The sequence below is a fragment of the Comamonas sp. SCN 65-56 genome, from assembly GCF_001724135.1.
Classification (GTDB): domain Bacteria; phylum Pseudomonadota; class Gammaproteobacteria; order Burkholderiales; family Burkholderiaceae_C; genus Comamonas_C.
In genome coordinates, this window is the sequence record NZ_MEDS01000013.1 from 1 (window position 1) to 55085 (window position 55085).

Annotated in this window: 57 protein-coding genes, 2 tRNA genes and 1 pseudogene (1 of these 60 running past the window's edge); 19 read left to right on the plus strand and 41 right to left on the minus strand. The window is 64.2% G+C overall.

Going from position 1 to position 55085, the window contains the following annotated elements; genetic code table 11:
• The 10 genes and pseudogenes from ABS45_RS09320 to ABS45_RS09365 all read right to left on the minus strand — a co-directional run.
• Positions 1–574 (minus strand): annotated as a pseudogene (locus tag ABS45_RS09320) (hypothetical protein); the annotation flags it as partial.
• A 287-nt stretch (positions 575–861) separates the two neighbouring features.
• Positions 862–1719 carry a CpsD/CapB family tyrosine-protein kinase gene (locus ABS45_RS09325; protein ID WP_291555215.1) on the minus strand — a complete coding sequence of 286 codons (858 nt, stop codon included), beginning with the start codon at positions 1717–1719 and terminating at the stop codon, positions 862–864.
• 12 nt (positions 1720–1731) lie between these two features.
• On the minus strand, positions 1732–3378 hold the full coding sequence (locus tag ABS45_RS09330; RefSeq protein ID WP_291555216.1) for a hypothetical protein: 1647 nt from the start codon (positions 3376–3378) through the stop codon (positions 1732–1734).
• A 40-nt stretch (positions 3379–3418) separates the two neighbouring features.
• The gene (locus ABS45_RS09335; protein ID WP_291555217.1) at positions 3419–4591 is read right to left on the minus strand and encodes a hypothetical protein; all 1173 of its coding nucleotides are present in this window, start codon (positions 4589–4591) and stop codon (positions 3419–3421) included.
• Positions 4588–5169, minus strand: coding sequence for a polysaccharide biosynthesis/export family protein (locus tag ABS45_RS09340; protein ID WP_291555218.1), 582 nt, complete (start codon positions 5167–5169; stop codon positions 4588–4590). The genes ABS45_RS09335 and ABS45_RS09340 overlap by 4 nt, the downstream gene beginning before the upstream one ends.
• Before the next feature lie 98 nt (positions 5170–5267).
• Positions 5268–5936, minus strand: coding sequence for a PEP-CTERM sorting domain-containing protein (locus ABS45_RS09345; RefSeq protein WP_291555219.1), 669 nt, complete (start codon positions 5934–5936; stop codon positions 5268–5270).
• A 74-nt stretch (positions 5937–6010) separates the two neighbouring features.
• Positions 6011–6691: a hypothetical protein gene (locus ABS45_RS09350; RefSeq protein ID WP_291555220.1), complete on the minus strand. Its 681-nt coding sequence runs from the start codon at positions 6689–6691 to the stop codon at positions 6011–6013.
• Positions 6692–6712: 21 nt separating this feature from the next.
• Positions 6713–7321, minus strand: coding sequence for a hypothetical protein (locus ABS45_RS09355; RefSeq protein ID WP_291555221.1), 609 nt, complete (start codon positions 7319–7321; stop codon positions 6713–6715).
• A 77-nt stretch (positions 7322–7398) separates the two neighbouring features.
• Entirely contained in the window at positions 7399–8817 is a 1419-nt protein-coding gene (locus ABS45_RS09360) for an undecaprenyl-phosphate glucose phosphotransferase (protein WP_291555222.1), read from the minus strand.
• On the minus strand, positions 8814–9659 hold the full coding sequence (locus ABS45_RS09365; RefSeq protein WP_291555223.1) for an HDOD domain-containing protein: 846 nt from the start codon (positions 9657–9659) through the stop codon (positions 8814–8816). The genes ABS45_RS09360 and ABS45_RS09365 overlap by 4 nt, the downstream gene beginning before the upstream one ends.
• A gap of 155 nt (positions 9660–9814) precedes the next feature.
• On the opposite strand from ABS45_RS09365, the gene ABS45_RS09370 reads away from it, so the two are divergent.
• Positions 9815–10318 carry a cyclic nucleotide-binding domain-containing protein gene (locus ABS45_RS09370; protein WP_291555224.1) on the plus strand — a complete coding sequence of 168 codons (504 nt, stop codon included), beginning with the start codon at positions 9815–9817 and terminating at the stop codon, positions 10316–10318.
• A 33-nt stretch (positions 10319–10351) separates the two neighbouring features.
• Here ABS45_RS09370 and msrA read toward each other — a convergent pair whose 3' ends face one another.
• On the minus strand, positions 10352–10894 hold the full coding sequence (gene msrA, locus ABS45_RS09375; RefSeq protein ID WP_291555225.1) for a peptide-methionine (S)-S-oxide reductase MsrA: 543 nt from the start codon (positions 10892–10894) through the stop codon (positions 10352–10354).
• A 112-nt stretch (positions 10895–11006) separates the two neighbouring features.
• Here msrA and ABS45_RS09380 point away from each other — a divergent pair, with 112 nt between their 5' ends.
• Together ABS45_RS09380 and ABS45_RS09385 are read left to right on the plus strand one after the other, a co-directional pair.
• Positions 11007–11714 carry a protein-L-isoaspartate O-methyltransferase gene (locus tag ABS45_RS09380; RefSeq protein ID WP_291555226.1) on the plus strand — a complete coding sequence of 236 codons (708 nt, stop codon included), beginning with the start codon at positions 11007–11009 and terminating at the stop codon, positions 11712–11714.
• Positions 11715–11729: 15 nt separating this feature from the next.
• Positions 11730–12068 (plus strand): rhodanese-like domain-containing protein, encoded by a 339-nt coding sequence (locus tag ABS45_RS09385; RefSeq protein ID WP_291555227.1) that lies wholly within the window; start codon positions 11730–11732, stop codon positions 12066–12068.
• A 261-nt stretch (positions 12069–12329) separates the two neighbouring features.
• On the opposite strand, the gene ABS45_RS09390 is transcribed toward ABS45_RS09385, so the two are convergent.
• From ABS45_RS09390 to cysS, 6 genes are all read right to left on the minus strand, one after another.
• Positions 12330–12422: transfer RNA gene (locus tag ABS45_RS09390), tRNA-Ser, on the minus strand.
• A gap of 45 nt (positions 12423–12467) precedes the next feature.
• Entirely contained in the window at positions 12468–13727 is a 1260-nt protein-coding gene (locus ABS45_RS09395; RefSeq protein ID WP_291555228.1) for an aspartate kinase, read from the minus strand.
• 66 nt (positions 13728–13793) lie between these two features.
• Entirely contained in the window at positions 13794–14753 is a 960-nt protein-coding gene (gene tilS, locus ABS45_RS09400; protein ID WP_291555229.1) for a tRNA lysidine(34) synthetase TilS, read from the minus strand.
• Between the two features lie 23 nt (positions 14754–14776).
• The gene (locus ABS45_RS09405) at positions 14777–15754 is read right to left on the minus strand and encodes an acetyl-CoA carboxylase carboxyltransferase subunit alpha (RefSeq protein WP_291555230.1); all 978 of its coding nucleotides are present in this window, start codon (positions 15752–15754) and stop codon (positions 14777–14779) included.
• Between the two features lie 54 nt (positions 15755–15808).
• Positions 15809–16444 (minus strand): DNA-3-methyladenine glycosylase 2 family protein, encoded by a 636-nt coding sequence (locus ABS45_RS09410; RefSeq protein ID WP_291555231.1) that lies wholly within the window; start codon positions 16442–16444, stop codon positions 15809–15811.
• 45 nt (positions 16445–16489) lie between these two features.
• Positions 16490–17866, minus strand: coding sequence for a cysteine--tRNA ligase (cysS, locus tag ABS45_RS09415; protein ID WP_291555232.1), 1377 nt, complete (start codon positions 17864–17866; stop codon positions 16490–16492).
• Positions 17867–18008: 142 nt separating this feature from the next.
• Here cysS and ABS45_RS09420 point away from each other — a divergent pair, with 142 nt between their 5' ends.
• From ABS45_RS09420 to ABS45_RS09440, 5 genes are all read left to right on the plus strand, one after another.
• Positions 18009–19007, plus strand: coding sequence for a tetratricopeptide repeat protein (locus ABS45_RS09420; RefSeq protein ID WP_291555233.1), 999 nt, complete (start codon positions 18009–18011; stop codon positions 19005–19007).
• Positions 19008–19085: 78 nt separating this feature from the next.
• Positions 19086–19667 (plus strand): peptidylprolyl isomerase, encoded by a 582-nt coding sequence (locus tag ABS45_RS09425; protein ID WP_291555234.1) that lies wholly within the window; start codon positions 19086–19088, stop codon positions 19665–19667.
• An 11-nt stretch (positions 19668–19678) separates the two neighbouring features.
• Positions 19679–20206 (plus strand): peptidylprolyl isomerase, encoded by a 528-nt coding sequence (locus ABS45_RS09430; RefSeq protein ID WP_291555235.1) that lies wholly within the window; start codon positions 19679–19681, stop codon positions 20204–20206.
• A gap of 11 nt (positions 20207–20217) precedes the next feature.
• Positions 20218–20991 (plus strand): UDP-2,3-diacylglucosamine diphosphatase, encoded by a 774-nt coding sequence (locus ABS45_RS09435; RefSeq protein ID WP_291555236.1) that lies wholly within the window; start codon positions 20218–20220, stop codon positions 20989–20991.
• Positions 20992–21813 (plus strand): M90 family metallopeptidase, encoded by an 822-nt coding sequence (locus tag ABS45_RS09440; RefSeq protein ID WP_291555237.1) that lies wholly within the window; start codon positions 20992–20994, stop codon positions 21811–21813. It begins immediately after the preceding gene.
• Between the two features lie 6 nt (positions 21814–21819).
• Here ABS45_RS09440 and ABS45_RS09445 read toward each other — a convergent pair whose 3' ends face one another.
• The 4 genes from ABS45_RS09445 to hemN form a co-directional block, all read right to left on the minus strand.
• On the minus strand, positions 21820–22713 hold the full coding sequence (locus tag ABS45_RS09445) for a DUF3014 domain-containing protein (RefSeq protein WP_291555238.1): 894 nt from the start codon (positions 22711–22713) through the stop codon (positions 21820–21822).
• A gap of 80 nt (positions 22714–22793) precedes the next feature.
• The gene (locus tag ABS45_RS09450) at positions 22794–24158 is read right to left on the minus strand and encodes an MBL fold metallo-hydrolase (RefSeq protein WP_291555239.1); all 1365 of its coding nucleotides are present in this window, start codon (positions 24156–24158) and stop codon (positions 22794–22796) included.
• A gap of 134 nt (positions 24159–24292) precedes the next feature.
• Positions 24293–24997 carry a uracil-DNA glycosylase gene (locus ABS45_RS09455; RefSeq protein WP_291555240.1) on the minus strand — a complete coding sequence of 235 codons (705 nt, stop codon included), beginning with the start codon at positions 24995–24997 and terminating at the stop codon, positions 24293–24295.
• Between the two features lie 248 nt (positions 24998–25245).
• Positions 25246–26631, minus strand: coding sequence for an oxygen-independent coproporphyrinogen III oxidase (gene hemN / locus ABS45_RS09460; RefSeq protein WP_291555241.1), 1386 nt, complete (start codon positions 26629–26631; stop codon positions 25246–25248).
• Between the two features lie 106 nt (positions 26632–26737).
• On the opposite strand from hemN, the gene fnr reads away from it, so the two are divergent.
• Positions 26738–27454 (plus strand): fumarate/nitrate reduction transcriptional regulator Fnr, encoded by a 717-nt coding sequence (gene fnr / locus ABS45_RS09465; protein WP_291555242.1) that lies wholly within the window; start codon positions 26738–26740, stop codon positions 27452–27454.
• A 231-nt stretch (positions 27455–27685) separates the two neighbouring features.
• Here fnr and arfB read toward each other — a convergent pair whose 3' ends face one another.
• Positions 27686–28096 (minus strand): alternative ribosome rescue aminoacyl-tRNA hydrolase ArfB, encoded by a 411-nt coding sequence (gene arfB, locus ABS45_RS09470; RefSeq protein WP_291555243.1) that lies wholly within the window; start codon positions 28094–28096, stop codon positions 27686–27688.
• Positions 28097–28134: 38 nt separating this feature from the next.
• On the opposite strand from arfB, the gene ABS45_RS09475 reads away from it, so the two are divergent.
• Entirely contained in the window at positions 28135–29013 is an 879-nt protein-coding gene (locus tag ABS45_RS09475) for a DMT family transporter (protein ID WP_291555244.1), read from the plus strand.
• Here ABS45_RS09475 and ABS45_RS09480 read toward each other — a convergent pair.
• The 3 genes from ABS45_RS09480 to ABS45_RS09490 all read right to left on the minus strand — a co-directional run bounded on the left by ABS45_RS09480 (position 29000) and on the right by ABS45_RS09490 (position 30845).
• Positions 29000–29887: an alpha/beta hydrolase gene (locus ABS45_RS09480; protein ID WP_291555245.1), complete on the minus strand. Its 888-nt coding sequence runs from the start codon at positions 29885–29887 to the stop codon at positions 29000–29002. The genes ABS45_RS09475 and ABS45_RS09480 overlap by 14 nt on opposite strands.
• A complete protein-coding gene (gene aroQ / locus ABS45_RS09485; protein WP_291555246.1) occupies positions 29881–30327 on the minus strand; it encodes a type II 3-dehydroquinate dehydratase in 447 nt (148 codons plus the stop codon). Before aroQ ends, ABS45_RS09480 begins: the two co-directional genes overlap by 7 nt.
• A 140-nt stretch (positions 30328–30467) precedes the next feature.
• On the minus strand, positions 30468–30845 hold the full coding sequence (locus tag ABS45_RS09490; protein WP_291555247.1) for a hypothetical protein: 378 nt from the start codon (positions 30843–30845) through the stop codon (positions 30468–30470).
• A gap of 162 nt (positions 30846–31007) precedes the next feature.
• Between ABS45_RS09490 and ABS45_RS09495 the strand changes: the two genes are divergently transcribed.
• The gene (locus ABS45_RS09495) at positions 31008–32798 is read left to right on the plus strand and encodes a glutamine--tRNA ligase/YqeY domain fusion protein (RefSeq protein ID WP_291555248.1); all 1791 of its coding nucleotides are present in this window, start codon (positions 31008–31010) and stop codon (positions 32796–32798) included.
• Positions 32799–32828: 30 nt separating this feature from the next.
• Positions 32829–34139, plus strand: coding sequence for an HD domain-containing phosphohydrolase (locus ABS45_RS09500; protein ID WP_291555249.1), 1311 nt, complete (start codon positions 32829–32831; stop codon positions 34137–34139).
• A 30-nt stretch (positions 34140–34169) separates the two neighbouring features.
• Here ABS45_RS09500 and ABS45_RS09505 read toward each other — a convergent pair whose 3' ends face one another.
• The 3 genes from ABS45_RS09505 to ABS45_RS09515 form a co-directional block, all read right to left on the minus strand.
• Complete coding sequence (locus ABS45_RS09505; protein ID WP_291555250.1) at positions 34170–35207, minus strand: serine/threonine protein kinase; 1038 nt, start codon at positions 35205–35207, stop codon at positions 34170–34172.
• Positions 35208–35297: 90 nt separating this feature from the next.
• Positions 35298–35373 (minus strand) — tRNA-Arg (locus ABS45_RS09510).
• Positions 35374–35392: 19 nt separating this feature from the next.
• A complete protein-coding gene (locus ABS45_RS09515; protein WP_291555251.1) occupies positions 35393–36028 on the minus strand; it encodes a TetR family transcriptional regulator in 636 nt (211 codons plus the stop codon).
• Between the two features lie 170 nt (positions 36029–36198).
• On the opposite strand from ABS45_RS09515, the gene ABS45_RS09520 reads away from it, so the two are divergent.
• From ABS45_RS09520 to ABS45_RS09535, 4 genes are all read left to right on the plus strand, one after another.
• A complete protein-coding gene (locus ABS45_RS09520) occupies positions 36199–37458 on the plus strand; it encodes an efflux RND transporter periplasmic adaptor subunit (RefSeq protein WP_291555252.1) in 1260 nt (419 codons plus the stop codon).
• A gap of 18 nt (positions 37459–37476) precedes the next feature.
• Positions 37477–40623, plus strand: a complete 3147-nt coding sequence (locus ABS45_RS09525; protein ID WP_291555253.1) for an efflux RND transporter permease subunit — start codon at positions 37477–37479, stop codon at positions 40621–40623.
• Between the two features lie 20 nt (positions 40624–40643).
• Entirely contained in the window at positions 40644–42089 is a 1446-nt protein-coding gene (locus ABS45_RS09530) for an efflux transporter outer membrane subunit (RefSeq protein WP_291555254.1), read from the plus strand.
• Between the two features lie 99 nt (positions 42090–42188).
• The gene (locus tag ABS45_RS09535) at positions 42189–42719 is read left to right on the plus strand and encodes a c-type cytochrome (RefSeq protein ID WP_291555255.1); all 531 of its coding nucleotides are present in this window, start codon (positions 42189–42191) and stop codon (positions 42717–42719) included.
• Positions 42720–42977: 258 nt separating this feature from the next.
• On the opposite strand, the gene ABS45_RS09540 is transcribed toward ABS45_RS09535, so the two are convergent.
• From ABS45_RS09540 to ABS45_RS09580, 9 genes are all read right to left on the minus strand, one after another.
• Entirely contained in the window at positions 42978–43394 is a 417-nt protein-coding gene (locus ABS45_RS09540; protein ID WP_291555256.1) for a F0F1 ATP synthase subunit epsilon, read from the minus strand.
• A 103-nt stretch (positions 43395–43497) separates the two neighbouring features.
• Positions 43498–44931: a F0F1 ATP synthase subunit beta gene (gene atpD / locus ABS45_RS09545; protein ID WP_291555257.1), complete on the minus strand. Its 1434-nt coding sequence runs from the start codon at positions 44929–44931 to the stop codon at positions 43498–43500.
• Between the two features lie 32 nt (positions 44932–44963).
• Complete coding sequence (gene atpG / locus ABS45_RS09550) at positions 44964–45830, minus strand: F0F1 ATP synthase subunit gamma (RefSeq protein ID WP_291555258.1); 867 nt, start codon at positions 45828–45830, stop codon at positions 44964–44966.
• An 18-nt stretch (positions 45831–45848) separates the two neighbouring features.
• Positions 45849–47408 carry a F0F1 ATP synthase subunit alpha gene (gene atpA, locus ABS45_RS09555; RefSeq protein ID WP_291555259.1) on the minus strand — a complete coding sequence of 520 codons (1560 nt, stop codon included), beginning with the start codon at positions 47406–47408 and terminating at the stop codon, positions 45849–45851.
• 42 nt (positions 47409–47450) lie between these two features.
• The gene (locus tag ABS45_RS09560) at positions 47451–47990 is read right to left on the minus strand and encodes a F0F1 ATP synthase subunit delta (RefSeq protein WP_291555260.1); all 540 of its coding nucleotides are present in this window, start codon (positions 47988–47990) and stop codon (positions 47451–47453) included.
• Positions 47991–48000: 10 nt separating this feature from the next.
• On the minus strand, positions 48001–48471 hold the full coding sequence (locus tag ABS45_RS09565; RefSeq protein ID WP_291555261.1) for a F0F1 ATP synthase subunit B: 471 nt from the start codon (positions 48469–48471) through the stop codon (positions 48001–48003).
• A gap of 102 nt (positions 48472–48573) precedes the next feature.
• Positions 48574–48840 (minus strand): F0F1 ATP synthase subunit C, encoded by a 267-nt coding sequence (gene atpE, locus ABS45_RS09570; protein WP_211236137.1) that lies wholly within the window; start codon positions 48838–48840, stop codon positions 48574–48576.
• Between the two features lie 69 nt (positions 48841–48909).
• Positions 48910–49809: a F0F1 ATP synthase subunit A gene (atpB, locus tag ABS45_RS09575; RefSeq protein WP_291555262.1), complete on the minus strand. Its 900-nt coding sequence runs from the start codon at positions 49807–49809 to the stop codon at positions 48910–48912.
• Positions 49799–50344: an ATP synthase subunit I gene (locus tag ABS45_RS09580; protein WP_291555263.1), complete on the minus strand. Its 546-nt coding sequence runs from the start codon at positions 50342–50344 to the stop codon at positions 49799–49801. The genes atpB and ABS45_RS09580 overlap by 11 nt, the downstream gene beginning before the upstream one ends.
• A gap of 144 nt (positions 50345–50488) precedes the next feature.
• Here ABS45_RS09580 and ABS45_RS09585 point away from each other — a divergent pair, with 144 nt between their 5' ends.
• Both ABS45_RS09585 and lipB read left to right on the plus strand, forming a co-directional pair.
• Positions 50489–50800, plus strand: a complete 312-nt coding sequence (locus tag ABS45_RS09585; protein WP_291555264.1) for a DUF493 family protein — start codon at positions 50489–50491, stop codon at positions 50798–50800.
• Between the two features lie 56 nt (positions 50801–50856).
• A complete protein-coding gene (lipB, locus tag ABS45_RS09590) occupies positions 50857–51504 on the plus strand; it encodes a lipoyl(octanoyl) transferase LipB (protein WP_291555280.1) in 648 nt (215 codons plus the stop codon).
• Between the two features lie 58 nt (positions 51505–51562).
• Here lipB and ptsP read toward each other — a convergent pair whose 3' ends face one another.
• From ptsP to ABS45_RS09610, 4 genes are all read right to left on the minus strand, one after another.
• Complete coding sequence (gene ptsP, locus ABS45_RS09595; protein WP_291555265.1) at positions 51563–53293, minus strand: phosphoenolpyruvate--protein phosphotransferase; 1731 nt, start codon at positions 53291–53293, stop codon at positions 51563–51565.
• Positions 53294–53372: 79 nt separating this feature from the next.
• Positions 53373–53642 carry an HPr family phosphocarrier protein gene (locus ABS45_RS09600; protein ID WP_291555266.1) on the minus strand — a complete coding sequence of 90 codons (270 nt, stop codon included), beginning with the start codon at positions 53640–53642 and terminating at the stop codon, positions 53373–53375.
• A 5-nt stretch (positions 53643–53647) separates the two neighbouring features.
• A complete protein-coding gene (locus tag ABS45_RS09605; RefSeq protein ID WP_291555267.1) occupies positions 53648–54055 on the minus strand; it encodes a PTS fructose transporter subunit IIA in 408 nt (135 codons plus the stop codon).
• 90 nt (positions 54056–54145) lie between these two features.
• Positions 54146–54733, minus strand: a complete 588-nt coding sequence (locus ABS45_RS09610) for a hypothetical protein (protein ID WP_291555268.1) — start codon at positions 54731–54733, stop codon at positions 54146–54148.
• 75 nt (positions 54734–54808) lie between these two features.
• Between ABS45_RS09610 and ABS45_RS09615 the strand changes: the two genes are divergently transcribed.
• Positions 54809–55085 carry the 5' portion of a GNAT family N-acetyltransferase gene (locus ABS45_RS09615; RefSeq protein ID WP_291555269.1) on the plus strand. The gene runs 215 nt beyond the window's last position, so 277 of the gene's 492 nt are visible here — the first part of the coding sequence; the start codon lies at positions 54809–54811; its stop codon lies off the right edge, out of view.

A 55085-nucleotide genomic window follows, 5' to 3' on the forward strand; every position in this document is an offset into this window, starting at 1 on the left:
CATTCATGTCTGGTGCGTAGTTGGCACCCCAGTCGGTATCAACCAATGACGATTGCCGCATCACGTCAGCCATCGCAAAGCTCTGGTCCCAGTAGCTCAATTGCGGAAGGTTGATGCCGATCTCTGCAACATGGGAAACCGGATCGCTTTGTGGCGCTTGTGGAGGGGCAGGAGGAACGACCGGCGGCTGCGCTACCTGGTCGTTTTGCGGGGGCGGCGCGCTCGGCGAGGGAGTTGGGGCTGTCACCAGGGGAGGAGGGTTCGAAGGAGCGACCGGGACCACAGGTGGCACGGGGCGACCGGGGTCAGTTGCATTCACCGCGTGGTTGGTATTGGCGGAGGGCGGGTTGGGCGCAGGAGCGGCCACAGGGGGGTTCACCATCGGGGCATGGTTTGAATCCGGGACCACCGCCGAAGCCCCCGGGGCAATGCTGGTGAGGGGCGCCGTCACACCCGGCCCGGCGTTGGCAACGATGTCTGCATCGGAGCCTCCGCCACAAGCCCACAAAGGCAACACGATGGCGATCGCGGAGATCAGTTTCAGGGTCGTCAGGCGCAAGGCAAAGGCAGTCATGGTGGCTTCTTCCATCAAGCGGGCAGAAAAACTGCCCCCAAGAACTCTGCCAATGGCCGTGATACCGCACCAAGCAACATCTCGCGCATCAGCCGATTAGTCCTTTTGAACTAATTACGGCACGATCGTACTGATTCATTAGTCCTATCGGACTATTGCGCGATTGAATTTATTAACACTTCTTTGCACCTCATAGTTTGGGCGCAAGCGCAGCCCCTCCAGCCAAGTCGGCAGACCGGCCAGTCAACGCACGATGGGTGGTGGCGAGGCGGCTGCCTCAAGGGCCATCAGTAGTAGCCGTAGCCATAGCCGCGGCGCACTTCGGCCTCGGCCTTGTTGAGCACCACGCCAAGCAACTGCTCTGGCGGCAGGTGGCGCATGCTTTCCTCGATTTCCTTGCGTGTGCTGTCGCCGTTGCCAACGACGAGCAGCACCGCATCCACGCTGGGCAGCAGGGCCATGACGTCGTCGCCGGCCATGACCGGCGGCAGGTCGAAGATGACGATGCGATCGGCGTAGCGCTCGCGCAGATCGGCCACCATGCTGCGCACGACGACGGAAGAGAGCACCTCGGCCGCATGCGGCACCGGGCGGCTGGTGGGCAACACGACAAGGCGTGGCAGATCGGGGTTGACCATGGCATCGGCCAGTTGCGCCTTGCCGGTCAGCACCTCGCTGAGCGATGGGGTCTTGCGCACACCCAGGTAAGTGCCCACGCGCGGCCGGCGCAGGTCGAAATCCACCAGCATGGCGGTGCGCTGGGTGTGGTGGGCGATGCTGATCGCCAGGTTGATGGCGGTTACCGTCTTGCCCGAGCCGACGGTGGGCGAAGTGATGGCCAGCGTGCGCCAGCCCTTTTCGTCCATTTTTTGCAGCACCTGGGTACGCAGCACGTCGTAGACCCAGTTGTCGGGGTTGGTTTTCTCGAACGCGACGATGCGGTTGCGCTCCAGCGTGGCCCGATCGAGCCGCACGATCTCGGTCTGGGTGTAGTTGACTTCAATCGCCCCGCTGGCGAGCGCATCCGCCTGTTGCGCAGCAGCAGCTGGCGCGGTGAGTGCAGGCGCTGACGGGTGGGCAGGGTGCGGCGCAGCGCCAGCCGATTGCTGGCGGGCTTTCTCCAGGGCTTGTTTGATGCGTTCCATGGGCTATCCGGCCTACGAGAGCCGCAGCATGATCTTGAATGCCAGCAGGTCCAGCGGCATGTAGAAGAAATGGATGGCCGCCAGCGTCAGCACCAGCGCCACGGCACCTGCGGTCGCGGCAGCGAGCCAGCGCTTGCGCCGGCGCATGCCCTCTTCGGCAATCGCAATGTAGGGCACGATGACCAGCGGGCGCTGGCCGACGATGGCAGTGAGAGCGCCCACCCCGCGCACGGTGCCGCGCAAGGTTTCGAGCAGCACCACCATGCCGGCGGCAGCCACGGCGGCCAGCACCAGGCCGAGCGCGATCATCTTGCGCCGGTTGGGTTTGATGGGCCGATCGGGCGCAATCGGCGGCTCCAGCAGCGTGAAGCGCTCTGCTTTTTGCTCACCTTCGAGGTTTTCGGCAACCTGGGCGTTCATCTGCTTGGCGCGGATTTCCTCGTATTTGCGCTGCGCGGCCTCGCGGTCGCGCATCAGGGCGGCGAGGCCGCGCTCGACCTGCGGGGCCTTGAGCATCTGGTTTTCCGCTGCGCGCAGCTGCGCCTGGATCTGGCCTTGCTCGGCGCGCAGCGCCGTCATGCGCGAACGCGCGGAGGCGATGCGCGATTCGATCTTGGCCACGACCATCTGCGCCGCCGCCACAGTAGGTGGCACGGGCAGGTTGGCGTCGGCGGCGGGTGGCGCGGGCGCAGGCTCTTTTGCGGCTTCGGCAATGGCCTTTTCCAGCGCGGCAATGCGGCGCTTGGTGGTGCGCACATCGGGGTAGCTATCGGTATAGAGCTCTTGCAGCTGCGCCAGCTGCTGGCGCAGTTTCTGCAGCTCGACCACGTTGGCATCGACCATGCCGGCAGCGGAGGTGCCCCCGCCGGCGGCCGCGGCGGCACTGGCGACGGCCACCTTGGCGCTGGCCAGCTCCACGTCGAGCGAGCGGGCTTCTTCTTCTGCAGAGTTGTAGTCGCGCTGCGAATTGCGCAGATCGGACTCCAGGCGCTGGATGGCGTTCATCGCCAGCGCGGTGTTCTGCGGCAAGGCCGCACCGTTTTCCTGCTTGTAGGTGGCGATCTGGCTTTCCAGTTTGTCCAGATCGCTCTTGAATTTGTTGGCCTCCTGCGTGAGGAATTCCGTAGTTTGCGTGGCACGTTCAGTGCGCACCTTGACGTTCTCGTTCAGGAACAGCGTCACCAGCTCGTTGGCCACGCGCTGGGCCACATCGGGGCGGCGGTCTTCGAACGAGACCTTGAAGGCGATGGTGGCCGAGCCGCGCTGGCCCTGCACGTTGGCATTGACGAGCTGCACGTCGATCAGGTCGCGCATCTTGTCGACCTGCTCGGACGGCGTGAAGGTGATGGAGCGCTCATCGAAGAGCTTGAATTTGTCGATGATGCGCATGAGGTTCTCGCGCGTCATCACGCGCTGGCGAATCACTTGGATGCGCTCGTCGGCAAAGCTGGTCACGGTGGCCTGCACCAGATCCGTGGGGATTTGCTGCGATTCGACCATGATGGTGCCGGTGGACTGGTACACCGGCGGCCAGAGCACTGCCGCCGTGATGGCCACGGCCGATACGCTGATGAAGGTGACGGCGATGAGCAGCACATGGCGCTTGACCATGGCGATGTAGTCGGCCAGCGACGGTTGGTAGTCTTCTTCTTGTGACATGCGCAAGCGGCAGAACGCGAGACCAGAGACGCGCCGGGCGTCAGAAGTCGGGGTGGGTGTAGGTGAGAACGACGCCTGCGATGGTGGCACCACCGCGCGTGGGTAGGGCGATGGCGTCGTGCGCGGCATTCACGCGGCGCAGCTGCACGGCCAGGGTCCACAGCGGGGCGAGCTCGCTGGAAACACGCAGGCCGAACTCGCGGGAAGTATCGGTCTGCAGGCCCTTGGTGCGGTTCCAGGAAACGTCCAGCCCGACGCGGGTGAATTCGGTCAGCAGGTATTCGGCCGAGGCGCGCGCCTGCTGGTTGGGCGAGAAGGTGCCGCGCAAGGCATCGGGCACGGGCTGGCGTGCCAGCGACAGTGAGAGACTCCAGCGCGGCGCCTTGTAGCCGGCTTGCGCCACCACGGTGGCGGAAGTGCTGGTGCCGGCGCTCAAACTGGAGCGATAACGCGCCGCACCGACGCGCGCATCCCAAAACCAGGGATCGTCCGGGGCAGCGTAGCGCGTGCCCACGGAAAGATTGGCGAGGGTGGAGTTGTTGGCCGGTTGCACCGGTCCGCCAGGCACGCTGGAGGCCAGGCTGTCTGCCGCAAAGCGCGAAATCGCACCGGCCAGGTAAACATCACGCCCCGGCGCAAGCGCACGGCCGAGCTCGCCATTGATGCTGAACTGCCGACCGTTGGGCGCGGTATTGCCGCTGTAGCGGTTCCACTGCGCAGTGGCACCACCGGAGACGGTGTAGAGCTCGCTGAGCTGGTGCACCACCAGGCCTTCGAGGCTGCGCGTGGTGCGCGTGCCGTCGTTGCTCAGTTGGCCGGTTTCCTGCAGCAGCACATTGCGCAAAGCCGCCTGCGAGAAGCCGCCGCGCAACTGATAAATGGTGTTTTCAGCGGTGTGCTGCCATTCACCTTGCACGTTGCCGTCACGCCGATCGCGACTGAGCGCGGTGTTGCTGCTTTGCTCCAGCGTGGCGCCGAGCTTGAGGGTGAGATCGTCCAGTCCGTCGCGGCGCAGCAGGGAATACTCCGGGCTCACGCGCCAGCGCGTGACGCCACCCTTGGCCGGTGTGTTCACCCCCGGGTTGCTGTCACGCTCCAGACCAGAAGACACTTGCAGCCGCTGCTGATAGAGCGATTGCGCCTGCAACGGCAGCCAGGGGCTGGCCGCCAGCAGCGCGACGCCCAGCGGGAAAAATGCCTGGCGCAAGGTCACGGCACGAGGATGGTGTCGCCGGCCTGCAGCACCACGTTGGTATCCAGGCTGCCACCTTTGAGCAGGTCGTTGTAGCGCACATCCATCACCGTGCGCTTGCCGCCGGCATCACGCAGCACGCGCACTGCATTGCCATCGGCGAAGCGGTCCAGCCCGCCCACCAGGCTGAGCGCCTGCAGCACCGTGGTGGCATCGGTAATCAGCGGCACGACGCCGGGCTTGGTGACCTTGCCCACGACATACACCACATTGCCCTCGGCTGCCGCCACCGCCACGGTGACGATGGGGTCAGGCATGTAGGGCTTGAGTCGCTCCACCAGTTGTTTCTCGACGGTATCGGTATCGAGCCCGGCCACCACGATGCGCCCGACCAGCGGCAGCGTGATGCTGCCATCGGGCAGTACGCGCACCTCGCGCTGCAAGGCGGTATCGCGCCAGACCGAGACTTGCAGCCGGTCTGCCGGATGCAGGGTATAGGGCGCTTTCGATTGCGCCCAAGCCGTGCTGCCCCAAGGCGCTGCGAGCGCCAGAGCGAGCAGGAGAAGCGGCAGGACTTTGGAAATGGCAGGAATGCGCATGGTAGGTCTTCAGCAGAGTCAAACAAAAACACGCCAAAGGTGCGTGCAACAAAAAAGGGGGCCGACGCCCCCTCATGATACCGGCAAGCGCACCGTTTTCAGGCGGCCAATGTGCCGGTCTGGGCTTTTTCGCCTACCTTGCGCTTGCGCAGCGCGCCAGCGCCCAGCAGGGCCGAACCGAACAGCAGAGCAGCACCAGGCAGCGGAACGGCGCTGACGGAAACGGCATCCAAGCTGCCTCCGAAGGAGTCGGAAGCGCCGCCTGCGGCAAACCTCAAAACCGTGCTGGTCGAATCGGCGACAAAATTGTAGGTATAGACCATCCAGTTGTTTCCGCTCTGGCCTGCGCCCGATCCGCCAAACGGGGAGCCGGGGATGGCAGTCCCATTGAGGGACACGTCAATATTGTTGGTACCGACGGGCGTGCTCACGCCAGCGCGGGGCGAATAAGCGAAGCTCAACTGGTAGGCTTGACCAATCACCGTGGTGAGCGCTTGCCAGATGCTCATGTTGCGATTGGCATCAAGCTCGGCAAAGTTGTTTCCATCATAAGCCGCTCCAACTGCGTTGTTGCGAAGCTCCAGCCCGTTCTTATCGTCTGCAACGATGTTCCAGCCATTGACGGACGAAAAAACGCCCCAGGTGCCGTTGGCTACCGTCGTGTCTTCAAACGACCCATTGACCACCAGATTACTGGCCTGCGCCGTACCCGTGAACGCCAGTACCGCGGCAGCCGCAACGCCATAAACAAATTTGCCGTATTTCATTCCTCTGTCTCCCAAAAAATACCAACCCGAAAATTCAAAATACTTGTCTGCATGCTTGATGTGTCGCCTGGAAGTCAGGCTGCCAACTCTTCAGCCTGACCATCGTTGGCCGCTTTGCGCTTGCGCAGCGCACCGGCGCCCAGCAGCGCAGAGCCGAACAGCAAGGCAGCGCCTGGCAGCGGCACCGCACTGACAGAGACTGCATCCAGACCCGTAGCCATGTTCTTGCCGGTGGCGCCGTCGTAGAAGCTCAGCACCGTCTTGTCCGAACTCGCGATGGCGGTGAAGGTGTAGATCATCCAGCCCGTGGCGTCGGGGTTGGTACCCGGCGTGCCGCTGTTGCCATTCAGGGCAAACGAAGTAGCGCCGGTTGGCGGATTGGGGCTGGTGTCAGGCACGGCCGAATCACCCCAGATCACCGAAAGGATATTGCTGGCAGTGGCCGAAAACGGCAGATAGGCAAAACTGATCTGGTATGCCTGCCCTGCAACGGTATCGAGGGTCTGCCAGATGTTGTTGTGGGGCGTTTCACCGCCGCCCAGCGAGACGTAATACGTCGCATCGTAAGGGTTGTCTTTCTTGATGGTGACCATGCCATCGCCACCGACATGCCACGACGCAACATCGTCCGTCTGCCCAGCGTTGCCATCGGCTTCAAACGACCCATTGGCAACGATGTTGCTGGCCTGCGCTGCACCGGCAAATGCCAAGGCGCCTGCAACAACTGCCCCATAGACGAATTTTGTGTAGTTCATGCTCTTCTCCGAAACGCTTCTTCAGACCTTGCGGCGGCTGGAAAAGCCGACGAAGCCCATCAATGCCGCACCAAACATCCAGAGCGCACCGGGCAGGGGTACTGCCGAGACGTTGGTGGTGATGGATTCCCAGCCGCTCGCCGTTTTCTGTATTTGCAGCACGTACTGCCCTTGCGGGAGCGAATACTGGAAATTCTGACCGACGGTGAGGTAAGGAACGGTCTCCTTCAGTGCGCCTTGCGCCACGCCGTTGCCCGCAGTGCCCACAGCAGCAATCTGGGCCGCGCCGGCAACAGGATTTGCATCCTGCCAGAGGAAGTAGCGCACCGGCACGGTTTCATTGGCGGTGCCGCCGAGCATGAAGGTGGTGAGCGAATCGAAGGCGCCGACGATCAGCTCGTAAAAATAGTTCACGCTGTAGGGGTTGCCGTTGGGGGTGCCATCTGCGTCGCGATTGCTGGCGATGGTCTTGATGTCGAACGCGTTGCCATTGACAACATCGTAGCTGCCGGAAAGTGTGGGCGTAACCGGCGCCGCACTGGACGCACAGGCCAAGGTGAGAGCGGCGGCAGCAAGGACGGTTTGAAGAGCTTTGGTGAACACGGTGAACCAATACGGGAAGATTTCCAAGTTGGGTTGAAGATTACCGGCACGGGGTGGCCTGCGCAATGGTCCGATAGGACTAGCCTGGGCGCCCAGAGCGCCGCTCAATAAGCGTTTTTGCCAGTGAATGCCCGAAAGGTGCGCAGCAGGATGGACAAATCCAGCCACAGCGACCAATGGTTGATGTATTCAATATCCGACTGCACGCGCAGCACCATTTCATTGATGTCGCGCGTCTCGCCGCGGTAGCCGCGCACCTGGGCAAGACCGGTGATGCCAGGTTTGATGTTGTGGCGGGCAAAGTACTGCTGGATGCGCTGGGCGTATTCGTGGTCGTGCTGCACGGCGTGCGGGCGCGGGCCGACGAGGGACATCTCGCCGCGCAGCACGTTGAAGATCTGGGGCAATTCGTCCAGGCTGGTGCGGCGGATGAAAGCTCCCACGCGGGTGATGCGCGGATCGTTTTTGGTGGCCTGCTGCACGGTGTCGGTTTCGACAGGGTGCTCGACCATGCTGCGGAACTTCCAGATACGAAATTCCTTGCCGTTCCAGCCCATGCGCGACTGGCGGAAGAACACCGGCCCCGGGCTGTCCAGCCGCACGGCCAGCGCCACCAGCACCAGCACCGGGGTCGCGGCCACCAGGATGAGCGTGCCCAGCACCATGTCCTCCAGCGCCTTGACGAGGCGGCGCGTGCCGGTGAGCGGGGTTTCGGAGAGGGTGAGCACCGGCACGCCGGCGATTTCGCGCACGCTATGGTTGATGAGCCGCAGCGAGAAGATGTCGGGCACCCAGTGGATGGCGACATGCTGGTCGAGCAGCTTGAAATACAGCTCTTCAACGACCGCCGAGGCATGCAGCGGGATGGCAAAATACACCGTGCGCGCACCATGCTGCTCAATCAGCGCTATCAAATCATCCAGCCGCCCAAGCACCGGCGGCAAGCCCTCCACCGGGGCGGATGGCGCATCGGCCTCTTCCGCCAGCGCCACGCAACCGACCACGCGCTCGGAGAGCCAGGGGTTGTGCGAAATGCGTTGGCTGAGGTAGGAGGCCAGCTGGTTGGTGCCGACGACGATGACGTTGTCTACCTCGACCGCGTGGCGCACAAAGGCTTTTTGCAACGCCCTTACCACCAAGTGCAGAAAAAGCTGTGCAAAGAGGCCCAGCACGTACAGTTGCGCCATCAGCCGGCGCGAGAAGATGTCGGTCTGCTTGGTCAGAAACCCCAGCATCAGCAGAACCGCAAACGCCAGGCTCCAGGCCTGCATCAGGCGGGCGGCCTTGCCGGTGAAGTTGGAGTTGCTGCGGTAAATGGCAAAGCGGTCGTACAGCAAGCCCATGATGGCCAGCAGCAGCATCACCATCACGGTGTAGTGCGCGTTGAGCACGCCGATTTGCCGCTGGATCAGCAAGTAGGCAATGGCCAGCACGGCCACGCCGTCCAGCGCCGCCTGCAGGGCATTGCTGAAGCTGCCCCGGCGCTGCAGCACCGGGCGCGATGATCCGCCCAGTTCGCTCATTGGCCGCCGAGTGCGCCCGCTAGATCGGCCAGCGCTGCCCGGGCATCGCTGGCAATGCCCAGCGCCTGCGCGGCCGAAAGCGGCGCCCAGGCACCAGCCAATGCGGCCTCTTCGCCTTCGGGCGGATCAAACACCGGCGCCAGCAGCGCCTCGGCCTGCTGCATGCAGCCGTACAGGGCGCCTGCCAGCGGCAAGACCTCGCGCGGCTGGTGCCAGGCGTCGAGCACGGCAAGAATGGCCACCGGCAGGCCCAGTGCATGCGCCAGGCGCGCCGTGGTATGCGCAACATGCTGGGCCAGCAAATCCTGCAGGGCCTCAATGCACGACGCATCACTATAGGAAGGATAGCGGCTGGCGCGCTGCAGCAAATAGAAAGTACCCAATTCGACCACCAAACCACAGAGCCCCGCCTCGTCGGCCCGGACACCTGCATGCACGGGCGCCAGCCGCCGTGCCAGCACCGACAGGCGCACCGAGTACTGCCAAGCGGCATCGGCGATGGCGCCGAAGTGCGGCACTCCGGCCAGTGCGCGCATCTGCCCGACGGCCACCGCCGTGGCGGCGGTGCGCACCATGTTGAAGCCCACGCGCTGCACCGCCTGCTCCACGGTGAGAATCTGCACGCCCGCCGGATTGAAGGTGACGCAGTTGGCCAGGCGCAGCATCCGGGTGGTGACCAGGGGCTCGGCGCCCACCAGCGTGGTGACGCGCGACACCGAGGCATCGGGGTCATCCAGCACCTGTCGCAGCGCAGCCAGCAGCTTCAGCGCCGTGGGGAACTGGGCATCGCCGGCCAGCAGATCGCGGTCTACTGCTGCGAGGAAACCGTGGTGGCTGTTCATGGATGGGCGTTGTACAACAGGCTGCGAAATGCTACGAATTTGATTATCGTCGAAGCCGGCAAGGTCTTTACCCCGATCAAAACAGCCGAAAGGTCTATTGCGCACGCGGCGGAAAGGGTTAGCATTTGCATCAGACCGTCGGCACCCTCCATTTCATGCTTGAAGCACTCCCACCCCATTTCGAGTACCTCGGCAGCGCGCAGGACTATGCCGCCGATATCCATGAGATTTTCACCAGCGCGCCGCTGTTCGAGCCGCTCGACCTGGCGGAAACCACGCTGCTGTGCAATTTCATGGCTGTGTATTCGGCACACAAGAACACGACGCTGCTGTGCCAGGATGAATCGCCCTCGTACATGATCATCCTGCTCACCGGCTCAGCCAAGGCGCTGCGCGACAACGCCGACGGCAAACGCACCTGGCTGCACGATCTGGGGCCGGGCGGCACGTTTGGCGAACTGGCCATGCTGGACAACGCGCCGCTGCGCGCCTCTTGCATCTGCAATGAACCGGTGGACTTCGTGGTGCTCTCGCGCGATGCCTTCCGCGACGTGCTGCTCACGCTGCCGCGGCTGGGCAACAAGCTGTTGATGCTGTTTCTGCGCGCGGCATCCCAGCGCCTGCAGCTGACCGAAGCCTGGCTGCCCGAATCGGACTGATACCCGCTGCCCCCACGCTTGGCCAGTGAGCCCTCAAACTCTGAGATGCTGCGCAAAGGTTTTGCGCAGTTTTTGCACCTTGGGGCTGATGACATAGGCGCAATAGCCTTGCTGCGGATGGCTGCTGTAGTAGCGCTGGTGATAGTCCTCCGCCGGCCAGAACTGCACCAGGGGCTCGATCTCCGTCACGATGGGCGCACCAAAAACGCCTTGGGCCGTCAGCTCCTGCACCACTGAGCGCACCAACTCGCCCTGCGCCGGATCGCCGTAATACACGCCGCTGCGGTACTGGGTGCCCACGTCGTTGCCCTGACGGTTGAGCTGGGTCGGATCGTGCGTGCCAAAAAAAATCTCCAGCACCTGGCGCAGGCTGATCTGCGCCGGATCAAACTGCAACTGCAGCACTTCGGCGCAGCCGGTGGTGCCGCTGCACACTTCTTCGTAGCTGGGCGCCTGCCGCACCTGGCCGTTGGCGTAGCCGCTCGTCAGCCGGGTGACGCCGCGCACCTCCTGAAACACCGCTTCGGTGCACCAGAAGCAGCCACCCGCGAGCGTGATGGTTTCCTGCGTATTCATTGCTGCCTCCTGAAAGCCGTGCAAACCACCGCAGATAACCCGGTGCGATGGCTACTGCTGCCTAAAATAGCAGGTTTGCCACGTCCGTGTGGCCTGTTTTCGGAGTACCTGCATGAACCTGCCGCTCAATACGCTGGCCGATACCAGCGACCGCCTGGAACAGGCGCGCTACAACATGATCGAGCAACAGGTGCGCCCCTGGAACCTCTTCGACGAGCGCGTGCTGGATCTGATGCAAACGCTGCGCCGCGAGGATTTTGTTCCCGCCCAGTACCGCGACATGGCGTTCAGCGACATGGAAATCCCGCTGCACGACGATCCGATCGAAGCGTTGCGCCTGGGCCAGATCATGCTGGCGCCGCGCGTGGAGGCACGCATGGCACAGGATTTGAAGGTCAGGAACACCGACCGGGTACTGGAGATCGGCGCCGGATCGGGCTTCATGGCCGCGCTGCTGGCCGGGCTGGCCGCGGAAGTCACCACGCTGGAAATCGAGCCGCGCCTGGCGGACATGGCGCACGCCAACCTCTCACGCGCCGGCGTGCGCAATTTCCAGGTGCTGGAGGCCGACGGCACGCGCGAGATGGTGGGCGGGCCGTTTGACGTGATCGTGCTCAGCGGCTCGGTGGCGCAGGTTCCGCAGGGGCTTTTGAACCTGCTGGCGCCCGGCGGGCGCCTGGGCGCCATCGTCGGCAGCACACCGATGATGCGTGCCACCTTTGTCACGCGCACGCAGGGCGGTTTCTCCTCGGCAGAGCTGTGGGATGTGGTGACGGCGCGGCTGCGCAATTTCCCCGAGCCGTCGCGCTTCAGCTTCTGACGCGATCGACTCGCCGTGATCGCGCAGATCCGCCCCGCAGACCTCGCTGACTGGCTGCAGCAGCACGCCGGCGCACGCCCCGTGGTGCTGGATGTGCGCGAGCCGTGGGAGATACGAACGGCCAGCGTGGCGCCCGAGGGTTTTGAGCTCGTCACCATCCCCATGGGCGTGCTGCTCGCCCGCCTGGACGAACTGGACAAAACCCGCCCCGTCGCCTGCCTGTGCCACCTGGGTGGACGCAGCATGCAGGTGGCGATGTACCTGGAGCATCAGGGCTTCGCGCAGGTGGCCAACATCGCCGGTGGCATCCACGCCTGGTCGCTGGAGCTGGATGCCGGCGTGCCGATGTATTGACCACAGCCCACCGGCACAGCACGCGCCGGTTGTGCAAGAAGAAAAAAAGCGCCCGATGGGCGCTTTTTTTAACTGGCGACACTACTTTGCGGGTATTTTTGTAACAAAATCGTTACACGCAAAAAGATACCCCAAAAGATACCCGTTTTTGACCCTGCATTCATGTGCACGGTAGTGCGCGGTAGTGCATTAAAAAACCCCGTAAGTTGTTGATCTTACGGGGTCTTTTTGCACGGTAGTGCACGGTATTTCAGCTATCCCTGGCGGAGACGAAGGGATTCGAACCCTTGATGAGGCTCAACACCCCATACTCCCTTAGCAGGGGAGCACCTTCGGCCACTCGGTCACGTCTCCAGGAACGTTCGCGGTTCAATCCGCCACTATTTCAGGCTGCAATCGTCACGCATCGAGCCCGAACGCCTTGTGCAGGGCGCGCACGGCGAGCTCGACGTATTTTTCGTCGATGACGACCGAGGTCTTGATCTCGCTGGTGGAGATCATCTTGATGTTGATGCCCTCCTCGCTCAGCGTGCGAAACATGGTGCTGGCGACGCCCACCTGGCTGCGCATGCCGATGCCGACGATGCTGACCTTGGCGATGTGCGCGTCGCTCACGAGCTGATCGGTGCCCAGCTGCGGCAACACCTTCTCGCGCAGCAGCGTGCTGGCGCGCTCCAGATCACCGCGCGGCACGGTGAAGCTGAAATCGGTGATGCCGTCCTTGCTCAGGTTCTGGATGATCACGTCGACATCGATTTTGGCGTCAGCCACGGCGCCCAGGATCTGGTAGGCGATGCCGGGTTTGTCGGGCACGCCGAGCACGGAAATCTTGGCTTCATCGCGCGAAAAGGCGATGCCGGAGACGATGGCTTTTTCCATTTGTTCATCTTCCTCAAGGGTGATCAATGTGCCGGAGGCGGCTTCTTCGTTGATGTCGATGTCCCAGGGCGTGAAGCTGGAGAGCACGCGCAGCGGCACCTTGTACTTGCCGGCGAATTCGACCGAGCGGATCTGCAGTACTTTGGAGCCCAGGCTGGCCATCTCGAGCATTTCCTCGAAGCTGAGCGTCTTCAGGCGTCTGGCGTCGGGCACGACACGCGGGTCGGTGGTGTAGACGCCATCGACATCGGTGTAGATCAGGCATTCGTGCGCCTTGACGGCGGCGGCGATGGCGACGGCCGAGGTATCCGAGCCGCCACGGCCCAGCGTGGTGATGTTGTTGCCAGCGTCTATGCCCTGAAAGCCGGTGACGATGACCACCTTGCCGGCATCGAGTTCGGCGCGGATGTGTTTGTCGTCAATCGATTCGATGCGCGCCTTGGTATAGCTGCTGTCGGTGCGCACCGGCACCTGCCAGCCGGTGAAGCTGACCGCCGGCTGACCTTCGCTCTGCAGCGCAATGGCCAGCATGGCGGAGGACGCCTGCTCGCCCGTGGCGGCGAGCTGATCGAGCTCGCGGTGGTAGGCGTCGCTCGGGCGCCCGGGCGCGAGCTCCTTGGCCAGGCCCAGCAGGCGGTTGGTCTCGCCGCTCATGGCGCTGGGCACGACCACTACCTGGTGGCCCGCGCGCACCCATTTGGCGACGCGCCGCGCGACATTGCGTATGCGCTCGGTGGAGCCCATCGAGGTGCCACCGTATTTGTGAACGTACAAGGCCATGAGTGTGTGCGTGGTGCGGCGCCAGACGCCTGGCAGAACCCGGGCTTGGCGGCGCCTGTGGTGAATTCAGGAAAGCCGGAAATTGTACCAATGCAGCAGCGCGCCCTCGCGCCGCACAAAGCCGGCGCCGACCTTCAGATCGATGCGATGCCCGCGCGTGGTGCATGCCGCAATCTGCGCCAGCAGCGCCCGCAACTGGGCCGCGGTGGGCGTGGTGGCGTGGTGCTGGCGCAGCCAGTGGCGCAGCACGTTGGCCTGGCGTGCCTCGCTCAGGCCTTGCAGTAGCGCCAGCGCGGGCGGCGCGCCGACAGCTGCCAGATCCTGCTCGGCGAGTTCATGCAGCAACTGCGCGGCCTGCGCCGCATGGCAACTGGAGCGCGCGAAGGTCGTGCGAAATTGCGGGAAGACCTGCTCCAGCACGGGCAGCAGCCGATGGCGGATGCGGTTGCGCGTGTAGCGCTCGTCCTGATTGGTCGGGTCTTCGATCCAGCCCACACCCTGCGCCTGCAGCCAGGCACGGATCTCGGCACCAGCCACGTCCAGCAGGGGGCGGTGAAAGGTGAGCCCGCCCTGCCGCCAGCACGCCGGCATCGCTGCCAGCCCGGCCACGCCCGCGCCGCGCGACAGCGCCAGCAGCAGGGTTTCCACCTGGTCATCTGCATGCTGCGCCAATGCAATATTTTTGATAGCTATTGGCGATTTGCTGGCATGCGCAAGGGCCTCAATAGCCTTGTATCGCGCGCGGCGTGCAGCGTCTTCCGGGCTTTCGCCCGGGGCGTGTCGCGCATCGACACGGGCGATGTGCAGCGGCACACCCAGCCCGGTACACAGTTGCTCGCAGTAGTGCGCGAAGCCGTCGGCCGCCGCCTGCAGTCCGTGGTGGACGTGAAAGGCCTGCACCTGCCCCGGCCAGCGGCGCGCACAGGCCAGCAGCAGCGCGGTGGAATCGGCCCCGCCGCTCAGGGCCACGGCCAGTGGCAGGCCGGGGGAGAAAGCGGCAAGAGCGGCATCAAAGGGCTGCGTCATGCCATTGACACAAGGCGGCTGTGTCAGTGCGCCTCGGCCTTGGTGTCGGTAAAGCGCCCATAGCTGCGCAGGCGCTCATAGCGGCGTTCGAGCAGTTCCTTGACCTTGAGGTCGGCCACCTGGCGCCAGGCGTCGCCAAGCGCACGCTTGAGGTTGGCGGCCATCTGCTTGTGGTCGCGGTGCGCGCCGCCCACCGGCTCGTTGACGATCTTGTCGACCACGCCCAGCGCCTTCAGTCGATGCGCGGTGATGCCCATGGCCTCGGCCGCATCCTGCGCCTTGTCGCCAGTCTTCCAGAGGATGGAGGCGCAGCCCTCGGGGCTGATGACCGAGTAGATGGAGTACTGCAGCATGATGAGCTGATCGGCGACCGAGATCGCCAGCGCGCCGCCCGAGCCGCCCTCGCCGATCACGCTGGTGATGATGGGCACTTCCAGCTGCGCCATCTCGAAGATGTTGCGCCCGATCGCCTCGGACTGACCGCGCTCCTCGGCGTCGATGCCGGGAAACGCGCCCGGCGTATCGACGAAGGTGAACACCGGCAGCTTGAATTTCTCCGCCGTCTTCATCAGGCGCAGCGCCTTGCGGTAGCCCTCGGGGCGCGTCATGCCGAAGTTGCGCGCGGCGCGCTCCTTGGTGCTGCGCCCCTTCTGGTGGCCAAGGACCACACAGGCGTTGCCGCCAAAGCGCGCCAGGCCGCCGACGATGGATTGGTCATCGGCAAAGTGCCGGTCGCCGTGCATTTCGACGAAATCCGTGAAAATTTCATTCACGTAATCCATCGTGTACGGCCTGTCGGGGTGGCGCGCGATCTTGGTGATCTGCCACGGCGTCAGGTTGCTGTAGATGTCCTTGGTCAGCTGCTGGCTCTTTTTGGTGAGCTGGCCGATTTCTTCGGAAATATCCACCGCGCTTTCGTTGTGCACGTAGCGCAGTTCCTCGATTTTGGTTTCAAGCTCCGCAATCGGCTGCTCGAAATCCAGGAAGGTTTTTTTTGCCAAGTTGTTCTCTCCTCGGGCGCTGGCACGTGGGGCGCGCCCGCCGCAGACCGGGCTTCAGACCGGAAGCGGATCCAATGAGCGCCAAATATACCAACTCGCCACACTGCACCAGGGCGCCCAGGCCTGCGCCACCTCGCGGATTTCGCTGCGGCTCACCGCCTCGCCCGAGAAATAGTGGCGGCTGATGCCGCGCGCCAGGCCGACATCGTCCAGCGGCAGCACATTGGGCCGCGCCAGATGAAAGATCAGCAGCATCTCCGCCGTCCAGCGGCCTACGCCACGGATGGCGGTGAGCTCGGCGATGATGGCCTCATCCTGCATCTGCGCCCAGTCCTGCACATGCAGGCGGCCGTCGCTGAAGTGCAGCGCCAGGTCGACCAGGTAATCCACCTTGCGCGCCGACAGGCCGACGGCGCGCATGTCGTCCACCTTGAGCAGCAGCACACGCCCGGGCGTGACCTTGCGCGCGAGCGCGGCAAAGCGCTCCCAGATGCTGGAGGCCGCCGCCACCGAGACCTGCTGGCCGATGATGGAGCGCGCCAGCGTCGCAAAGGCGTCCGGCCGGGGCTGCAGCGCGGCGTTCTCGAACTGCGGAATCAGGCGGCGCAGCACTCGGTCTTTCCTGGCCAGGTGCTTGCAGGCATCCGGCCAGTAATCGGGTTGGGGGTTAACGGTTTTGATAGCTGTCACCGCTCATCCCATATGCGCCAGAGCCATGTTTTTATATGAAGTCATTCAAACCGCCTCCCACGTCGTGCCACCAGGCCCGTCCTTGAGCGCGATGCCTTGGGCCAGCAACTCCTGGCGGATGCGGTCGGCCTCGGCCCAGTTTTTGGCGGCTTTGGCGGCAGCCCGGGCGTCGATCCGCGCCGCAATCTGCGCCGCATCCAATGCGCTGCCGGCCTGCAGAAAGGCCTGCGGATCGCCCTGCAGCAAACCCAGCACGCTGCCCAGCGCCTTCAGCACGCCAGCGGCCTGCGCCGACCGGTTGCGGTTGACTTCGGCCGCCAGCTCAAACAGTACGGCCACCGCCTCGGGCGTGCCGAAGTCCTCGTCCATTGCTGCCTTGAAGCGCGCGGCATGGGGCTGCGCCCAGTCGAGCTCCACCGATGCGGGCGCCACCAGCGACAGCGCGGTGTACAGGCGCTTGAGCGCGGCGCGCGCATCGTCCAGGTGCACATCGCTGTAGTTCAGCGGACTGCGGTAGTGGCTGCGCACGACGAAGAAACGCACGGTCTCGGCATCGTAGACTTTGAGCACCTCACGGATGGTGAAGAAATTGCCCAGGCTTTTGGACATCTTCTCGTTGTCCACGTTGATGAAGCCGTTGTGCATCCAGACCTGGGCCAAGGGCTTGCCGGTGGCGCCCTCGCTCTGGGCGATTTCGTTCTCGTGGTGCGGGAAGGCCAGATCGGCGCCGCCGCCGTGGATGTCGAAACTCTCGCCCAGCAGCGCGCAGCCCATGGCCGAGCATTCGATATGCCAGCCGGGGCGCCCGGCACCCCAGGGGCTTTGCCACTTGACTTCGTCGGGCTCCTCGGGCTTGGCGGATTTCCACAGCACGAAATCCAGCGGATCGCGCTTGCCATCCTGCACCGCCACGCGTTCGCCGGCGTTGAGCTCATCGAGCGACTTGCCCGACAGCCTGCCGTAGCCCGGGAACTGGCGCACCGCGAAATTCACATCGCCGCCCTGCCCCGCCTGGTAGGCCAGGCCTTTGTGCTCAAGCTGGTCGATCATGCCCAGCATCTGCGGCACGTAGTCGGTGGCGCGCGGCTCGTGCGTCGGGCGCTGCACGCCCAGGGCGTCGGCATCCTGGTGCAGCGCGGCAATCATGCGGTCCGTCAGGCTGCGGATGCTCTCGCCGTTGTCCACCGCGCGGCGGATGATCTTGTCGTCGATGTCGGTGATGTTGCGCACATAGGTGACCTGGTAGCCCGAAGCGCGCAGCCAGCGCTGCACCACGTCGAAGGCGATCATGGAACGCGCATGGCCGAGGTGGCACAAGTCATAGACCGTCATGCCGCAGACATACATGCGAACATGGCCGGGTTGCAACGGCGCAAACGCTTGCACCGCACGCGCAAGCGTGCTGTAGATACGCAGACTCATGGATGTGTGGACAAAGGCGCCGCCCGCGCCGGCCGGCGGGCCGGGAGACCCCCTCAGATAGAATCCGCCGCAGTATAAATCGCGGGTTCCGCGCATCTGTTTCGCGCAAGATTCCACGCACGCCTGCATCTGGAGAATCTCCATGCCCTTCACCCGCTTCTCCTTCCATCGTTGTCTGCGGCTGGCGGCCGCCGCAGCGCTGCTGACCGCATCGGCGGCGCAGGCGGCCGACTACGGCGACATCACCAGCCTGCTCAAGGCCGGCCAGCCCGCGCAGGCGCAGGTGCTGGTGGAGCAGCGCCTGGCGGCCACGCCCAAGGATCCGCAATTGATCTTCCTGCGCGGCGTGGCGCAGAGCGAAAGCAAGCAGACCAAGGCGGCGATCGAGACCTTCAACGAGCTCATCCGCGACTACCCCGAGCTGCCCGAGCCCTACAACAACCTGGCCGTGCTCTATGCCCAGGACAACCAGCTCGACAAGGCGCGCGTGGCGCTGGAGATGGCGGTGCGCAGCAATCCGCGCTACGCCACCGCGCAGGAAAACCTGGGCGACATCTACGCACGCCTGGCCGCGCAGGCCTACAACCAGGCGCTGCAGCTCAATGCCAGCGCGGGCGATGGCACCAAGCGCAAGCTGGCGCTGATCCGCGAATTGTTCGACACCCCGGGCGCGGCACCGGCGAAATCCGGCGCAGCACCGGCCACCCCGGCCGCTGCTGCCAGCGCGGTGCCAGCCCCTGCGGCGGCGCGCAGCACCGAACCAGGCAGTGCTGCCGCCGTGCAGCCTGCCGCACCGGCACCCGACGCCCAGGCGGTGGCCAGAGCGATAGAGGCTTGGGCGCAGGCCTGGTCCGAGCGCGATGTGCCGCGCTTCCTGGACAGCTATGCCAGCGACTTTGCGCCGGAAAGCCCGCTCTCGCGCCAGACGTGGGAAGAACGCAAGCGCGCCCAGATCCGCAACAAATCCCACATCGACGTGCGGCTTTCCGACCTGCAGATCGACCTCCAGGGACAGCAGGCGGTGGCGCAATTCCACCAGAGCTACCAGGGCGATGCGCTGCAGTTGCAAACGCGCAAGGAACTGGCGCTGGTGCAGCAGGCGGGAACCTGGAAGATCGCGCGGGAATCCATTCTTCGGTGACGCCCGCCGCCTGACGGCGCGACAACCGCCACCCCCTGCGCCTGCCATCGCCGGCGCTTTTTCATTGAGGACTATCCGATGATTTCCAGACGAGCGGCCGCGCAGGCCATTCTCACCGGCGCGGCAGGTGCGCTGGGTCTGCCGCTGCAGGCCGCCGAACAGGGCACACCCAAAGTAAAACTCAAGACGAGCCTGGGCGATATCGTGGTCCAGCTGGACCCGGCCAAGGCGCGCAAGACGGTGGAAAATTTTCTGCAGTACGTCAAGGACAAACACTACGACGGCACGGTGTTTCACCGCGTCATCAACGGCTTCATGATCCAGGGCGGCGGCTTCACGCCCGACATGGCGCAAAAGCCCACACGCCCGCCGATCCCGCTGGAGGCGACCAACGGCCTGAAGAACGACAAGTACACCATCGCCATGGCGCGCACCGGCGATCCGAATTCCGCCACCTCGCAGTTCTTCATCAACGTGAAGAACAACGACATGCTCAACGCCCCCAGCCCCGACGGCCACGGCTATGCGGTGTTCGGCCAGGTCATCGAGGGGCAGGATGTCGTTGACAAGATCAAGGCCGTCGCCACGGGCAACAAAGGCCCGTACCAGAATGTGCCCACCACACCCGTGGTGATCGAATCCGCCACTGTTCTACCCTGAGGAAATCCACCATGAGCCACCCGCAAGTCCAGCTGAACATCACCATCCACGTGGCCGAAACCGCCACACCGGGCGTGATCGTGCTTGAGCTCGACACCGACAAGGCGCCCGAGTCCGCCGCCAACTTCCTCACCTACGTGAACCAGGGCCACTACGACGGCACGATTTTTCACCGCGTGATCAAGAACTTCATGATCCAGGGCGGCGGCTTCACCGCCGACATGCAGCAAAAGCCCACCGGCACGCCGATCCAGAATGAGGCCGCCAACGGCCTGAAGAACGACAAATACACCATCGCCATGGCGCGCACCGGCGACCCGCACAGCGCCACCGCGCAGTTCTTCATCAACGTGGTGAACAACGACTTCCTCAACCACACCGCGCCTTCGGGTCAGGGCTGGGGCTATGCCGTATTCGGCAAGGTGGTGCAGGGCCAGGAGGTGGTGGACCAGATCAAGGGCGTGCGCACCACGCGCAAGGGCCACCACGACGACGTGCCGTTCGACAGCGTCGTGATCGACAAGGCCGTCGCGCTCTGAGAGGGTCTGGCATGCCGCTGCCGCCCATCGCCGAACTTACGGCAGCGAGCGGCTGGCACGCCGTCGATTGCATCTCGGATCTGCACCTGGACGCGGCGCACCCGGCCACGCTGCAAGGGCTCGCCACTTACCTCGGCCATACCTCGGCCGATGCGGTCCTGATCCTCGGTGATCTGTTCGAGGTCTGGGTGGGCGACGATGCGATAGCCGAGCCGGGCAGCTTTGAAGCCGAGGTCTGCGCCCTGCTGCGCCAGGCCAGTCGCCAGCGCGCGCTGTATTTCATGCATGGCAACCGGGATTTCCTGGTGGGCGAGGGCTTCGCGCAGGCCACCGGCATCACCCTGCTGACCGACCCCACGCTATTCACGCTCGGTGGCCAGCGCTGGCTGCTGAGCCATGGCGATGCGCTGTGCCTCGATGATATGGATTACCAGCGTTTTCGCGCCATGGTGCGCGGCTCGGCGTGGCAAGCGCGCTTGCTCGCCCAGCCGCTGGCAGCGCGGCGCGCGCAGGCGCGCAGCATCCGCAGCGAAAGCGAGGCGCGCAAGCAATCGGGCGCGGCCTATGGCGATGTGGACAGCGCAGTGGCACTCGCCTGGCTGCGCGCGGCGCAGGCGCCCTGCCTCATCCACGGCCACACCCACCGTCCGGCCGACCACCTGCTCGCGCCCGGCATCACGCGCCTCGTGCTGTCCGACTGGGACCTGGACGCGGCCGAGCAGCGCGCCGAGGTATTGCGCCTGAGCGCGCAAGGCGCCACGCGGCTGCCCTTGGACCTGGCCTGAGTGCGCTCCGTCCTCGCCCGCATTACCGCGCGCCTGCAAAGGCTGCTGGCGCCCGTGCCGGTGATCGCCGATGCCCTTTGGCTGCCGACGCTGGCGCACTACCCGTTTCTCGCGGCGCTGCCGCTGCAGGACCAGGCCAAGCTGCGCGCACTCGCGGCGCTCTTTCTGCGGCACAAGGAATTTGCCGGTGCGCACGGTCTCGTTGTGACCGATGCGATGGCAGTGGCGATCGCTGCGCAGGCCTGCCTGCCGCTGCTGCACTGGGGTGAGGCGCGCGAGGCGCTGCGCTGGTACGCTGACTTCGTCGGCATCGTCGTGCACCCGAGCGAGGCGCTGGCGCACCGCGAAACGGTGGACGCCGCAGGTGTGGTGCACCACTACAACGAACCCTTGCTCGGCGAAGCAATGGAGCATGGCCCGGTGATGCTGGTCTGGCCTGCGGTGCAAGAGGCCGGTCAGCGCGCCGCCAGCGTGGTGATCCACGAGTTCATGCACAAGATCGACATGCGCGCCGGGCATGCCAACGGCTGCCCGCCGCTGCCACCGAATTTCATGGGCAGTGGCAGCGCGCGCGCCGGTCGGCGCCTGTGGCGGCGCACCTGGACAGTGGCCTACGCGCGCTTTCGCGAGCAGGTCGCGATGGCCGAGCGCTTCGGCGGCGATTGGCCCTGGCTGGACGCCTACGGTGCCACCGCACCGGCCGAATTCTTCGCCGTCACCTGCGAAGCGTATTTCGTTGACCCGGCGGGGTTTGCGCGGGAATTCCCCACGCTCATGCCGCTGCTGAATGCGTTCTTTCGTCCGAATGCAGCATCCGGCTGACGCGCGCTATGGCTTGGCCGCAGGCACCTTGGCAACGCTGGCGCGCACCTTGGCCAGCACGGCCTTGAGCCTGCGCTCGTTGCGCAAACCCGCGCGCACCATGATTTTCTGCCCTGCCGAGAGCGCCTGCAGCTGCGGGTCCACATATTCATAGCGCACCCAGGGGCGCAGCGAAGGCACCTTCCCTTCGACCTGCACCAGATGCACCGCCACCGGCCCCTGCGGCTCGGGCGCTGCCAGCAGGTGATCAATGACAGCCACCAGCCGGTCGTTGAAATACTTGCCCGGGAAGCCGAGCTCTTCATAGGCCACCTGAAACAGCGGATAGAGCCGCGCGTACAGCCGCGCTGCGGCCGCCACCGGAACCCCTTCGGCAAACGCCACGAAGGCGTCGTAGCGCTGCGCATTGACGTCGGCGATCTGCTCGGCACCATCCACCTTCTGCACCGTGAAACGCCCTGGCATGGGGTGCACCGGCCAGATGCGGGCGGGCGCCTGCTCACGCGCGAGGTTGTCGACGGTCGCCACCACACGGCGCACAAAGCCGTCGATCTGCAGAAAGGAGCCCACCCGCTTGGCACCCAACAGCTCGGTCAAGGCCTTGCCGATTTCCGCATCGGCATCCGCAAGCGCCGGCAGCGCCGGTTGCGCGCCCTCGGGCTCCTCGATCGGGTTCTGCGGGGCTGCGGGTGACTGCGGCTGCGGCTCTTGAGGCTGCGGCGCCTGCACAACTGCTGCAGGCTGTTCAAGGGCTGCGGGCACCGCTGCTGGCGCCTGCCGCGCCTGCCACCAGTTCCAGCCGAACCCCGCTACCGCGAGCAGCAGAACCAGCGCCACCAGCCAGGCGCCAGCGCCGCGTTTGCGCGGTGGACGCAAATCTTTGGGATCCTGGACGGGCATCACCGACCTCCTTTCGCGCTCGCAAGCTTACAGCGTCGGCCTGACAGCGGGGGAAGACCCGCGGTCGCGGCCTTTGGCGCTCAAAGCATCACCGTCTCGGCGTGCTCCGGCAGGTGCGCGCGCCAACGCAGTTCGCCACGCACCCGCTCGGCCAGTGCCTGTGCCGCACCCGGTTCGCCATGCACGACGAACGCCTGCTGCGGCGCGCGCGGCAGGCGTGCGAGCCAGGCCAGCAGCTGCGCGCCGTCGGCATGCGCCGAGGCGCTGGCGAGCTGCACCACCTCGGCACGTATCGCCACCTCACGCCCCAGCATGCGCACGCTGGTCTCGCCCGCCGCGATACGCGCGCCGCGCGTGCCGCCCGCCTGGTGGCCGGTGAGGATGATCATGGCGCGGTGGTCGCCCGCGTGCAACGCCAGGTGGTGCAGCACGCGCCCGCCGGTCGCCATACCACTGGCCGAGAGAATCACGCGCGGGCCGTGCAGTCCGGCCAGCGCCTTGGATTCATCGACGCTTCGCACCAGGATCGTGCCACGCGCCATCGCGGCGAGCTGCTCGCGGCTCAGGCGATGGTCCTGCGGATGGCGCGCGAACAGTTCGGTGGTGTCGACCGCCATCGGGCTGTCCAGGTACACCGGCAGGCCGGCCGGCACCCGGCCCTGGCGCTTGAGCTCACTGATCGCGTGCAGCACCGTCTGCGCCCGTCCGACGGCGAACACCGGCACCACCGCCACGCCGCCGCGCGCGGCCAGGCGCGCGAGCGCGGGCGCCAGCTCGTCCATCACGCCGATCGCCCGATGCGCGCGGTCGCCGTAGGTCGATTCCACCAGCACCACGTCGGCTTCGGGCGGCGGCTCTGGCGCATGCATCAAGAGATCATCGGGCCGCCCCAGGTCGCCGGAAAACAGGATGTGCCGCCCGCCCACCTCCAGCAGGATGCTGGCCGCGCCCAGGATGTGTCCGGCGCGCAGGAAGCGTGCGCGCCAGCCGGGCAGCGGCTCAAACGGCGCATGCCAACGCTCGGCATGCAGCAGACGCAGGCTGCGCAGCGCGTCCTGGCGGGTGTAGAGCGCCAACGCCGGGTCGTGCTTGCTCAGGCGGTGGCGGTTCAGATAGGCCGCCTCTTCCTCTTGCAGATGGCCGCTGTCGGGCAGCAAGATGGCGCACAGGTCGCGCGTGGCCTCGGTGCAATGCACGCGACCGGCGTAGCCATCGCGCGCCAAGAGCGGCAGATAGCCCGAATGATCGAGGTGCGCATGCGTGAGCAGCACCGCATCGATGGCGGCGGGGGCTACCGGCAGCGGCTGCCAGTTGCGCTCGCGCAGCAGCTTGTAGCCCTGAAACAGCCCGCAATCGACCAGCAACGCCTGAGCCCCGTGGCGCACCAGGTATTTGGAACCGGTGACGGTACCCGCACCGCCAAGAAAAGTGATGGAAACCGACACGAGGTGGCAGCCCTGCGGCAAGGATGGAAAGCGCCATTGTCGCCATCGCCGGGGGCATGCCTGGCAAGGCCTTGAAAGAAACCAACGGCACACTGTCGTTTTGGAATCACGCCACGCAGGTTCGTTCAACCACTTCAGTAGCCGTGCTGCTGCCGGAAGGCCTGCGCCTGGCCAAAGTGCCCGCAGCCGATGAAGGGCACGGGGGGGCGCAGCGCGGAAAGGGGCGAAGGGTGGTTGGCGCAAAGCACGAGGTGGCCGCGGTCTGCGGGTATCAGCGCGCGCTTGGCCTGCGCGTGGCTGCCCCAGAGCATGAAGACGACGGGGCGCCCGCCTTCGGCGACATGTCGGATCACTGCGTCGGTAAGCTGCTCCCAGCCCTTGCCCGCATGGCTGGCGGGCTGGCCCTCCTCCACTGTCAGGCAGGTGTTGAGCAAGAGCACGCCGTGGCTGGCCCAGTGCGCCAGGGAGCCGCCGGGTACGGGGAAGGCTGGCCAGGGCGTGCCCAGATCGCGCTGCAGTTCCTTGAAGATGTTGCGCAGCGAGGGCGGCAGGGCCACGCCCGGGGCGACGGAAAACGCCAGCCCTTCGGCCTGCCCGCGACCATGGTAGGGGTCCTGCCCGAGGATGACCACGCGCACCGCTTCAGGCCCGGTGAGTTGCAAGGCACGCAGCGGCTGGGGCGGGAAGATGATCGCGCCAGCGGCCAGGCGCTGACCAAGAAACTCCAGCAAGCTCCGCCCGCGCTCGCCCTCGAAGAACGCGCGCACCAGCGCTATCCAACCGTCTGCGACTGGCCAGTCAGCGGCTTGGGCGGACATCAACTGGGCAGGAGCGAACATGGGGATCGATTATCAAACAAAAACCGGTATAGCGCATATTTGGCAAGCGCTATAAGCTATGATTTTTGAAATCATTGCACTGCTGTACGGGCAGCGTTGCGCCTGTGCAATCCGAAGCGGTGCAAACCGGAGCCAACCTGGTCTGCCGAGGTGGCAAAACCACGACTTGCCTGGGATTCATACGACTTTGTCGTCAAACGCATGACTGCGTTGGTTCGCCTTGTCCTACGCTTGAATGCACCGCCGAATCAGAGAATTTTGGAAAACTGCGCCCGACTTTCCTTGGCCTGCAGGTAATGGTCGAACACCATGGCAATGCCGCGCACGAAGAACCAGCCCAGCGGCGTGACCTCGATCGCATCCGCGCTCAGATGCACCAGACCATCGTCGTGCATCGCGCGCAGGCGCGCCAGCTCGGGCGCAAAGGTGGCGCGAAAGTCGATCAGGTACGCCGACTCGATGGATTCAAACTGCACGCTGCCCTGGCACATCAGCGCGTTGATGACGGCGCGGCGCAGCAGGTCGTCGCGCGACAGCGCCACGCCGCGCACGATGGGCAGGTGGCCGTGGTCCAGCAGGTCCTGGTACTGCAGCAGATCCTTGGCGTTCTGGCTGTAGGTGGCGCCCACCTTGCCGATGGCGGAATTGCCGAGCGAGATCAGGTCGGCGTCGGGCTGCGTGCTGTAGCCCTGGAAATTGCGGTGCAAACGGCCCTGGCGCTTGGCCACCGCGAGCGAGTCATTGGGCAGCGCGAAGTGGTCCATGCCGACGTAGACATAGCCCGCGGCCTCGAACGCGGCGATGGAGTGCGACAGCATCGCAATCTTGTGCTGGGCCACCGGGATGTCGGCGGTGCGGATATGGCGCTGCGATTTCACGCGCGCCGGCAGGTGGGCATAGCCGTAGAGCGCGATGCGATCGGGCCGCAGCTCGGCCACCTGGGCGATGGTGTGAGCGAACGATTCGGGGGTCTGCCTGGGCAGGCCGTAGATCAGATCGACGTTGATCGAATCAAACCCGATCGTGCGCGCCGCATCCACGAGCGCGAACACCTGCTCGGCCGGTTGCACGCGGTGGACCGCCTTCTGCACCTCGGGGTCGAAATCCTGCACGCCGAAGCTCAGGCGGTTGAAGCCCAGCGCCTTGATGACGGCCAAGCGCTCGGCGCTGATGGTGCGCGGGTCGATTTCGATCGAATACTCGCCCTTGGGTGCGAACGCAAAGTGCTGGCGCAGCATGTCCATCAGGCCGGTGAGCTCCGCGTCATTCAAAAACGTGGGCGTGCCGCCGCCAAAGTGCAACTGGCTCACCGGCTGGCCGGCGCCGCCCAGGTGCCTGACGTGCAGATCGAGTTCGCGCTCGACATAGCCCAGGTAGGGCGCGGCGCGCTCGTGGTGCTTGGTGATGATCTTGTTGCAGGCGCAGTAATAGCACAGCGATTCGCAAAACGGCAGGTGCACGTAAAGCGAGAGTGGCTGGCTGGCGGTGCTGGAGCCCACCCCACGCTGGCGCAGCGCCTGCAGATAATCGTCCTCGCCGAAGGCCTCGACAAAACGATCGGCCGTCGGGTAGGAGGTATAGCGCGGTCCGGGGACATCGAAGCGCTGGATCAACTCGGGGGTAATCATCGGCATGGTCAGCGCTACTGTCGTTCGCCGGGCATGCGGTGTCCTTGATCGGTATCAAGATTGCTGCGTCCTTGCCTAGAATGACCCCCTACGCCACGACTGAGCCCACGCCATGCCCCATCGCGCCCTCCAGATCGCCTGCTCGCGCTGCAGCCTGCGTGAGCTGTGCATGCCGGTTGACGTAACCGCCGCCGACATGGAGCGCCTGGACACCCTGGTCACCACCCGCCAGCGCGTGAAGAAGGGCGAGGCGCTGTATTCGCGCGGCGAACGCTTCAGCGGGCTCTACGCCATACGCTCGGGCTTCTTCAAGACCCGCATCACCACGCACGACGGGCGCGAGCAGGTGACCGGCTTTCAGATGGCGGGCGAGATCATGGGGCTCGATGGCATCGTCTCGGACGAGCACACCTGCGATGCGCTGGCGCTGGAAGACGCCGAGGTCTGCGAGATGCCTTACGACCGCATCGAATCGCTCTCGCACGAAGTGCCGGCGCTGCAAACCCACGTGCACAAGATCATGAGCCGCGAGATCGTGCGCGAGCATGGCGTGATGCTGCTGCTGGGCAGCATGCGCGCGGAAGAGCGCGTCGCCTCCTTCCTGCTGAACCTGCTGCAGCGTCTGCATGCACGCGGTTTCTCCGAGGCCGAGCTGGTGCTGCGCATGACGCGCGAGGAAATCGGCAGCTACCTCGGCCTGACGCTGGAGACGGTGAGCCGCACCTTCTCGCGCTTTGCCGAGGATGGGCTGATCGAGGTCAAGCACCGGCAGGTGCGCATCGTCGACGGCGCGGGGCTGCACGCCATCGTCAACAGCGGCGCACGCTGATGGGTGGCTTCAAGGCGACGCTGAACAAATCCTCGCGCGTCGCGCATCCCTGCTTTGGGCGGTCTGCGACGTTGCAAATCCTCGCCATAGCACCGGCTATGGCTGCGGTTTGCGCCTTGCAGCCCATCCCAAACCAGGGCGCGCGCCATCGCGGAGACTTGTTCAGCGTCGCCTTAATACTATTTAAAAAATAGCTGTTCGCGCTTGATGAACAAGCGCAAACGCCAAATTTCATTCATATTTTCCGACACTGGAGCGCTGCGCCTTGACAGCGCCGCGTTCGCGCTTGGCCTGCAGGCGTCGCTCGCGCGAGGCGCGTGTCGGGCGCGTGGCCTTGCGCGGCGGGGGCGGCGTGACAACCCGATCGACCAGCGCCTGCAGCCGTGCCAGAGCATCGAGCCGGTTGGCCGGCTGCGTGCGATAGCGCTGCGCCTTGATCACCACCTCGCCCGCATCGGTGATGCGCGCATCGCGCAAGGCCAGCAGCCGCTGTTTCACCTCATCGGGCAGTGACGACGCGGCAATGTCAAAGCGCAGATGCACCGCGCTCGATACCTTGTTGACGTTCTGCCCGCCCGCGCCCTGCGCGCGCATGGCGGTGAACCCCACCTCGCGCTCATCCACCAGCAGCATCGTTACCATCCGCATCTCCTGCCATTGCCCCACGCCTGCCCCACCCCATGCCCATCCTCTCACGCCGTCAGCTGGTCGGCCTCACGCTGCTGGTGCTGGCCTGGGGCATCAACTGGCCGGTGATGAAGGTGGCGCTGCGCGAGATGGGACCGCTGTATTTTCGCGCGCTCACCATGGGTCTGGGTGCGCTCGCGCTGGCGGCCTACTTTGCCACGCGGCGCCTGCGCCTGGTGCCGCGCGGCTGGGCCGAATGGCGCGCGGTGGCAGTGCTCGGCCTGCCCAATATCCTGGGCTGGCATGCGCTGTCCATCATTGGTGTGGCACAGCTGCCCGCCGGGCGCGCTGCCACGCTGGGCTTCACCATGCCGGTGTGGACGGTGCTGCTTTCCGTACTTTTCTACGGTGAAAAACTCACCGCACGGCTGGCGCTGGGTGTGGCCGCGGTGCTGGCCGGCATCACGCTGCTGCTGTGGAATGAAATCGCGCAAATCGCCGGGCGGCCCGCCGGCATCGCCTGGATGCAGGGCGCGGCCTTCTGCTGGGCGCTGGGCACCATCTGGATGCGCCGCGCGCGCCTGACGCTGCCGGCCGAGGCACTGCTGGTGTGGATGATGCTTGCCGCTACCGCGGTACTGATTCCGCTGGCGCTGTGGCTTGACCCGCCGCAGCGCTGGAGTTTCAGCGCGCCAGTCTGGGCCAGCCTCGCCTGGGGCGTATTCATCAACTACGGTCTGGCGCAGGTGATCTGGTTCGCCCTGGTGCGCGTGCTGCCGGCCACCACCAGCGCGATGAGTGTGATGGCGGTGCCCATCATCGGCATTCTGAGCGCGCCCCTGGTGATCGGCGAATGGCCGCACTGGCAGGACCTGGCCGCCATGGCCTGTGTGGTGGTGGCGATAGGCGCGGTACTGCTCAGGCGGGCGTAGGCCCGCTGCCGTGTTGCGCCAGCGCGGCGCACAAGGCCTGGTCAAAGGCGCGCGGCTGCTCGTACTGCACCCAATGCCCCGCCTCGGGTATCAAAGTGAAGCTGCGGCAATCGCAGCCGGTGGCGTGCACGGCCGCCTGCAGCTCATCAAAACGACCGCGGTACAGCGCATCATGCTCGCCGTAGATCACATGCGCCGGGCAGCGCACCTGGCGCAGCGCCTGCGCCAGGATGTCGGTATTGGACAGGCGCCGCCGCTGCATGCGGTCGCGCGCGACGTTGTGTGCATGCAGCGCCAGGGTTGCCTCGTCGATCTGGCCCGCATCCGCCAGCATCAGCGCGGCCAAGTTGTGCCGATGCACCTGCTGCTGCGCCTGCATGCTTTCGAGATGCCGCCAGCCGCGCAGAGGGACCCGGTTGGCCCGCTGCTCGGTGAGCGCCGGCGCGCCGACGAGTACCAGCGTGCGCGAGCGCCCCGGGTGGGCCGCTTCCAGCAAGCCCGCCGTCATCGCGCCAAACGAAAACCCCACCAGATCGCAGGGCTGCGCGCCGAACAGGGTTTGCAGCGACTGGTGCAGCGGCTCTATCACCGCGTCTACGTCCTGCCCGACGGCGCCGGAATCGCCAAACCCCGGGATATCCACCGCCCAGACCTCGCGGCCACTGGCGGCCAGCGCTTCGATGTTGCGCAGCCAGTGCGTCCAGCTGCCGCTGCCGCCATGCAGCAGCACCAGCGGCGGCAGGGTCTGCGTCGCCCGGCCCCAGACATGCCAGACAACGTCGCTTTCCCGCTCCGCCAGCGGGGTGCGGATGCAGCGCGCCTGCCGCGCCAGCCGCTGCACCGATGCAGGCGGCGTCGCAAGCTGGGTTACCACTGGGCGATCGCGTCGATCGCGAGTGCATAGCCCGCCACGCCCAGCCCGCAGATGACGCCACGCGCAGCGGGCGAAATCCAGGAATGGTGCCGGAAGGACTCGCGCGCAAAGACATTGCTGATGTGCAATTCGATCAGCGGCACGCCCGTGCCCTTGATGGCATCGAGCAGCGCCACGCTGGTGTGCGTACAAGCGCCGGCGTTGAGCACCACGCCCGCGAGCAGGCCAGCGGCGTGCTCGCGCCCGGCCTCGTGAATCCAGTCCACCAGCACGCCCTCATGGTTGCTCTGACGAAACACCATGGAAAAGCCATGCCGCGTGCAAGCAGCCTCGCACAGCCGCTCTACATCCGAGAGCGTCTGTGCGCCATAAACCTGCGGCTCGCGCGTGCCCAGCAAGTTCAAATTGGGGCCGTTGAGGACATGGACAACACGGGACATGGGCAGGCTTTCAGTGCGATCATCAAAGACGCCCTGCATCACGCACCGCTGGGCGGTGTGCAAGGCAGTCCCAATTATGCGGTGGCACCCACAACGAAAACGGCCCCGCGCGGAGCCGTTGATTCACACTGCGCCCCTGCTCAGCGCCAGTCGCGGCGGTGGTCGCGGCGATCGTGCCGGTGCTCCCGACGTTCGTGCCGGTGCTCCCAGCGCTCGTGGCGGCCACCCCAGTAGGGACGCTGCGGGGCATAAATCACTGGCGGGGCATAAACCACGGGCGGCGGGGCGTAGTACGCGGGCGGTGGTGCGCGGTAGACCGGCGCGGGTGCGTAGTACGCCGGCGGTGGCGAGTAATAGACCGAGCCTGCGTTGCTTGCGCCCAGAACAACGCCGGGCACCCCGATGCCGACCGACCAAGTGACATTGTCACGTGCCAAGGCGTTGGTGGCGCCCAGCATCAAAGCCATGGCCACCCCCGCCGAGGCTGCTGCGGCCAACCAAGTACGACGAACAGTCATTGCCTTCTCCTGAAAAAACGACTGGATTGCAGCCAATACCCGCATAACGCGCGACATGGCGCTCAGGATGGCATGCCAAGGTATTTATCTTGTGTCTGAACGTAGGCAGTCGTGTATCCGGGCGTAACCCGGAAGCTGCCAACGCCTCCTAGAATCCCTGCCATGAGTACGCCAGACACCGCACCCACGCCGCTCACGAATTTCCTGCGGCAAATCATCGAGGCCGACCTGGCCCAGGGCACGCACGCGCAAAAACGCTGGGCCGGCACCCCCGGCGACGCGGCGCACCAGGCCACGGCGGCGGTGGACCCCGCCCGCATCCGCACGCGCTTTCCGCCCGAACCCAACGGCTACCTGCACGTCGGCCACGCCAAGAGCATCTGCCTGAACTTCGGCCTGGCGCGTGACTACGCGGGCGTGTGCCACCTGCGCTTTGACGACACCAACCCGGAAAAGGAAGACCAGGAGTACGTGGACGGCATCATCGACGCCGTGCACTGGCTGGGCTTTGACTGGAATGACCCGGACGGACACGAGAACCTGTACTTCGCCAGCCGCTATTTCGACTTCATGTACCGCGCGGCCGAGTACCTCATCGAGACCGGCCACGCCTATGTGGACGAACAAAGCGCCGAGGACATGCGCGCCAACCGCGGCGACTTCGGCAAGCCCGGCGTGAACAGCCCGTTCCGCGATCGCTCTTCCGCTGAAAATTTACAACGTTTTCGCGAGATGCGCGGCGGCCAGCATGCGGATGGCGCCATGGTTTTGAGAGCAAAAATCGACATGGCCTCGCCCAACATCAACCTGCGCGACCCGGCGATTTACCGCATCAAGCGCGCCGAGCACCACGCCACCGGCAACGCCTGGTGCATCTACCCGATGTACACCTTCGCGCACCCGATCGAGGATGCGCTGGAATGCATCACGCACAGCATCTGCACGCTGGAATTCGAAGACCAGCGGCCGTTTTACGACTGGCTGCTCGATCGCCTGGCAGACGGCGGCCTGATCGCCACGCCGCGCCCGCACCAATATGAATTTGCGCGACTGAACCTGACCTACGTCGTCACCAGCAAGCGCAAGCTCAAGCACCTGGTGGACAGCGGCATCGTCAGCGGCTGGGACGACCCGCGCATGCCAACAATAGTCGGCCTGCGCCGCCGTGGCTACACGCCAACGGCGATCCGCGCATTCTGCGAGCGCATCGGCGTCACCAAGGACTATTCCTGGATCGACTACGCGACGCTGGAAGGCTGTTTGCGCGAAGACCTGGAACCGTTTGCGCACCGGGCGATGGCGGTGCTCGATCCACTCAAGCTCGTGCTCACAAACTGGGACGAGGCCATGGGCGCGGGCCACCTGGAGCCCTGCCAGCTTCCCGCCTTGCCCCACGGGGCCGGGGGCCAGACCGTGCCGCAGCGCCACTTCCTGCTCGGGCGCGAGGTGTGGATAGAGCGCGAAGACTTTGCCGAGGCGCCGCCCAAGGGCTACAAGCGCCTTTTCGTGGGCAACAAGGTGCGCCTCAAGGGGGGCTACGTGATCGAATGCACCGGCTGCGTGAAGGACGCGAGCGGCGCCATCACCGAGGTGCAGGCGCTGGTGATCCCGGAAACCAAGAGCGGCACGCCCGGCGCCGACAGCGTCAAGGCCAAGGCCGCGATCACCTGGGTGGGCGCGCACGACGGCGTGCCCGCCGAGGTGCGGCTGTACGACCGGCTCTTCACCGATGCACAGCCGGACGCGGGCGGCAAGGACTTCCTTGCGCTGCTCAACCCTGAGAGCCTGAAGACCGTCACCGCCTGGGTCGAGCCTTCATTGGCGCAGGCCCAACCCGACGACAAATTCCAGTTCGAGCGCCACGGCTACTTCGTCGCCGACCGCCACGATCACGCGAGCGACCACCTGGTGTTCAACCGCATCACCGGGCTCAAGGACTCCTGGGGCAAGTAGACTGCGGCACGACACGCATTGCACTCTGGCATGAGCGAGATTCCAGCAACCCCGGCCAGCGACCCGCTGGGCAACGACCATTACCTGCGCGCCGTCACCGCCATGGCGCAAACCCATGAGGTCGTGGCCCATGGTGCGATCTACAGCGAAAGTGGCATCAAGCTGATCGACAAGGGCACGCGCATCGACGGCCGTCTGCACGAGCGGCTGGTGCGCCACAAGCTGCGCGAGCCAGTGGACGCCCACCTCACGGTTGCCAATGCAGTCACCCCCGCCGCGCTGCTGGCGCAAGCCGAGCAATTGCTGCAAACCGCCTGGCTGCCCCAGTTGCTGGCGCAGGCACTGGGCGGCAGCGCCCGCTTGCTGGCCCCGCTCAAGGCCTTGTCGCTCACACCCGGCATCGCGTTCAAGCTCACCGTCATGCGCGAGCAGATGCCGGACCTGCTCGTGCACAGCCTGGAGGTCATGCTCACTGCGCAGTACCTGGCGCTCGCCAGCCAGATGCCGGAGGCCGCTTGCAATCGCCTGGCGGTGGCCGCGCTGCTGCACGATCTGGGCGTGCTGCACATGGACCCGGTGTGGCGCGACCCGAATCACCAGGTGACCGGGACCGAACGCAGCCACCTGGTGGTCCACCCGATCACCGCCATGATGGTGGTACGCGATGCCGGGGTCTATGGCCGCGCGGTGGAAACCGCCGTCCTGGAGCACCACGAACGCATGGACGGCACGGGTTACCCGCGCGGGCTTGCGGGCGACCAGATTTCCGCACTCGGGCAGGTACTCCTGCTGGCGGAGGTGGTGGCGGCCATTGCCGAGAAATACGCGCACGACGCGGTATCCCAACTCTCGCTGGTGCTGCGACTGAACCGCCGCAAATTCCCGCCGCAACTCACCCAGCACACCCTGGCCCTGCTCAATGGTGCGGACGACGCTGACAGCACGCCCACCGCCCCGCCCAAGGAACAACTGCAGGCCTTGATCCACCAGCTCCAGCAGGCCTTTGACCAATGGCAGGCCGCCAAGGCCGCCTGCCATTTGCCCGACGATCTGGCGCAGCACTCCGGCCCCATGGCCTTCGTGCAGGAGCGCCTGCGCAGCCTGGAGCACACCCTGATAGGCGCCGGCATGCGCAGCGGCGATCTGGAGCACTTGCAGGACGACGCGGTCGGCCTGTCCGAGCTCTCCTTCGTGGTGCGCGAAGCGCTCTGGCAGCTGACCAGCATCGTCAACGGCTGCGAGCGGCGCTGGCCCGCGGAGCTGCAAGCGCAGACCGACCCGCAAGCCGTGGCGGCTGCCCAGTGGTGCCAATGGGTGCGCGACATGGCCCGCGCGGCTTGAGACCCGCCCTGCCCCCATCCCGCGCAGCGTTCAGGCGCTGAGCGGCTCCTCCTGCATCGCCTCAATCTGCTCGCGCAGCATCGCCACCTGGCCACGCCAGTAGTCGGGCGTGCCGAACCACGGAAAGTGAATCGGAAAGGTCGGATCGACCCAGCGCCGCGCCAGCCACGCGCTGTAGTGGATCAGGCGCAGTGTGCGCAGCGGCTCGATCAGCGCAAGTTCGCGCCGGTCAAAATCGCGCACCTGCTCGTAGCCGTCGAGCAAGGCCGAGAGCTGCTGCGTGCGCTGGCGCCGCTCGCCCGAGAGCAGCATCCACAGGTCCTGCACCGCCGGGCCCATGCGCGCATCGTCCAGATCGACGAAGTGCGGGCCGCCGCCGAGTTCATGGGCCGGTGTCCAGAGCACGTTGCCCGGGTGGCAATCGCCGTGCACGCGGATCAAACTTGCATTTTTCAAGCCGAATTGGCCTGTAGCGCTTGATGGACAAGCGTCAGGAGCTATCAACGCAAGAGCATCCACACACAAGGCCTGCCACTCGCCACGCACCTCGGGCGCCACCGCCTCATGGGCCAGCAGCCAGTCGCGCTGCGCCTCGCCCCAGGCCTGCGCACTGAACGCCGGGCGCTCGGCAAACGGCCCCGCGCTGCCCACGGTGTGCAGGCGCGCGAGAAAACGGCCCAGCCATTCGAGCACCTCGAAGTCGTCGAGCTCCGGCGGCCGACCGCCGCGCCAGGGGCTGACCGAGAACGCGAAGCCGCCGTGTTCATGCAAGGTCTGACCGCCCAGCACCAGCGGCGCCACGACCGGCACCTCGGCCCCGGTGAGCTCGGCAGCAAAGGCGTGCTCCTCCCGAATCTCTGCCCTGCTCCAGCGCCCGGGCCGGTAGAACTTGGCCACCACGCGGCTGCCATCCTCCAGGCCGACCTGATAGACGCGGTTCTCGTAGGAGCCCAGCGCCATCAGGCGGCCATCACCCGCCAAGCCCACCGCAGCGAGCGCATCCAGAACTACGTCGGGCGTGAGGGCTGCGTAGGGGTGGGAGGTGCTCTGGGCGTCGGCTTGCGTCATGCAGGCGATTGTCCAGGACATGAAAAAACCCGCAATGCCGGGAAACATGCGGGTTTCAAGGGGGGCCCGGGATAAACCGGGATGGTGTTTTGGCGCGGCTGGCGGGGATCGAACCCACGACCCTCGGCTTCGGAGGCCGATACTCTATCCACTGAGCTACAGCCGCACAAAAAAGAAGCTGTCGATTATCGCATGTCACTCTGTACGTGAAGGCGATAGCCCAATCCACGCAGATAGGCCGCGACAGCGCCCGAACCGACTTGCTCCAGGGCAAACGGCGCGCTGCCCAGAATCCAGGCTTGCAGCAAACCATCGAACAGCGCCTGCAGGCCGAGCGCCGCATCGGCGGCGCTCATCGGCAACGCGATGCCCTGCTGAGTGGCGGCCAGCGCCAGGTCTTTCGTCAGTTGCGCGTGAAAACGCAGCAGCGCCGCCTGATGGCGCTCGCGCACCGCGCCCAGTTCAGCCACGTACTCCACGCGGTACATCGCGATCTCGAACACGCGGCGCGTGTGCGGGTCGCCGACCACGGTGGCAAACAATCGCGCCACCGCGCCACGCACGCGCTCCAGCGGATCGCCTGGAACATCACTCGCGCACGCGTCCGCTTCCAGCGGCAAGGTCACGCGATCCATCATGGCGTTGAACAGATCGACCTTGTCCTTGAAGTGCCAGTAGATCGCGCCGCGCGTGGCACCGGCTGCCTGCGCAATCTCGGCCAGCGAAGCACGGCCGACGCCCTTGGCGTAGAACACGGCCTCCGCTGCATCCAGAAGCGCCTGCCGGGTGGCGTCTGCGTCTTCCTTGGTGCGCCTGGCCATCTGAAAAAATCCTCAAAAAAAGGGAAAATCCCCGCTCGTTCAGATTCTGGAATTATACATTCAATGATGTATGTATAATTCCGGGCTCTGTCTTCGTGCACCCGATTGCGCGCGGCCGTCCATGCGACGGCGCTGCCGCCGGCCGGTGCATCGCCCAGCAAAGGAATTTCATGTTGCGACTGCCTTCCTCGGCCCGTCCCGCCTCTCGTTTGCCCTCGCGCGCGCTGGCGCTCTCGTTGGCCCTGGCGGGCGCATTGGCACTCAGTGCCTGCGGCCAGTCTGGCGCCCAACCGGCTGGGGGCGGCACGCCACCGCCGCCCCAAGTCGGCGTGGTCACCGTGCAGCCTGGCAACGTAGGGCTGATCACGGAACTGCCCGGGCGCCTGGAAGCCTCGCGCATGGCCGAGGTACGTGCGCGCGCCGCAGGCATCCTGCAAAAGCGGGTGTTCACCGAGGGCAGCGATGTCAAATCCGGGCAGAAGCTGTTTCTCATCGACGACGCGCCTTATCGCGCCGCCGTCGCGCAAGCGCAGGCCAGCCTCGCGCAGGCACAGGCCAGCCTGGCGCAGAGCCGCGCACTGGCCGATCGTTATGCGCCGCTGGTGGCTCAGAACGCCGTCAGCAAGCAGGATTACGACAATGCCGTCGCGGCGCAGCGCGCCGCTGAAGCCAACGTGGCCGCCGCCAAGGCAGCGGTGACGGTGGCACAGATCAACCTGGGTTATGCGACCGTGACCGCGCCCATTTCCGGGCGCATCGGCCGCGCGCTGGTGACCGAGGGCGCCCTGGTCGGCCAAGGCACGCCGACGCAGCTGGCGCTGATCCAGCAGATCAATCCGCTCTATGTGAATTTCACGCAGTCCGCTGCCGACGCGCTCAAGCTGCGCGCGCAGATGGCCAGCGGCAAGTATCAGTCGGCCGGCGCCAATGCGGCCAAGGTCAGCGTGATCCTGGAAGATGGCAGCACCTACACCCACACGGGCAAATTGCTGTTCACCGATCTGTCCGTCGACCCGACCAGTGGGCAGGTGACGCTGCGCGCCGAAGTGCCCAACCCCGAGCACGCATTGCTGCCCGGTCTGTACGTGCGTGTGCGGCTGGAGCAGGCGCAAGCGGACAACGCGGTGCTGCTGCCACAGCAGGCGGTGACGCGCTCACCGGCCGGCGATACGGTGATGGTGGTCGGCGAAGGTGGCAAGCTCACTGCGCACCCTGTCAAGCTCGGACCCAGCCAGGGCGACAGCTGGGTGGTGCTGGACGGCCTGAAGGCCGGCGAGCAGGTGATGGTGGATGGCTTCCAGAAGCTGCCGCGCGTCAAACCTGGCGATCCGATCATCGTGCAACCCGTGCCATGGACGGCCCTGGGTGTCGCTCCTGCCAAGGCGCCCGCCGCACCGGCCAAGGACGCGGCTGCCGCGGCCAAGTCCTGATCGCCGGGAGCACGGCACATGGCCAAGTTTTTCATTGAACGACCCATTTTTGCGTGGGTCATCGCCATCTTCATCATGGTGGCAGGCGCGGTCTCGATCACCAAGCTGCCCATCGCCCAATACCCGGCGGTGGCGCCACCGACGATTCAGGTTTCGGTCGCCTACCCCGGCGCAACGGCACAGGTGCTGGAAGACTCCGTGCTTGCCGTGATCGAGCGCGAGATGAATGGTGCCACCGGCCTCGTCTACATGGAGACGACCAGCCAGGCCAACGGCACCGGCTCGCTGGTGCTGAGCTTTGAAACCGGCATCAACCCCGACCTGGCGCAGGTGGACGTGCAAAACCGCCTGTCGCGTGCCACGCCCCGCTTGCCGTCGGCCGTGGTGCAACAAGGCGTGCGGGTGGAGAAGTCACGCTCCAACTTCCTGCTGTTCTCGATGCTCACCACCGAGACGCCCGACGTCACGATCGAGGCACTCAACGACTACGCCGCGCGCAACATCGTGCCCGAGCTGCAACGCCTGCCGGGCGTCGGCACGGTGACCCAGTTCGGCGCTGAACGCGCCATGCGCATCTGGATCGATCCGGCCAAGCTCAAGGGTTTCAATCTCTCGCTCGATCAGGTCAACGCCGCCATTCGCGCGCAGAACGTGCAGATTTCCGCCGGCAATCTGGGTGACCTGCCCAGCACCCCTGGTCAGGCCACCACGGCCACCATCGTCGTCAAAGGGCAGCTGACCACGCCCGAGCAGTTCGGCGCCATCGTGCTGCGCGCCAACACCGATGGCTCCAGCGTGCGCGTGAGAGATGTCGCCCGCGTTGAGCTGGGCGCGCAAAGCTACAGCGGCGGCGCCCGCCTGGACGGCGCCGAAGCGGTGGGCATGGGCGTTCAGCTCACCCCCACGGCCAACGCGCTGCAAACCGCCAAACTGGTGAAAGCCAAGCTGGACGAGTTGCAAAAATTCTTCCCGCAGGGTGTGAAATACGCCATTCCGTACGACACCTCGGTGTTCATCTCGGTTTCGATCCAGAAAGTGGTCGAAACACTGTTCGAAGCCGTGGCGCTGGTGTTCCTCGTGATGCTGCTGTTCCTGCAGAACCTGCGCTACACCATCATCCCGACCATCGTCGTGCCGGTGGCGCTGCTGGGCACCTTTGCAACGCTGCTGGCGTTGGGCTTTTCGATCAACGTACTGACCATGTTCGGCATGGTGCTGGTGATCGGCATCGTGGTCGACGACGCCATCGTGGTGGTGGAGAACGTCGAGCGCATCATGACCGAGGAAGGACTCTCGCCGCTGGAAGCCACACGCAAGGGCATGGCGCAAATCTCGGGCGCCATCATCGGCGTCACGGTGGTGCTGATCTCGGTGTTCGTGCCGCTGGCCTTCTTCCCGGGCTCGACGGGCAACATCTACCGCCAGTTCGCCGCCACCATGGGTACATCCATCGCGTTCTCGGCCTTCCTGGCGCTGTCGCTCACGCCGGCGCTGTGCGGCACGCTGCTCAAGCCCATGACCGAAGGGCATGCCGAGAAACGCGGCTTCTTCGGCGCCTTCAATCGCGGCTTCAAGCGCACCACCCACCGCTACGAATCGGGCCTGTCACGCCTGCTGCACCGCGGCGGACGCATGATGGTGGTCTACGCGGCACTGATCGCCGTGGTGGCGCTGATTTACACCAAGCTGCCAACCTCCTTCCTGCCCAATGAAGATCAGGGCAATCTGATCACCAACGTTCAACTCCCTCCGGGAGCCTCGCTCGCCCGTACCGAAGTAGCGCTCAAGGCGGTGGAAAAGTACTTCCTCGCGCAACCCGAGGTGGAGCACATCGTGACCGTGGCCGGATTCTCGTTCTCCGGCCAGGGGCAGAACGCGGGTCTGGCCTTTGTCACGCTCAAGCCGTGGGACGAGCGCAAAGGCGCGCAGCACGACGCCAGCTCCATTGCCAACCGTGCCACGATGGCGCTGTACGGCTTCCGCGACGCCTTCCTGTTCGCCATCAACCCACCGCCCATCCCGGAGTTGGGCAACGCCGCGGGGTTCACTTTCCGACTGCAGGACCGCGGCGGCAAGGGCCATGAGGCACTGGTCGCGGCGCGCAACCAGTTGCTGGGCATGGCAGCCCAAAGCAAGCTGCTGGCCGGCGTGCGGCCAGACGGCATCGAAGACGCGCCCCAAATGCAGATCGAGATCGACCGCGACAAGGCGGCGGCGCTGGGGGTGGGCTTTGACAGCATCAACGCAGCGCTCTCGACCGCGCTCGGTTCCGCCTACATCAACGATTTCCCGAGTCAGGGACGATTGCAACGCGTGGTGGTTCAGGCGGACAGCAAGGCGCGCATGCAACCCGAAGCGGTGCTGGATCTGCCGGTGCTGAACAACAAGGGGCAGGTCGTGCCGCTCAACACGTTTGCCAGCACGCGCTGGATCACCGGCGCGATGCAGACCGTGCGCTACAACGGCTATCCCGCGATGAAGATTGCCGGCGGCCCGGCGCCCGGCCTGAGCACCGGCGAAGCCATGGCCGAGATGGAGCGCATTGCCGCCAACTTGCCCGAGGGCTTCGGCTACGAATGGACCGGGCAGTCACGCGAGGAAAAGCTCGCTGGCGGCCAGGCGATGATCCTCTACGCCTTCTCGCTGTTGGCGGTGTTCCTGGCGCTCTCCGCACTGTACGAGAGCTGGGCCATTCCGTTCGCCGTGCTGCTGGTGGTGCCGCTGGGCGTCCTGGGCGTGCTGGTGGCCACGCTTTTCCGCGGTCTCGCCAACGACGTGTATTTCCAGATCGGCCTCGTGACCATCATCGGCCTGTCGGCGAAGAATGCCATCCTGATCATCGAATTCGCCAAGGATTTGCATGCGTCCGGCAAGAGCGTGTTCGAGGCCGCACTGGCTGCCGCGCACCTGCGCTTTCGCCCCATCATCATGACCTCGCTGGCGTTCACCCTCGGCGTGATGCCGCTGTTCCTGGCGACTGGCGCAAGCTCGGCCAGTCAGCGCGCCATCGGCACCGGCGTGGTCGGCGGCATGATCACGAGCACCTTGCTCGCCGTCCTGTTCGTGCCCACCTTCTTCGTATTGGTCCGCAGCTTCTTCAAGGGCAGCAAGCGCCAGCAGGAGCATGATGCCGAGCAAGCCCACCTGCACGGCAACGACCATTGACCACTGACAACGAGCTTTCCATGATGCAAACCACCCACTCGACGCGTACGCTGGGCGCTGCCCTGGTGACGCTGATGCTCGCCGGCTGCAGCTTCATCCCCGTTTACGAGCGGCCAGCGGCCCCCGTCCCGGCCAGCTACCCCACCACCATGCCGGCAGATTCCACTGGCGCGAAATCGGCAGCCGACATCCGCTGGCAGGACTACTTCACTGACGCGCGGCTGCAATCGTTGATCCAGCTGGCGCTGGAGAACAACCGCGACCAACGCACCGCCGTACTGCGCGTGGAACAGGCACGCGCGCAGTTTGATATCCAGCGCGCAAACGAATACCCCACGCTCAACGGCATTGGCAGCTTCACCCGCCAGCCCAGTACCACCACCGGCAAGTACGGCTCGGTCTGGCAGGTGGGCGCTGGCATTGCCAGCTGGGAGATTGATTTTTTTGGCCGGGTGGCCGCACTCAAGGAACAGGCGCTGGCCCAATACCTTGCCACCGACGAGGCGCGCAAATCCGGGCAGATCAGCCTGGTTTCCGCAGTGGCGTCTGGCTGGCTGGCGCTGATGTCGGACGAAGAGCTGCTTGACCTCTCGCGTCGCACGCTGCAAACGCGCGAAGAGTCCGTCAAGCTGACGCAGTTGCGGCTGGATAACGGCATCAGCTCGGAGCTCGATCTGCGACAGGCGGAAAGCCTTGCGCAACAAGCGCGTGCCACGCTGGCCCAGCAGGAACGCCAGCGCATGCTGGACGAGAACGCACTGGTGCTGCTGATCGGTCAACCATTGCCCGATGACGTGCGCTCCAGCCTTGCGGCCTCACGCCTGGCCAAGGCCACTCCCATGCAGGCTCTGCCGGCCGGCCTGCCGTCGGATTTGCTGCAACATCGTCCGGATATTTCAGCCGCAGAGCAGCAGCTGATCGGTGCCAACGCCAATATTGGCGCAGCACGCGCAGCGTTCTTCCCTCGCATTTCGCTGACGGCGCAACTGGGTACGGTCAGTACTGAACTGTCAGGCTTGTTCAAGAGCGGCTCCTGGGCTTTTTCCTTCGCACCGCAGGCGGTCGTGCCGATTTTTGACGCCGGACGCAACCAGGCCAATCTGCAAGCCGCTCAGGTCGGGCGCGATATCGCCGTGGCCCAGTATGAAAAATCCATTCAGACGGCCTTCCGTGAAGTGGCTGACGCCTTGGCGGGCCGTGCCACACTGCAAAAGCAGCTTGAAGCGCAGCAGGCACAGGCCAAGTCGGATTCGCGCCGGTTTGAGCTTTCCGATCTTCGCTACCGCAATGGCGTTTCCAGTTACCTCGACCTGCTCGACGCACAACGCTCGCTGTTCGCATCCGAACAGGCTCTGGTGCTCACGCGGTTGCAACAACTGCAGAACCAGGTGACGCTTTACAAGGTTCTGGGGGGCGGCTGGAGCGCGGCCGCCGATGACAAGGTGGCCACAAGCAGCCACCCGTAGCCGGGATCGAGCTGCAATTGGTGTCCAGATACGAATGGACACTCCTATAATCGGAACTATTGCCACACGCGCGACACCTCTGTATTCATCGAGAACACCATGAGCCAGGAACACGACGAGACAAACCACGGATTGATCAATACGCCCATGCAAACCCTGGTCGCGGCCGGGTTGGGTTTTACTGTGCCGGTGTTCGTCATCATGGGGTTGGTGACTTTCTATTCGTCGGGCACAAAGACCGGCGTGGGTGCAATTCCGACACCACAAGCCTTGGAACAGCGCATCGAGAAGGTGGGTGAATCCGAAGTCGGCGATCCTGCAAAAATTGCAGCCGCAGCCGCGGCCGCACCAACGGCAACCGCCGCTGCAGCGCCTGCCGCCGCGCCGGCCGCTGATGCGGGCAAGAAAATCTACGACACCACCTGCGTGGCCTGCCACGGCACCGGTGTGGCCAATGCTCCCAAGTTGGGCGACAAAGAGGCTTGGGCGCCACGCCTTGCCGCAGGGTTTGACGAAGTGCTGAAGATTGCCACGCAGGGCAAAGGCGGAATGCCTCCCAAAGGCGGCTCCAGTGCTTCAGATGCCGATTTCAAGGCGGCTGTCGAATATCTGGTCAACGCGGCCAAGTAGGTAGCTCTGTCATAGTCGCCCGGCGCGATCTTTGCACGCACTCGGCGTTCGCTGTGCCAAGCCTTGGGAGCCTGGCGACATGACGTATCCAGATTGCGGTGTTGCAGGGGCGCGCGACGACGCCTCTTGATGACACGAGTCTCCGCTTAGACTGGCTAACGAGCTGGCTACACCACAAAAAAAGCCCGCAAATGCGGGCTTTTTCACAAAAACGGGACCAGCGCAAGCCGCCCAGCGCGTGTTCTGTCTCGCTTGGAATCAGCGCTTCTCGCGGAACTTGCGCAAGGCAGCGATTTGTGCCGCCATGATTGCCAGCTCGGATTGCGCACGCGCGAGATCGATCTCGCTTTTGGCATGCGACAGCGCCTCCTGGGCCTGCTTGCGCGCTGTTTCCGCCTTCTCTTCGTCGAGGTCTCGACCACGGATCGCGGTATCAGAAAGCACCGTAACGCGGTCTGGCTGAACCTCCAAAATTCCACCTGCGACGAAGACAAACTCTTCTTCACCATTGGCGAGCTCAATGCGCACCGAGCCTGGTTTGATGCGGGTGATCAACGGCGTGTGCTTGGGCAGGATTCCCAGTTCACCTGATTCCCCAGGCAACGCGACAAACTTCGCCTCACCCGAAAAAATGGATTCCTCGGCACTGACCACATCGACATGGATCGTATTCATGGGGGACTCCTACAGTTAGATGTTTCGCACCGGGCTGTTCGCGTGATCCAGCTCGAGCCTGCGCTCGACCAAGCCTTGACGGGCTTCAGCCCAGGCGCTCACATCAGGCAGCCAGTTTCTTGGCCTTTTCGAAGGCCTCGTCGATCGTGCCAACCATGTAAAACGCCTGCTCAGGCAGATGATCGCACTCGCCCGCCACAATCATCTTGAAGCCGCGGATGGTTTCCGCCAGCGACACATACTTGCCCGGCGAGCCGGTGAACACTTCCGCCACGTGGAAGGGCTGCGACAGGAAGCGCTGAATCTTGCGCGCGCGTGCCACCACCAGCTTGTCTTCAGGGGCCAGTTCGTCCATCCCAAGGATGGCGATGATGTCGCGCAGCTCCTTGTAGCGCTGCAGCGTGCCCTGCACGTCACGAGCCACTTTGTAGTGCTCTTCGCCCACCACATGCGGGTCAAGCTGGCGGCTGGTGGAGTCCAGCGGGTCGACCGCGGGGTAGATACCCAGGGCGGCGATGTCACGCGAGAGCACCACGGTGGAGTCCAAGTGGGCGAACGTCGTCGCTGGCGACGGGTCGGTCAAGTCGTCGGCCGGCACGTACACAGCCTGAATGGACGTGATCGAACCCACCTTCGTGGAGGTAATACGCTCTTGCAGCTTGCCCATTTCCTCGGCCAGCGTTGGCTGGTAGCCCACGGCGGAAGGCATGCGGCCCAGCAGCGCGGACACTTCGGTACCGGCCAGGGTATAGCGGTAGATGTTGTCCACAAAGAACAGCACGTCGCGGCCTTCGTCACGGAAGGACTCGGCGATCGTCAAACCCGTCAGGGCCACGCGCAGACGGTTGCCCGGGGGCTCGTTCATCTGGCCGTACACCATGGCCACCTTGGACTCGGACAGGTTCTCCTGCACCACGACCTTGGAGTCGGACATTTCGTGATAGAAGTCATTGCCCTCACGGGTACGCTCACCCACGCCGGCGAACACGGACAGGCCCGAGTGCGCCTTGGCGATGTTGTTGATGAGTTCCATCATGTTCACTGTCTTGCCGACGCCGGCGCCACCGAACAGACCGACCTTGCCGCCCTTGGCGAACGGGCACACGAGGTCGATCACCTTGATGCCGGTCTCCAGCAGCTCCTGCGAAGGCGAAAGCTCGTCGTAGGCCGGAGGCGCGCGGTGAATCGACGCCGTGAGCGTCTGATCCACGGGGCCGCGCTCGTCGATCGGATTGCCGAGCACGTCCATGATGCGACCCAGCGTGGCCTTGCCCACTGGCACCGTAATCGGCGCTGCAGTGTTGGTCACCATCAGACCGCGCTTCAAACCATCGGACGAACCAAGGGCAATGGTACGCACGATACCGTCGCCGAGCTGCTGCTGCACTTCCAGCGTCAGCGCGGAGCCTTCAAGCTTGAGTGCATCGTAGACCTTGGGCATCTGGTTGCGCGGAAACTCCACGTCCACCACGGCACCAATGCACTGAACAATCTTGCCCTGAACGCCAGCGTTCGCTTGGGTATTCTCTTGAGCCATTTCTTTGCTCCAAAAATAGGTAAAAACCGGGGTCAGACAGCCGCCGCGCCAGCGACGATTTCCGAAAGCTCTTTGGTGATGGCCGCCTGGCGCGTCTTGTTATAGACCAGTTTGAGCTCACCGATGATGTTGCCCGCGTTGTCCGTCGCGGCCTTCATCGCCACCATCCGCGCCGATTGCTCGCTCGCCATGTTCTCGGCGACCGCCTGATAGATCAGCGACTCGACATAGCGGACCAGCAAGTCGTCAATCACGCTCTGCGCATCCGGCTCGTACAGATAGTCCCAGCCTGGTCCGCTCTTGTGCTTGCGCATTTCTTCGGACGACAGCGGCAGCAGCTGTTCGACGACCGGCTCCTGCCGCATGGTATTGATGAACTTGGTGTAGCTCAAATACACCGCGCTCACCTTGCCTTCGGAATAAGCGTCAAGCAAAACCTTGACCGGCCCGATCAGCTTCTCAAGATGCGGTGTATCGCCAAGCGCCGTCGCTTGGGAAACCACCTTGGCGCCAACACGATTGAGGAACCCCAACCCTTTGCTGCCAATGGCGACCGCTTGCACGTCCTTGCCCGCGCCTTGAAGATCGCGCAGCTTGTTGGTGACAACCCGCAGGACGTTGGTGTTGAGACCACCACAGAGCCCCTTGTCGGTCGTCACCACGATGATGCCGGCGGTCTTGGCATCGTTCAATTTCATGAACGGATGCACGTATTCCGGGTTGGCATCGCCCAAGTGCGCGGCGATGGATCGCACCTTGTCGGCATAAGGCCGGGCTGCGCGCATGCGCTCCTGCGCCTTGCGCATCTTGGAAACGGAGACCATTTCCATGGCCTTGGTGATCTTCTTCGTATTCTCGAAGCTCTTGATCTGCCCGCGTATTTCCTTGCCTGTTGCCATGTCGGGTTCCTCCTGCGCTCAGGCGAAGGATTTTTTGAACGCGGTGATGGCTTGCGTCAGTTCGGCTTCATCCTTGCCTTCCTTGTCAAAGGCCCGGTTCTTCTCCAAGCGTCCCAGCAGATCGCCGTGGCTGGACTTTAGGAACTGGTGTAATCCGGACTCGAAGGACAGCACTTTCTTGACATCCACATCGTCCAGGAAGCCCTTGTTCACCGCGAACAGCGTGGCACCCATCAGGCTGATGGGCAAGGGGTTGTATTGCGCCTGCTTAAGCAGTTCCGTGACGCGAGCGCCACGATCCAGCTGCTTGCGGGTGGCCTCGTCCAGATCAGACGCGAACTGCGCGAAGGCCGCCAGCTCCCGGTACTGTGCCAAATCGGTACGGATACCACCGGACAAGCCCTTGATGATCTTTGTCTGTGCCGACGATCCGACACGCGAGACCGAGATACCGGCGTTGATGGCGGGACGGATACCGGCGTTGAAAAGACTGGTTTCCAGGAAAATCTGGCCGTCAGTGATCGAGATCACGTTGGTCGGCACGAAAGCCGACACGTCACCCGCCTGCGTTTCAATAATCGGCAATGCGGTGAGTGAACCCGTCTTGCCCTTGACCTCGCCCTTCGTGAACGCTTCGACGTAGGCTGCATTCACGCGCGCCGCACGCTCCAGCAAGCGGCTGTGGAGATAGAACACATCGCCGGGGAAGGCTTCACGGCCTGGCGGACGACGCAGCAGCAGGGACACCTGACGATACGCCACAGCCTGCTTGGACAGATCGTCGTAAATGATCAGCGCATCTTCACCGCGATCACGGAAATACTCGCCCATGGTGCAGCCGGAGTACGCCGAAACGTACTGCATGGCGGCAGATTCAGAGGCCGAGGCGGCAACGACGATGGTGTACTCCATCGCGCCGGCCTGCTCCAGAGAGCGCACGACATTCTTGATCGACGATGCCTTCTGACCGATCGCGACGTAGATGCAAGTGACGCCCTGGCCCTTCTGGTTGATGATGGTATCGATGGCCACCGCCGTCTTGCCAGTCTGGCGGTCACCGATGATGAGTTCGCGCTGCCCGCGACCGATGGGCACCATGGAGTCGATGGACTTCAGGCCGGTCTGCAGCGGCTGGTCCACCGATTGGCGCGCGATAACGCCCGGAGCGACCTTCTCGATCACGTCCGTCATCTTGGCGTTGATTGGACCCTTGCCGTCGATCGGCTGGCCAAGCGCGTTGACCACGCGACCCACCAGTTCAGGACCCACCGGCACTTCCAGAATGCGGCCCGTGCACTTGACGGTGTCGCCTTCGGAGATGTGCTCATAAGCACCCAGAATCACGGCCCCGACCGAGTCGCGCTCGAGGTTGAGCGCCAGGCCGTAGCTGGGCTGCCCTTCCGCATCGGCAGGAAACTCCAGCATTTCGCCCTGCATCACGTCTGAGAGACCATGAATGCGCACAATGCCGTCGGTGACCGACACGACCGTACCCTGATTACGGATATCGCTGCTGGCAGCCAGTCCTTCGATGCGGCTCTTGATGAGCTCGGAAATCTCTGCGGGATTGAGTTGCATGACTCTTTCCTTCCTTCGTTAAAGTTGCCGCGCTCAAGGCACTCAGGCCGTGAGCGCAACCTTCATTTGTTCCAGACGAGCCTTGACGGAAGTGTCCAGCACTTCGTCACCGACCACCACGCGCACGCCGCCGATCAGTGATGAATCCACTTTCACCGACAGGTTGAGCTTGCGCCCAAAACGCTTCTCCAGCACCGCGCCCAGATCGGCGAGGGCAGCCTCATCAATGGGAAAGGCGCTGACCACCACAGCGTCCGAGGAACCCTTGGTTTCATTGACCAGGGTTCGGAATTGCTCGGCAATCTCGGGCAGAACCCGCAATCGACCATTCTCGATCACTGTGCGCAGAAAGTTGCTCGCCATCGGAGGCAACGAGCCGCGCACCACTGCAGTGATCACGCCGAAAACTTGCTCCGTCGTGACTTTGGGGCTATCAGCAACCTCGCGCAACTGCGGATGCGCCGCGATGGCAGCCAGTTCGTCCACCCATCCGGTGGCGACGCCCAAATCCGCACCCTCCGCGGTGCACGCCTTGAAAAGCGCTTCCGCATAGGGTCTGGCAATAGTGGCAAGCTCAGCCATGGCGTATTCCTTACAGTTCAGTCTTCAAACGGCCCAGCAATTCAGCATGGACGGACGGATTGACTTCCCTGCGCAGGATCTGCTCGGCGCCTTTGACCGCGAGCTGCGCCACCTGTTCACGCAACGCTTCGCGCGCCTGCACGCTCTGCTGCTGCGCTTCGGCCTGGGCGGCGGCAACAATCTTGCTGCCCTCCACCGTCGCTCGGTTTTTGGCTTCTTCGATGATGGCGCGCGCCTGGCGCTCGGCATCAGCCAAGCGCTGCGTGCTTTCGTTGCGCGTTTCAGCAAGCTGCTGCTCGACACGCTGGTTGGCCGCAGCCAGTTCGCTCTTGGCCTTGTCGGCGGCAGCCAGGCCATCGGCGACCTTCTGCGCACGCTCGTCCAGCGCATTGGCGATCGGCGGCCACACAAACTTCATCGTGAATGCCACGAGCAGCAAAAACACGATGATTTGAATGATGAGGGTAGCGGTGATGCTCACGATGGTTCCTTGGATTGCAGCGGCAGCGGGGCCGCAAGACTGAAATTGTGCGCGGACGCGCCGCCTGGCGACGCATCCATGCATTCCAACCCGGTCCGGAACTTACTTGGCGATCTGCGCGATTTGACCCAGGAAGGGGTTGGCCGTGGCGAACCACAGGGCGATACCCACACCAATGATGAACGCCGCGTCGATCAGGCCGACCAGCAGGAACATCTTGGTTTGCAATTCACCCATCAACTCGGGCTGGCGCGCGGCCGATTCGAGGAACTTGCTGCCCATGAGGCCGATGCCGATACAAGCACCGACGGCGCCCAAGCCAATGATCAGGCCGGCGGCCAAGGCAACAAAGCTGATAACTTCCATGATGACTCCTAGTGGAACAGGTTGATTGAGGAACGAAAGGGGAAACGGTACGTGGCGGCACCAAGCGCCGCATCAATGGTGATCGTGCGCTTGGCCGATATAGACCAGCGCAAGCATCATGAAGATGAAAGCCTGCAGAATGATGATCAAAATGTGGAAGATGGCCCACGCCAAGCCGGCAATCACGTGCCCGATGGCAAGCCCGATACCGGTACCGGTCAGCGCAAAGGCACCACCCATCAGCGCGATCAGCATGAAAATCAGTTCACCGGCATACATGTTGCCGAACAGTCGCAGTCCGTGCGAGAGGGTCTTGGAGGCAAATTCAATGATCTGCATCGCAAAATTCACGATGCCCAACAATACCGCCATCACCGGGTTCTTGCTGGTACCAAACGGTGCGGTGACCAGCTCATGCGCCCAGCCACCGGCGCCCTTGATCTTGATGTTGTAGTACAGACAAATCAACAGCACCGCCACCGACAGACCCATGCTGCCCGACACGTCAGCCGTCGGCAGGACACGCATGTAGGCATGCGCCGGATCACCACCTGTGGCACCGATGATCCAACCCCACACCGTCGGGATCAAATCCACCGGCAACAAATCCATGGTGTTCATCAGGGTGACCCAAATGAAGATGGACAGACCCAACGGCGCCACGAATTTGCGGCTCTCGGCGTTCTTGATGATGCCCTTGGCCTCGTTGTCGACGAACTCAACGAGCATTTCCACGGCTGCCTGAAACCGCCCCGGCACTCCGGAACTGGCCTTGCGTGCGGCCGCCCACAGAACCCAGAAAGTCAGCGCCGCCAACAGCACCGAAAAAATCACCGTGTCAAAGTGAATGACCGACATGTCAAACACCGCGGTGGACGTGCCGTTCTGCCAGAAATGCAAGTGGTGAATAACATACTCACCCGCGGTTGGACCATGTTCCACGGCAGATGTCACAGCGCTCTCAGCAGCCATCGGTTCGTTCTTTCCGCGCCCGTCCGGACTTCAGGGGCCGAACCCACAACAGGCCGACCCAATACATCTTGATTGTCAGCACCAAACTGATCAGCAAGGCTGGCCAGCTCGGCACCCCCAGAAACTTCGGCGCCGCCATCAGCAGCCCCATGGTCAAGACCAGCTTGACCCCCTCCCACAGCAACAACCCCGCCAGCGCCGCCCCCGGAGGGAAACCGTGCCTGGCCCAGCGCACCGTGCCGACCGCCGCAACCGCCGCAGGAATCACGCCGGCTGCCGCGCCGTACGCCGCAGACCAGGCAACAGCAGCGCTTTGCGTCAACAGACACGCAGCGAGAGCCACCACCAGCCCCGTCAACGCCTCCCAGAGAAGTGCCCGCGATAGAGGCACCTGTGGATACAGGCTGCGCCATTGGCGCGCCTCCTCGGCCGTCATGGGCCGGAAGGCTTGCTCGTCATCGTGGCAAAAAGACGCCTCTGCTGCCTTTGCAACTGCTTGTCGCACCGAGGCGTTTTTTCTCGTATCGTCAGACACGGCCCCGGCACCTGCAATCATTCACAAAACTTTTCGATTATACGTAAAAACCCGGGGGTGCTGAACGTTTCGCGCAGCGACTTGCATTTTTCGTCGTTTTCGTCTGCAGCCACCGAATCGGAGCGCGCTGTTATCCTATGTCTCATGAACAACACGGAGCATCCCCTTCCCATCATTGGCGGCAGCGCCAATGCACCGCAAGAGAGCCTGATCGAGTACCCCTCCGCATTCCCCATCAAGGTCATGGGCAGACACCACGACGGCTTTGTCGGTGCCATCACGCAGCTGGCACGCCAGTTTGACCCCACTTTCGACGCATCCACCGTGGAGTTGCGCCCCAGTGGCAAGGGCAACTACCTCGGCGTCACCATCACGGTGACCGCGACCAGCCGCGAGCAACTGGACGCTCTGTACCGCGCATTGACGGCCCATCCCATGGTCAAGGTGGTTCTGTAGTGCCCCTGCACCCCTGTCCACTCGGACGTGTCGAATACGAGGCCACGCAACAGGCGATGCAGGCATTCACGCTGGCGCGCAATGAAACAACGGGCGATCAGCTCTGGTTATGCGAGCACGATGCAGTTTATACGCAAGGGGTTGCAGGGAGTCCCTCACACATCCTGGAGACCCACGGCATTCCCGTTGTACGAACCAACCGCGGGGGGCAGGTGACTTACCACGGCCCCGGTCAGGTGGTGGCTTACCCGCTGATCGATCTGCGCCGCCGAGGCCGGGGGTATGGTGTCAAGGAATACGTTCATCAGCTTGAGGAAGCCGTGATTCGCACCTTGGGCGATTACGGCATCACCGGTCATCGCGTTGCCGGGGCGCCGGGCATTTACGTGCGCCTGAGTAATCCACGCAGCCACGCCATGCTCCCGCAACGGCCTCGGTACCGAGCCGTCGGCAGCCCTGCTCCCGCTCCGGATTTCGCCGATGTCGGCAAGATCGCTGCGCTCGGCATCAAGGTCAGCCGCCATTGCACCTACCACGGGGTAGCGCTCAACGTCGCAATGGACTTGGCCCCTTTTGCAAACATACATCCTTGCGGCTACGCCGGCCTGACCACCTTGGATCTTTCGAGTGTCGGTGTGCATACGTCTTGGCAGGAGGCCGCCGATCGCCTCACCAAACACCTGCAGGCACAGCTTGCTGATTGAGGCCAGGGATTCGAATGAAATTCATCTCTAGCGCCCGTGCATAGTGCGTAGAACACTATCAATTGTGGAGTTTTGGCGACCCCGAATTCCAGACAGACCTGGGTGTCGGCGATCGCACCACTTGGTCTGCCCACGCTTTCAAACCGGCCGCGTCACTCTGCAGAATTTGCTGCTTGACGCGCGGAATGGATGTTGGCTGCATCGAAAAATGACGCAAACCCATTCCGAGCAGCAAGCGCGTGAGGGACGCATCTCCTGCCATTTCGCCACAGAGACTCACTTCCTTGCCACATTGCTCTCCTGCGGTCAGCACCATCGCAATCAGCCTCAACACGGCCGGATGCAGTGGGTCATACAGATGAGCCACGGTTTCGTCGCTGCGGTCGATGGCCAGTGTGTACTGGATCAGATCGTTCGTTCCGATGGAGAGAAAATCAAACTGCTGCAGGAAGTCTTCAACCAGCAATGCGGCAGCAGGCACCTCCACCATCGCGCCCAGGCGTACCGTGCCTGCCAGCATGCCTTGAGCCGCCAATTCGTCACGTGCCAGATCGACCTGGGCGCAGGCTTGACGCGCTTCGTCCAGGTTGCCCATCATGGGAAAGAGCACGCCCACAGGCCCATGGACAGCCGCCCGCAGCAAGGCTCGCAACTGCGTGCGGAACATCGGCAAGTCCGAGAGGCTCCAGCGTATCGCCCTGAGCCCCAACGCAGGATTGACTCCAGGCCGTATGCCATCCAATGGCTTGTCTGCGCCGACGTCTATCGTGCGGATAGTCACCGGCAGACCTTTCATCCCCTCCACGACCGCACGGTAGGCCGCATACTGCTCCTCTTCGCCCGGCAAATCACTGCCACGCCCCATGAACAGAAACTCTGTTCGGAAGAGCCCGACACCCGCGGCTCCTGCGTGCATCGCTGCCGCCACGTCCTGAGGGCTTTCAATGTTCGCCAACAACTGCACCGCCTGGCCATCGCGCGTGGATGCGGGCACCACAGCCAGGTACTTCAGCCCTTCGGCATGGCGCGCCAGCTCCAATTGCCGAGCCTGATACTGCGCACGCACCTGCGCCGGCGGATCGATCAGCACCAGCCCGGCATCGCCATCCAGAATGATCCACGCATCAGGCGGCACCAGCTCGCTTGCACCGCGTGCCGCCACCACGGCAGGAATGCCCATGCTTCGAGCCACGATGGCCGTATGACTGGTCGCCGCGCCGACATCGGTCACAAACCCCGCAAACGCTCCTTCCCGATATCGCAACATGTCGGCCGGTGACAAATCGTGTGCCACGAGAATGCGCGGGGCATCGTCGTTCGATCCTGGGCGCGCCATCGACGTCAGGGGCAATCCCCCCAAGTGGTGCAACAAGCGGTCGACGACCTGGTGCAGATCACCCTTGCGTTCGCGCAGATAGGCGTCTGACATGGCATCGAACTGGCGCGCAAACAGATCCATCTGCGTCGTCAACGCCCACTCGGCGTTGTAGTGATGCTGCGTGATCCAGACAGTGACTGCATCCTGCAACGCCTCATCCTGAAGCAGCTGCAAATGAACATCAATCATGGCTGCGAGCTCGGCTGGAACGTCGCGCGGCATGGTCCGCAGCAGTCCTTGCAGTTCCTGCGCCAATGCGTCGCGCGCCTGCCCCAGCCGCTTCAATTCCTCTGGCACTTCGTCGTCAGATATCTGACGGCGCGGCACACCCGAACTCTTGCTTTGCACCACCACGGCTCGCCCTTGCGCAATGCCTTGCGCAACAGCCAGACCGTGGAGATACGATGTCATGACTGGGATGGCTACGGTGTTGTTGAGCGCCGCACGCCGCGGACGCTGCAACGTCCAGATAGCGCAGGGAGCCGATAGGTCACTCACCCTCTCCAAATTTGTCGGCAATCAATGCAAGCAGCGCCTGCATCGCCATCTCCTCCTGTTTCCCATCGGTTTCGATTTCGACCTCCGTGCCCATGCCCGCGGCCAGCATCATCACGCCCATGATGCTCTTCGCATTGACGCGGCGTTCACCGCGGCGCATCCAGACCTGGCAATCAAATCCGCTCGCCAGCTTGGTCAATTTTGCAGAGGCCCGCGCGTGCAGACCGAGGCGATTGACGATGGTGGTGGTGGTCTTGAGCATCGCTACTACCGGCCTCGGCACTCCAGCATCGCCTGAAGTTCAACCACCCCCTGCTGGCCTCCAAGCCTTGCTCTCTCGACCAGGCTTGCTATGGGTTCTTCACGGTACGTGATCGCACGCAGCACCATCGGAAGATTGACACCGGCAAGCAGCCTGACATGGTCGTCGCCAGTCAGGCTCTGCGCCACATTGCAAGGTGTTGCTCCGACGACATCCGACAGCACGAGCGTCTGCTGCGCACCAGAGCGTTGCAAAAGAGTGTGCGCTGCCTCGCACATCTGCTGAGGCTGCGCATCCGGTGCGATATCCAGCGCCAAAACGGCTGCATCACACTCGGGAAACACATGCAACGCGCACGCACGCAAGGCGCTCGCCAGTGGCGCGTGGGCTATGAGCAGCAAGCAGGTTTTCATCGACTCTCGCGGGTGGGCGCCAGATTATCGCTGCTGTTCCTGGTGGAGACACCACAGCGCATCGGCCAAGCAAGATACCAGCATGTCACCCTATGGAAGGAGTTTGAGGCTGCCAAACATCGTCTCGGCAGCTTCAGCGCCTTCCGATGGGCCCAACGCTAAGGCGTGGTACACCCGAACTCGAGCAGCATCTGCCTTTCGCACGAACCAAACGGCCTGGGCATGAACCGGCTTTCCATCGACCCCCATGCCCTGCAATGCAAGGCGAACCGACAATGGAATATCGACTGCGCCGGCAGGCACAAAACGCGCACTCGTGACCGTCGCTTGGGGGCCTGCGCTCGCGCGCACCGACGCTTGCCATTGCGTGAGCACTGGAGCGACCTGACGCTCATCCATCAGATCCATGTACGAGACGGCAAAGAGAAATCCATCCACCTTGCACCCGGTAACCGCCAGAGCCACCTCTGGCCCGGCCCAATCCACCGCCCGCTTCGCTGACTCGGGCTTGCACGGCAACAATACCTCCAGCATCGCGCCGGATGGCGTCACCGTTCGCCAGTTCAAGCGAGGACTGCAACCCAGCAGCGCACCGAGCACCAGCCATACCAAGAGCCACTTGCTCGTTGAGAAGGCGGTTGACGCAATCGTACTGCGCTGTCCCAGCATCATTGGCATGTTTGCAAATTCCTCACCGCATCGGGCCTCGTTACACTTGCGTTCACCACGTACCACTCCTCAGTCACCCCTTGCATGGATCGCCCCGCCATCGCGTTATTCAATGCCACGCACCCTGACCAGATCGACATGGTGCGCGAACTTTTCAGCGAATACGCGCTTTCTCTCGATGTGGACTTGACGTTGCAGGGCCTGCAACAGGAACTGCAGCAACTGCCCGGCGACTACAGGGCGCCCCGGGGCTGCCTGTTGCTTGCCCATGTGGAAGGCGAAACAGCAGGCTGCTGTGCCTTGCGCCCGCTGGATGATTGCGATTACCCCAATGCCGCAGAAATGAAACGCTTGTATGTGC

Coding starts and splice junctions, on each gene's coding strand:
- ABS45_RS09325 (WP_291555215.1), bottom strand. CDS start 1,719: ATGGAACGCATCAAACAAGCCCTGGAGAAAGCCCGCCAGCAATCGGCT.
- ABS45_RS09330 (WP_291555216.1), bottom strand. CDS start 3,378: ATGTCACAAGAAGAAGACTACCAACCGTCGCTGGCCGACTACATCGCC.
- ABS45_RS09340 (WP_291555218.1), bottom strand. CDS start 5,169: ATGCGCATTCCTGCCATTTCCAAAGTCCTGCCGCTTCTCCTGCTCGCT.
- ABS45_RS09345 (WP_291555219.1), bottom strand. CDS start 5,936: ATGAAATACGGCAAATTTGTTTATGGCGTTGCGGCTGCCGCGGTACTG.
- ABS45_RS09350 (WP_291555220.1), bottom strand. CDS start 6,691: ATGAACTACACAAAATTCGTCTATGGGGCAGTTGTTGCAGGCGCCTTG.
- ABS45_RS09360 (WP_291555222.1), bottom strand. CDS start 8,817: ATGAGCGAACTGGGCGGATCATCGCGCCCGGTGCTGCAGCGCCGGGGC.
- ABS45_RS09365 (WP_291555223.1), bottom strand. CDS start 9,659: ATGAACAGCCACCACGGTTTCCTCGCAGCAGTAGACCGCGATCTGCTG.
- ABS45_RS09370 (WP_291555224.1), top strand. CDS start 9,815: ATGCTTGAAGCACTCCCACCCCATTTCGAGTACCTCGGCAGCGCGCAG.
- msrA (WP_291555225.1), bottom strand. CDS start 10,894: ATGAATACGCAGGAAACCATCACGCTCGCGGGTGGCTGCTTCTGGTGC.
- ABS45_RS09380 (WP_291555226.1), top strand. CDS start 11,007: ATGAACCTGCCGCTCAATACGCTGGCCGATACCAGCGACCGCCTGGAA.
- ABS45_RS09395 (WP_291555228.1), bottom strand. CDS start 13,727: ATGGCCTTGTACGTTCACAAATACGGTGGCACCTCGATGGGCTCCACC.
- tilS (WP_291555229.1), bottom strand. CDS start 14,753: ATGACGCAGCCCTTTGATGCCGCTCTTGCCGCTTTCTCCCCCGGCCTG.
- cysS (WP_291555232.1), bottom strand. CDS start 17,866: ATGAGTCTGCGTATCTACAGCACGCTTGCGCGTGCGGTGCAAGCGTTT.
- ABS45_RS09420 (WP_291555233.1), top strand. CDS start 18,009: ATGCCCTTCACCCGCTTCTCCTTCCATCGTTGTCTGCGGCTGGCGGCC.
- ABS45_RS09425 (WP_291555234.1), top strand. CDS start 19,086: ATGATTTCCAGACGAGCGGCCGCGCAGGCCATTCTCACCGGCGCGGCA.
- ABS45_RS09430 (WP_291555235.1), top strand. CDS start 19,679: ATGAGCCACCCGCAAGTCCAGCTGAACATCACCATCCACGTGGCCGAA.
- ABS45_RS09435 (WP_291555236.1), top strand. CDS start 20,218: ATGCCGCTGCCGCCCATCGCCGAACTTACGGCAGCGAGCGGCTGGCAC.
- ABS45_RS09445 (WP_291555238.1), bottom strand. CDS start 22,713: ATGCCCGTCCAGGATCCCAAAGATTTGCGTCCACCGCGCAAACGCGGC.
- ABS45_RS09455 (WP_291555240.1), bottom strand. CDS start 24,997: ATGTTCGCTCCTGCCCAGTTGATGTCCGCCCAAGCCGCTGACTGGCCA.
- hemN (WP_291555241.1), bottom strand. CDS start 26,631: ATGCCGATGATTACCCCCGAGTTGATCCAGCGCTTCGATGTCCCCGGA.
- fnr (WP_291555242.1), top strand. CDS start 26,738: ATGCCCCATCGCGCCCTCCAGATCGCCTGCTCGCGCTGCAGCCTGCGT.
- arfB (WP_291555243.1), bottom strand. CDS start 28,096: ATGGTAACGATGCTGCTGGTGGATGAGCGCGAGGTGGGGTTCACCGCC.
- ABS45_RS09475 (WP_291555244.1), top strand. CDS start 28,135: ATGCCCATCCTCTCACGCCGTCAGCTGGTCGGCCTCACGCTGCTGGTG.
- aroQ (WP_291555246.1), bottom strand. CDS start 30,327: ATGTCCCGTGTTGTCCATGTCCTCAACGGCCCCAATTTGAACTTGCTG.
- ABS45_RS09490 (WP_291555247.1), bottom strand. CDS start 30,845: ATGACTGTTCGTCGTACTTGGTTGGCCGCAGCAGCCTCGGCGGGGGTG.
- ABS45_RS09495 (WP_291555248.1), top strand. CDS start 31,008: ATGAGTACGCCAGACACCGCACCCACGCCGCTCACGAATTTCCTGCGG.
- ABS45_RS09500 (WP_291555249.1), top strand. CDS start 32,829: ATGAGCGAGATTCCAGCAACCCCGGCCAGCGACCCGCTGGGCAACGAC.
- ABS45_RS09505 (WP_291555250.1), bottom strand. CDS start 35,207: ATGACGCAAGCCGACGCCCAGAGCACCTCCCACCCCTACGCAGCCCTC.
- ABS45_RS09515 (WP_291555251.1), bottom strand. CDS start 36,028: ATGGCCAGGCGCACCAAGGAAGACGCAGACGCCACCCGGCAGGCGCTT.
- ABS45_RS09520 (WP_291555252.1), top strand. CDS start 36,199: ATGTTGCGACTGCCTTCCTCGGCCCGTCCCGCCTCTCGTTTGCCCTCG.
- ABS45_RS09525 (WP_291555253.1), top strand. CDS start 37,477: ATGGCCAAGTTTTTCATTGAACGACCCATTTTTGCGTGGGTCATCGCC.
- ABS45_RS09530 (WP_291555254.1), top strand. CDS start 40,644: ATGATGCAAACCACCCACTCGACGCGTACGCTGGGCGCTGCCCTGGTG.
- ABS45_RS09535 (WP_291555255.1), top strand. CDS start 42,189: ATGAGCCAGGAACACGACGAGACAAACCACGGATTGATCAATACGCCC.
- ABS45_RS09540 (WP_291555256.1), bottom strand. CDS start 43,394: ATGAATACGATCCATGTCGATGTGGTCAGTGCCGAGGAATCCATTTTT.
- atpD (WP_291555257.1), bottom strand. CDS start 44,931: ATGGCTCAAGAGAATACCCAAGCGAACGCTGGCGTTCAGGGCAAGATT.
- atpG (WP_291555258.1), bottom strand. CDS start 45,830: ATGGCAACAGGCAAGGAAATACGCGGGCAGATCAAGAGCTTCGAGAAT.
- atpA (WP_291555259.1), bottom strand. CDS start 47,408: ATGCAACTCAATCCCGCAGAGATTTCCGAGCTCATCAAGAGCCGCATC.
- ABS45_RS09560 (WP_291555260.1), bottom strand. CDS start 47,990: ATGGCTGAGCTTGCCACTATTGCCAGACCCTATGCGGAAGCGCTTTTC.
- atpB (WP_291555262.1), bottom strand. CDS start 49,809: ATGGCTGCTGAGAGCGCTGTGACATCTGCCGTGGAACATGGTCCAACC.
- ABS45_RS09585 (WP_291555264.1), top strand. CDS start 50,489: ATGAACAACACGGAGCATCCCCTTCCCATCATTGGCGGCAGCGCCAAT.
- lipB (WP_291555280.1), top strand. CDS start 50,857: ATGCAGGCATTCACGCTGGCGCGCAATGAAACAACGGGCGATCAGCTC.
- ptsP (WP_291555265.1), bottom strand. CDS start 53,293: ATGACATCGTATCTCCACGGTCTGGCTGTTGCGCAAGGCATTGCGCAA.
- ABS45_RS09600 (WP_291555266.1), bottom strand. CDS start 53,642: ATGCTCAAGACCACCACCACCATCGTCAATCGCCTCGGTCTGCACGCG.
- ABS45_RS09605 (WP_291555267.1), bottom strand. CDS start 54,055: ATGAAAACCTGCTTGCTGCTCATAGCCCACGCGCCACTGGCGAGCGCC.
- ABS45_RS09610 (WP_291555268.1), bottom strand. CDS start 54,733: ATGCCAATGATGCTGGGACAGCGCAGTACGATTGCGTCAACCGCCTTC.